Raw genomic sequence first — 57,671 nt, forward strand, 5'->3', positions numbered from 1 at the left:
TGTTTATTGGTCGTAATAGTATTCCAGTCATGATTTTCGGCAATATACCATTCTATCAAAGGAACGAGATAATCTGTACGCAGGACATTTTCAGACATAAATTTGGCATAAAAAATATCACCGCGTTTAAGGCATTTTGCCACATAGGTTGTATCCCACCAAAAATCATTAAAAAGCTGTTGAAATTCTTTTTCCGTAGGCTGATGGATCATGATCGATTGATACGTTGGCGGTTTCATATTTTTTGTAAGATGATCCTTGTCTATTAAAACCCGATATCCTACATCCCAATCTTCGGGAAGGGTTTCTTCATTGATTTCTTCAATAAATTCCGATACCTGATAGAGCTTAAAGTCAACTTTCACATGGTCTTTATACAGAACCATTTTCATGGCATGTTTTCCCTCAAAAACACTGTCATTTTCTTCAATCATGGAAATAGGATCACCAAAAAGCCTGATCCATTCATTTCCGGATTCATAAAATGATCTGTTTTCAAAAACGAGTTCTACATCCAGATCGCTTAAATCATCTACGGGAGCATAAGGGTTTACCAATGAACTGGTCAGAAGCACAGCACGGATATCAGGATTGTTTTCGGCCCAATGAATAATCTGTTTCAGTTTTTCCTCCCTTACTTTCATCTTTAATTAGGATTCTAAGATTTTTACCCGATATACATCCGAAGAATTTCTTTTGATTGATTCTACAAAAAAACCGCCTTCTTCAGGAATGACTTCTTTTAAATCAAAACTTTTACAGCCTTTTGGAAGCCCGGAAAATATCAGGGTAAACCAAAAATCCTTCATAAAAGGAACCGGAGTCCAATAGGGCGAAATTGAAATATTTTCCGCATGAATCAATTTGCTTCTATGCTCAGACTGGTTGTCAAAAAGATAGGTTGAATGCCAGATCCTTATCAGGTTTCCTAAAAACGGAGATGCCGGAAAACAACAGTGTATGATTACCTGTTTCTCCTCTTCCGTTTTCGCCTTAAGAGATTCCAGGATTTCCTTTGCAATAACAGGTTTTACAATTACTTCTTCCACCTTTTAATAAGTAATAAATAATGAGCAATGAGTAATAGATGCTGCTACTCATTGCTCATTATTGGTATTAATATTCTAATTCTAATTTTTCTTTTGTATAATTTCTCACTTCATTGGTCAGTTCAGCATTTCCAGCCAGTTTTTGTCCATAGGAAGGAATCATTTCAAGCAGTTTTCCTTTCCATTCACCATGAAGTTTTTCCGGGAAGCATTTTTCCAGCACATTCAGCATAGCATATACTGCTGTAGATGCTCCTGGTGAAGCTCCCAACAAAGAAGCAATTGTTCCGTTCTTATTCACTACCACTTCAGTTCCAAATTCCAGTTTACCTCCTTCTTTTTCATCTTTTTTGATGACCTGAACCCTTTGGCCGGCTACTTTCAATTCCCAGTCGTCCTCTTTGGCATCTTTGATGAATTCTCTTAAATGCTGCATTCTCTGAGATTTCGTCATTGCAACCTGCTGAATAAGATATTTCGTCAAAGGAATATTATGCCACCATGCTCCAAAAAGTGATTTCAGGTTCTTGGTGTTTACACTTTCAGGAAGATCAAGATAACTTCCTTCTCTCAGGAATTTGGTGGAGAACCCTGCAAAAGGGCCAAAAAGAAGAGCCTTCTTACCATCAATAATTCTAAGGTCAAGGTGTGGAACAGACATTGGAGGAGCATCTACCGTGGCCTGTGTATACACTTTAGCCTGGTGTTTTTCTACCAATTCCTGGTTATGACTTACCAGCCACTGTCCGGAAACCGGGAAACCTCCGTATCCTTCACTTTCTTTAATATCCGAACTATCTAATAACGGAAGTGCATATCCTCCTGCACCAATAAATACAAAGTCTGCAACCACTTCCTGTTTATGGCTGTTGATTCTGTCTTTCACCTTCATTTCCCATTTCCCGTTTTCTCTAGGATCAATATCTTTCACTTCGTGGTATAGGAAAACCTCCACATTGGAATCTTCCAGAAGGTGTCTTCCCATTTTTCTTGTCAGTGTTCCGAAGTTCACATCTGTCCCCATATCCATCTTCGTGGCTGCCATTACTTCAGACTGATTTCTTTTGCTCATCACCAAAGGAATCCATTCTCTCAGTTTATCATGATCTGTAGAAAATTCCATTCCTGAGAAAAGTACAGATTCTGCCATTTTATCATGACGTTTTCTAAGGTATTCAGCATCTTTTTCTCCGAATACCAGACTCATATGGGGGCAGGAATTGATAAATTCTTTAGGCTCATGAATATAACCTTTGGTAAGCAGATAAGCCCAGAACTGTTTTGAAATTTCAAACTGTTCTGCAATACTTTCTGCCTTAGTAATATCAATAGACCCGTCCGGTTTTTCCGGGGTATAATTTAGCTCACAAAAAGCGGAGTGCCCTGTTCCGGCATTGTTCCATGCTGCTGTACTTTCTTTAGCAAATCTTCCGAGTCTTTCGAAGATTGCGATTTCGAGATTTGGATCAAATTCATGAAGCAGCGTTGCTAAAGTGGCGCTCATGATTCCGCCGCCTATCAGTACAACGTCATATGTAGGTTTCGGTGTTCTGCTTGTAAGCGATTGTGACATAATTTTAAATTTTACTTCAAATTTCGGGAAAAGTTTTAAAAACAGGAACGCGTTTAACGATTTTAACATGTTATTTTTTGTCGTAAAAACACTTCTTTAGCACACAACAAAAATTCATGGAAAATTTCAATAGACCATCATTGAAATGATTGATAATATAAAACGTTTATTTAAAAAAATATTAAAATTTCATCTTTTTTAATTCACTGAATGGTAAATAATTAAGAGCTTTTTTAATGGTTAAATTTTATAAAAACTTAAGTTTACTTAAGTTCATCAAATAAAATACTGCAATCATAACCTTTTACGCCAATGTCTTTTATCAACAATAAGTGATAAATCATTATATATAATTTATAAAACATCACTTATTATTGATAAATATATAATTTTATAGATATAATTCTATACATAACATATTTAATTGGCGATTTTTTTACGTACCTTTCAATTGATTTAATACATATTCCAATAAGTATTTAATTAATTATTTCGTAAACATAGTAAAAGATGAAAATTATTAACTTCGTTAGTACATTTTTCGCAACAGTGGCATTTGCCCAAAGCGGAAGTGTAGGAATCAACACGTCCACACCGGACCCCAGTGCTATTCTGCACATTGAGAACTTCAGTGGAACACCGGCCACAGCTACTGCAACCATTTCAGGAGGGGCAGTTACCGGTATTACAATCAGCAATGGAGGCAGCGGTTACACGTCTGCACCCACAATTAATTTCTTTGGAGGAGGATCCATTGTAAACGGAGGCTCAAAAGCCCGTGCTACAGCGGTTATTTCCAGCGGCCAGCTCACCGGCATAACACTCAACAACGGAGGCAGCGGTTATACAACAGCACCTACGGTAACTGTTTCAGGAGGTAATAAAGGGGTATTATTTCCCAATCTGAACATTGCAACTCTGAACAGTACAACGACTCCAGTTGCCTCCCCAGCCAACGGACTTATTGGGTTTAATGGCGGTAGCAACAGCAACAACAAAGCTCTGCATTTTTTCAATAGTACAGGCAGCACATGGCAAAGCACAATTGATGCAGAAAATACACCAAAAGTTGCTTATCTCGATTTTACAGGGTCGTTATCTGCATTGGATAATGCTGTAGCAGGTGCCAGTAATCTGCTTATGGTAAATAACCCTGCTATTTCCGGAGTATCAAATATCAGCGGATTTAAAGTTGTTCAGAATACCGTTTCAGGAGGATATTCTCTGATTCTTCCACAGGGAAGTTATCTGGTAGAAGTCAACCTTAATCTAAACTCACCTCAGGAAAGCCCTGCCGGCCAGGGAGGAACTGCTCCGCTTTCCAGAAGTTCCTATTATCTGATGGGATATTTTATAGATTTTATCAACGATACGTACAATAATTCGACGAACTCCTTTACGGGAGGAGGTGCTACCAGAAAGGAAGTTCCTATTGTATCCAAAGTGAGTACCAACCACCTGGCTACCTGGTCCTATTATTACACTGTTCCTGCTAATGCGAATGCTAATATTATTGGAGGGCTAAGATTAAATCTGGGAAGAATGCAGAACAGTACATTCTATGATCTTGTAAATGTAATCCCCACCGGTTCTTACATTAAAATATCTCAGCTATAAAAAACAATCAACATATGAAAAAAAGTTATATCCTGCTATTATTGATTATAGCGCAGACCATATATGCACAGGTTGCGATTGGAAAATCTTCAGTTAACAGTTCTGCTGTTTTGGAAGTATCACAATCAACCAATAAGGGAGTTCTTCTTCCAAGAGTAGATATTGTAGATATACTGAGCAATACATCTCCGGTAAATAATCCGGCAGAAGGACTGGTTGTATACAATAAAGGAAATTCAATCAGTCCGGGTGTTTACATCTGGAAAAACAATAGATGGACGCAGCTGTCTGACACTTATAATCTGGTAAGCTATATGATGCTTCAGCGTACTACGGATTATCCTGTATTAGGAGGATCAGCCAATGGTACTTACAAAAATTTCAATGATGTGGCCTTTACAGTTGTATCTAATGACATCGGAGCATTATACAATACTTCTTCAGGAGTTATCACTCTTCCAGGAAACAGTGGTTATCTGGTGAATATATGCCTGAATATAAGAACAGCTCTTGAAAGCACAACAGCCGGAATCGGAGGAACTCCCCTTCATCTGCATCAGTATCTGGTAAAACTTGTAGATCCCGTGAGCGGAAACCAGTATGGTAAAACAATCAGCATCAACGCACAATCTATTGCCAGCAATAAAACCCATACGCTGAATATGAGTTTTTCCTTTGTCACCACTTCGGCAAGTCCTATTCTTTTAGTTCCTGCCATTGCTCATGATGCGGGAGGAACATATCAGTCAGGATCCGGAGGAACTGCTCCTAATAACGGAGAGATCGTCATTACCAATGCTAAAGTTGATATTCAAAGATCAGCACTTAATCAATAATCAATTGCACAATGAAAACATCTATTTATATTGTCGGTATGATACTGTTCAACATTTGCACGAATGCACAAGTTGGTATTAATACAAACACTCCTAATGCAAGCAGTGTCATAGACATCAATTCGTCCAACAAAGGGGTTCTGTTTCCTCAATATGACCTTATTGTTCTCAACAGTACTTCAACTCCTGTTGCTAACCCAGCAGACGGGCTTATTATTTACAACAGCGGAGGAGCTTCCAGTTTCCCAAAAGGCTATTATGTATGGGTCAGAAATCAATGGCAGCGTATTATTGTTTCCGGTTCTGAACCTCAGGCAATGTCTCTGCTTATTACTTCAGGGGTACTGATTCCTACCGGAAGCACGAATAATACTCTAAATAATTTTGCAGTAACATCCAACAAAATTACCGGAGCATCGCTTGCAGCAGATAAGTCTACGATTACCTTACCTGCAGGAACTTATATCGTCCGTTATTCTGTAGACTCCAGTAATGCCAATAACAATAATGGAACTGCTAATACACAGTATCTTTCCCAGAATTTTACGTGTACACGTTCTTATCTGATTAATGCTGCTACCAGCGCAGTTATTACAGAAAACAACAAAATGTGTCAGCTGTCAAGTTCTTTCACATTTTATCAGGGAAGTTATTTCTTAACACTGGCTTCTCCCACAACTATTCGCCAGAAGTTTGAATTTGATACAGGAAATGGTTTTACCGCCAGCAATCTTAATATCAGATCATCATTATCTCTTGTAATCACCAAGATGAGCCAATAAAAAAAACTTAAGCATTGAAATGCTTAAGTTTCGGTTACTATATTTTACAAACAAGGTTTTAGCAATAAAGCCTTGTTTTTTTAATTCAATTTTGCGGTTAGTTTTTTAAACTGTTTTTCAGCATTTTTACCTTCATAAAGTATGGCGTATACCGTATCTATAATTGGCAGTTTAAGATTTTTCTGTTTTGCTGTTTTATAAATAGAATCGGCTGCATAGTATCCTTCCGCCACCATATTCATAGATTGAATGGCAGATCTCACTGTATATCCTTTTCCGATAAGATTTCCAAGGTTTCTGTTTCTTGAGAAAAGTGAATAAGCAGTCACCAGAAGGTCACCCAGATAAGCACTTTCATTCACATCTCTTGGTGCTTCATAGATTGCTTCCAGGAAAGCTTCCATTTCACGGATTGCATTGGATACAAAAACTGCAGTAAAGTTATCTCCATACCCTAGTCCACTTGCTATTCCCGCTCCTATCGCAAAAATATTTTTAAGAATAGCACTGTATTCATTTCCTAAAATATCCTTACTCGTCTGTACTTTAATGAAGTCTGAGCTAAAGATTCCTTCAAGTTTTTCAGCTGTTTCATCTTCTACTGCCGCAATGGTAAGGTAAGAAAGTCTTTCCATCGCTACCTCTTCTGCATGACAAGGTCCTGCAATAACCGCCTGATTCCTGAACCCTATTTTAAATTCATCACGCAGATAATGAGCTACCACATCATTTACTTTAGGAATAATCCCTTTAATTGCAGAGATAAAGATCTTCTCTGAATAATCACAGGTCATCTTATCCAGTGTATCAGACAGGTAGATAGACGGAGTTGCCAGAACCACCACATCACAGGCAGAAACCAATTCATTGATATCTGTTGTTAATTTTAAGCTTTTCAGATTAAAGTGAGCGGCTGTAAGATAAGTTGGGTTGTGCCCACGAAGCTCAATGGCTCCTTTTACAAATTCACTTCTTACGCACCAGTGTACAACTTTGCAGTTTTCAACAAGCATTTTTACGATCGCGGTCGCAAAACTTCCGCTCCCTACAACTCCTACAGAAATATCCTTTTTATTCTTTTTTGGATTCGAAGATTCTGAAATAATTTTCTTTTTAGCCATAATTGGAATGTGAACTGCAAAGATATTAAAACAAAGACGTAACGAAGGCTTTGAAACTATGATAAACACCATTTTCTGAAAAAATTAACACTTCAACACAATTAAATAGCTAATTAACCGTTAAATACAAAAAAAACTGAATTTTAATTAAAAATAACCCTCAAAGCTTATTTTTAATTAAATTTGCAGCTTCAAAACCGTTTTAAATTTACTAAGAGAAGAAATATGAAAAAATTTCTAAACAGCAAGAAGAACGTAAACATTCTCCTGGGAGGACTTTTGCTAGTAGTTTTTGCACAAGGTGTCTTCATTGCGAAGCTCTTTTCTGAAAGAGACGACAAAACCTACGAAGTCAACCTTGTAAAAATAAACACTGAAAAAGACAGTGTAGATTATCTAAAAATGAAAACTGATCTTACTCTCGTAGATCAGACAGTGGGGCAACTTAACTCCTTCCTGAAGTCCAAAGACATTACCAATGAAAAACTGATGATGCTCAACCAGGACAGTATCTCAAATTCTATTTATCTTTCCAAACAGGCGAACCGATACAGCCAGTATCTGATGAATCTTCAGAAAAAGCTGATGCAGGTTCCGTTAGGTATGCCTACAGACGGATATATTTCCTCTAATTTTGGAGTGAGAAAAAACCCGATTCCATTCAAAACTGTTTTCGCTTCGGTAAAAACAAGTGCTGCAACGGAAGCAAAACCGGCAGTGGCTGCAGCTCCAAAACCTGAAGTAAAAGCTGAACCTGTTGAAAAAATTATTGAACTTACAGACAGCTATGGAAATAAAAGGGAAGTGAAAGTAATGGTTACTCCAAAAGCGGCTCCAGTGGCTGCTGCATCAGCTCCATCTACAACAAAAGCTGTAGCAGGGACTACAACTACGACTAAAACTGCTGCTGAAAAAAACAATCCACCTGCTGAAGCTGATCAGATGCAATTCCACAAAGGACTGGACATTGCTGTTGCCTATGGTTCTGATGTAAGAGCTGCGGCTGCCGGAACAATTATTTTTTCCGGACAGAAAGGAGGCTATGGAAACTGCGTGATCGTTTCTCACGGAAATGGACTGGCTACGCTATACGGGCATTTATCACAACTTGTATCTAAGGTAAATGATAAAGTAAAAGTAGGTCAGGTGATTGCTAAATCCGGAAATTCAGGACGTTCTACAGGTCCTCATCTTCATTATGAAGTACACAAAAACAATACTCCGATTAATCCGAAATTGTTTATGAATCTATAAAAGAAAAGGCTGTTCACATAGAACGGCCTTTTTATTTTAATCCTGGAGATCTGTTTTTACGGGAATTCAATATTCAACAGTTTTTTTGTCTTTCTGTCAAATGCTATATTGATAAAAGGGAAAACCTTATCTCTTTGACTTACTTCTCTTATTAAGATCATCTGTCCCAGATTGGGATTGTCGAGAAATTCAAATCCCTGAAACTGTATTTTTTTAATCGGACCTAATTGAGAATCCATTCTTGAAATTGTCTCTTTGACTACTTCTTTTTTAGGCTTAAATTTGGGTTCAAACATTTCTAGAATTCCGTTGTCATCTTTATTAATCAAAAATGAATTGATCTTATCAATTTCCGGATATATATTTTTTACTTCCTGCAGTTCTTTTTGAGTGAATGATTTTGTAAAACTGGCCCCGTCAGCTAAAAGTAATTTTGTTTTAATAACATCATAGGCTCCAGGTTTTTGATTCTGAAAAGCTATAAATGCAATATTGGAGGCATTTGATATCGCTCTTTGAGGTTGATTATTGATCAGTTTACTGTCTTTAATCTGTACTTCAAAAAAATCACTGGAATTTCCATTCAGTGTTTCTACACCTTTCATTGTTTCAACATACCCTCCGTAAAACTTAAGAACTTCATCAACAGATTTTTTATCTTCAGATGTAGTTGCCAGTTTACCACAGCTGAATAAAAATAAAGTCAACAACAGATAAGGCAGAATTTTAATTGATTTCATTAGTTATTATTTGATTTTAAAAATAAATTACAGATCCTCTTCTCCTTTTTAAAAGAATGATTTTCTGCAAATCAAATATAACAAAAAGTACATGCAAAAATTTACATGTACTTTTGATTCTTATCATTATTTCAAAATCTTAAGAGTTCCTTTCGGATGGGTGAACATACCGTCCGGACCTGCAATATTTGAGTAAATAATATTTTTATTATAATCCTGAATATGGGTCACATTGAAACCAAGATGTGGTTCATGCCAATACACCATAAAAACATTTTTCGCGACTTCGACAGCGGTATATTCTACAGTATCTGTACTGTTTTTTGAACTTCCTGCTGTTCCGGTGAAGGTCATTGTTTTATTATCTTTAAAATCAAGAAGGAATTTTACGGTTCCAAAATCAACTTCAACTTTATGGCCAATAGCGGGATATGGAGATTTCAGATCCCAATCCATTTCTTTAAGATAAACTTTCGCTCCCATTCCAAGCTCTTCTTTTCCTGGAAGATTGGGGTATTTTTTAACCATAAAATCTACAATAGCATCCGAAGTTTTATTTTCTGTAACTGCCTGTTTATAGTTTTCCAGATAGTTTTTCACAAAATCCAGAGATTGTGGAGAGGTAGAAAGTTCTGCAAAATGGGACGGAATTACCTGCTCCGGTTTCAAAGCTTTCATTGCATCAATCTGCTCAATCCATTGGTCAATTGCTTTTGCATTCTGCGTGTCTGCCATCCAAAGATGTGAACCTACAGAAACTGAAATCCCGCCTGCAATGGTTTTAATGGAAGGAATCCAGAGAAAACTATGTGCAGAATCTTCAGGGTTCTGTCTGATTTCAATTTTGTTTCCTTCAAGGTCTGGAATTGATGCAGCAGCTTCAGGAACAATAATTTCTGATGGAGCATCTGCTTTCAACTGTGGTTTCCATACTGCGAGTTTATCATCTTTGGAAGCCGATATCAGATAAGCTGTCTGCGCCGTTGAAATAATCTTTGCATTAGGAAATGCTTTTCTGATCACATCCAGTCCAAAATAAAAATCAGGATCACTGTGAGAAATAAAAACTGTTTTCAGGTTTTTTCCTGTTGCTTTTATTTCTTTCACAAGCTGCTCTGCATATTGTTTCTGAAATTGAGCATCAACAAGTATAGCATCTTTATCTCCATAAATAATGGTGGAAGTAATTGGGAAAATAGCTTTGGTTCCCGGATTATACACTTTCACTTTGAGGTTTCCGGCAAATATGCTGATAAATCCCAACAGCGTCAATAATGACAATAATTTTCTTTGTATCATTTCTGTCTTTTTTATAATTAGTACGCTGCGGTAAAACGTTCTCTGATATGGTTGTTCTGTTCCATTTCATCTACCAAAACTACGGCTACATCTTCTACAGACAAACGGCTTCTTCCATTTTCATCAAATACCGGAGTTTCTAATGATGTTCTGTATTTTCCTGTTCTTTCTCCTACATTCGCCTGGTTCATTTCCACTGCAGGGCTGAAGAACGTCCAATCCAGAGTATTGTTTTCTTTGATTTTGTTCAGGTAATCTCTTGCTGCTGTCGCACCTGGTTTGTAAGCATCCGGAAAATCTGGAGTATCTACGATTTGTATATTATCCGGAGTATAAAGGCTTCCTGCTCCTCCTACTACAATAAGTCTTTTGACACCAGACTGCTCTACCGCTTTTTGAATATTCTCAGAACCATTCAAAAAATCGTTGTAAAGATTAGGGTTTGTCCATCCTGCATTGAAGGTACTGATGACAGCATCGCTTCCTTTTAATGCTTCAGCCAATTCATCTACATTGTTTACATCAACGCTTTTTGCCGTTACATTTTCCTGTGATTTCACCTTAGATGAATCTCTTACCAATGCTTCTACAGCATACCCTCTGTTTGCTAATTCTGCTACTACGTGTGCTCCTACAAATCCTGTTGCACCAATTACTGCTACTTTTTTCATAATGTCTTATTTTTAATTAAATTGTAATAAATTTTGTTACATTTAAAGTTAAAAAATTTTTATTCGAACTGATCAGCGAATGCCTGTAATGACTTGTCTCCTAAAAACTTTACTACCAAATGGTCTGTTTCTTCAAATAATGTATTTAAATGAACGTTAATTTCCTTTCCAACACTGCATGCCGGATTTGGATTCTGATTTTTCTTACCTAATACTTCAGTATTTTTTACGGCTTTATAGATCTCAGAAATGGTGATCAATTCCGCATTTTTGCCAAGCTGGCTTCCTCCTTCTTTTCCCTGTCGGCTGACAATCAGACCTGCTTCTCGTAATACGCTGATTTCTTTTCGGATAATCACCGGATTTACATTGATACTACCGGCTATCCACTCGGAAGTAAGCCACTCCTGAGGGCTTTTCGCCAATAAGGTCATAATATGTATTGCCGTAGCAAATCTTGTATTGTTCATTGTAATTACTCTGCAAATATACACATTTTTTAAATGTAACAAGATTTATTACAGTTAATTTTTCTTAAAGAATTAATTTATCCAGATCAAGCAGCAAATAATTGATGTTTTGATTGATGGTACGGGTTGCCGACTGCATCTGATTAAGCATGGCAGCACGGTTATTGAGATCATCTGCTCTGTAAAACCCACCATCATTGAAGATTACAGACTTATCTGCGGCTTCTTTCACATCATCAAACTGATAATGGAGCCATCTCTGTTTCATATTTCCTATGATAGAATATTCTTCTTTATTGGAAAATTTTTTCTCGGTGTACATATACCAGATGAAAGGTGGAAAGTTGGGAGACTCCAGTTTTTCTTTCCAGATATCCCTCAAAAGATTTCTCTGATGGATAAATTCTACTTTTTTTCCTTTGGGATTAAGGGTTGCCAAACCAAACCCTGCTCCCAAAATACCTCCTCCAATACCTATTGCATTGTCCCAGCCGTCACTTTTCACAATTCCTCCGGCAATGGATGAAGCCGCTCCGGCTATGATAGAGTATAAAATCAGTTTATTATTTCTTGAGGCATTCAGGTTATCCACATAGCTTCCGATCTGAGCTACTCTTTCTCCTTCACAATCAAATTCTGCGGCCACAGCATCAAGTTCTGTTAAAGCAATGGTAATTCTGCTGTTAATTTTGGTTTTAAGCTGCAATATTTTTACTTGTGAAGTGAGGGAAGAATCTTTTTTAAGCTCGATGATTTTGTGAACATCATTAAGATTACCCAATGCATTTAAAATTAAAATACTCTGATCATTAAACATTCCGTTAAGATCTTTATTGGCTGCTAAAATAGAATCCGAATTATAAGACGGAAGTTTATTATTGTAATTATATTTAAAGGGAGCTTTACAGTAGCTGTCTTTAAGGGTAAGAATATTCTGCTGGATCGCCTGATTTTTCTTGGAAACACAGGACACCAGTAAGCTTGCCACAGCGAGAAGGTAGAAGAGTTTTTTCATTCAGTCATATTTTTGTGTTACCGGACGTATTATAAAACAATCTTTCCTGTCACCTTTGTTTTACAATTTACTACTACGAATATAGTACAAATAAAAAAATTTACCTGAAATCAGGTAAATTTTTAATCTATTTTTAAGAAGGATTATTTAATATCCAGCAATTCAACTTCAAAAACAAGCGTACTGTTTGGCCCAATTTCTTTGCTGATCTCCTGATCTCCATACGCTAAATGCGGTGGAATGATCAGTCTCCATTTGCTTCCAACAGGCATCAACTGAAGTGCTTCCGTCCAACCTGAAATTACTCTGTTTAAAGGGAAAGATGCAGGTGTACCTCTTTTTACAGAGCTGTCAAATACTTTACCGGAAATAGTGGTTCCGTGGTAGTGGCATTTTACAGTAGACTTAGGTCCTGGTTTCTGCCCCTCTCCTTCTGTAATGATTTCATACTGTAAGCCGCTTGGTAACTGCACAACGCTTTCTCTCTTACCATACTCTTCCATATATTCTTTACCATCTTTCAGGTTCTTTTCTGCCAATTCTTTTTTACGTTTAAATAACATATCTGCTACTCCCATATTATAATTTTTTTACAAAGATAAGATTTGTTGATGGAAGTAAGAAGCAAGAATTATTAAGCATTAAAATTCAACAACTTAAACAGGTTATCAATTAAAATAAGACAACCATATTTACATACTTTTCGGGATAACAAGTCTCTTTATCAACAAAATTCAAATAATTGTAATACTTACTTAACACAGATTTCGAAACTTGGCGTTATAATTGAATTTTAAAAACTAAATGCCAAATCCATTAAAATATAATAAGAAGTTTGATGAACTGAATGAAGAGGAAAAAAAGCTTCTGGAAATCAATAAAAAAACAATAGCAGATTTTGTTGAACAATCCTCTTCCATCAGTGACGTCAATTATGCTACCCGAAATGCCCATGCTAAAACGTATGCGGTAGCAAAGGGAACATTCTGGACTGAGCCTGATATTCCGGAATCACTACAGCCTTTTTTTGATAAGGAAAAATTTGATCTGACCATTCGGTTTTCCAATGCTCAGCTGAAAATTAAAAACTCGAAAAAGGATATTCCTGCTTATGGGTTTGCTGTACAGATCAAGGATGAAAATGGTGGATTGCTTGCCAATTATCCATTGGTGAATTTTCCTTTGTTCCCGATTAATTCCGTGTCTACTTTTCTGAAGTTGTTTACCGCTGTCAATAAGTTTTACATCAAAAAATGGAGCAGTCTGTTTCCAATGCTGCTTCAGATAATTAAAGTAATTCCTTCTGCATTGACGGGTGATATGGTTCGTAATATCATCAAGTTGATCGGTAGAAGAAATGATTTTATCCTGTCTTTTGATTATTATTCTGTAGGTGCTTACCGATTAGGAGATCAAATTATTAAAATAAAGCTATGTCCTAAGAATGTGGATAAACATACAGGCAGAAAACAGCAGATTAAAGACTCCCTAAAAAATTATCTGGAGACTCATGATTTTACTGCTGACATACTGATACAGCTATGCTACGATCTTCAGGACCAGCCGGTCAATAAACTGAATGTTGAATGGAAAAATTCTCCTTTCATTAAAATAGGTGAGGTAAAAATAACTAAAGATTCATTGCTGGATTCCCGTAATTGTACGAATGAATTACTTTCATTCAATCCTTTTGAAAGTAAGATCTTTTTTCAGCCCGTAGGAAAAATACAGAAGCTGCGTGATGAAGCTTATAAAGTATCTGTACAGACAAGAAGGAAGATTAATAAACTGCTGCATGGGAAGAATAGTTAGATAAATTATGAGTTATGAATTATAATTTATTGACCGGATGTTTCAGTTTTAATAAACCTTAAAACTGAGGAGATTATCTCAAAAGTCAAATAATTTGCTTTTGTCATTGACTACGTCGAATCTTGGATTTCTGACGAAGGAAGAATCTCATTGATAAACTGAAACATGAGATTCTTCACTACATTTCATTCCGTTCAGAATGACACTTTTGAGACAGCCTCTTTACTTTATCTGAATTTTCTTTCTTCTTCTTTGATCGCCAGGTCATTGATGCTTGCATATCTTTTGGCCATCAAGCCGTTTTCATCAAATTCCCAGTTCTCGTTTCCGTATGCCCTGAACCAGTCTCCGTCTTTCGTCTGATATTCATATTCAAAGCGAACGGCGATGCGGTTATCAGTATGCGCCCAATATTCTTTCTTAAGCTTATAATGAAGCTCCTTATCCCATTTTTTCTGTAGAAATGCTACAATATCCTCTCTTCCATTCACGAAGGTATCTCTGTTTCTCCATTCGCTGTCGATGGTATATGCTTTGGAAACCTTTTCAGGATCCTGACTGTTCCAGGCATCTTCTGCCAGTTGAATTTTTTCCAGTGCCGTTTCTAGTGTGAAAGGCGGAAGCGGATGTTTCTGTTCCATAACTTATTGTATTAAATTGGTGGCTATTTTCTTTGATTTTTCAATTAATTCATTAGATTTGAAAAGCTGGCTTTCTATAATACTGCTTTCAAAAAGCATATAGATGTGGTCAGAAAGAGTATCATCATTCAGTAATTCTAAAAAAAAGTTTCTGAGGTCAGCTTTATGGGATTGAATTGCGCTCAGGATTTTAATATTATCCATGGGTATTTCTGATAAAATATTCAGGAAACTGCACCCGCGGAAATTTTCTTTTTTATTCATATATACCAGAAAATCGAAAGCTTTGGCCGTTTTAGATTTCGGGTCTTTTTCCTTTGATAAAAAATTGTTGAATTCGTTGAACCAGTATTCATGTCTTACTTTCAGAAATTCCACACATAGGTCTTCTTTGGATTTAAAATACTGATAAAAGCTTGCTTTGGCTACTTCTGCCTCAGAAATGATCTGGTTGATTCCTGTAGAATTATAACCTTGTTTTGCGAACAACTCAAAGGTAGTTTCTACAATTCTTTCTTTTGGAGATTTCATATTGCTTTTCTTTTCTGGAACAAATGTATGAAAAAAAACAACATACAGACTGGTCTGTATGTTTATTTTTTTTAATAATTTATTTTTGAAATGTTGGATAACGCCAAGGCGCGAAGTTTTTATGAAAATAATGTGTTGAGGCGCAAGGATTTTATCTTCGATAAAATTTAATACCGCTAATAATATTGTGCCTTGCTGTAAATCTTATATTGAGCGAAGCCGAGATATTCTTGCGTTTTAAAAGCAGGAATTATGATTATCTCTTTGCGTCCTTGCGTTTCCCAACAAAAACTTTATCAATAAAAAAGCCTCTGGAATTTAATTCTGGAGGCTTTATTTTTATTTTAAATATGATTATTTTTCTTCCAGTTCTTCTTTCTTCTCTTCTTCTTTTTCAGGGAAGATAATGGATAAAAGAACAGAAATCACCAATACTCCTCCAACGATTCCCAAAGAAACCGGAGACGAAATATGAATCCATGGTGCAATAAGCATTTTAACTCCAATAAAGGATAGGATAATCGCCAATCCGTATGGAAGTTTGCTGAACATATGGATAAAGTTCGCCAACAGGAAGTATAATGATCTTAATCCTAAAATCGCGAAGATATTTGAGGTATAAAGGATAAATGGATCATTAGAGATCGCAAAAATAGCTGGAATGGAATCTACCGCAAAAAGAACGTCAGTAAACTCGATAACCCCTACTACTACTAAAAGAGGAGTTGCCATTTTGATTCCGTTTTGAATGGTGAAGAATTTATCTCCATCATAATTATCAGAAACTTTCCAGAAGCTTTTGATCAGCTTTGCACCTGCGGTATTGCTGTAATCTTCATCGTCATCATCACCGCCATCGCCCCATGACTTGATCCCGGCATATACCAGAAACAATCCAAATAATGCCATCACAATATTGATCTGTACTGCTTTACCAAAAATATTCATTTCAGGAAGATAAGTCAGATTGATCAATCCTACCCCTGCAAAAATAAATATTGCTCTGAAGATCAGTGCACCAATGATTCCCCAGAAAAGAACCTTGTGATGAAGGTATTTCGGAACTTTGAAGAATCCGAAAACCAAAATAAATACAAATAAGTTATCTACAGACAGAGCTTTTTCAATCCAATAGGCCGCCTGATACTGTGTGAATTTCTCTACTGCCAAAGCATGGCTTTCCGGACTTCCATCGGTATTGAATGCCCAATACACCACCCCTGAAAATATCATGGAAAGTGAAATCCACACAATAGACCAGATGGTAGCTTCTTTGGAAGAGACTTCATGACTTTTTTTGTTAAATACCCCTAAGTCCAGGAGCAGCATGATAACGACCGTTACCGCGAATCCCCACACCAGGCCTGGGTGCAGTTCTAAAATACTTTGATGTTCCACTTGCGTTATGTTATTATATGATAAAAGCAATAGATGCACAGAGTACAAATATTGCTATTTTATTTATCTTTTGATTTACAATTGATTATAGGTAATTCATCTGAACCGTCTGAACCGTCTGCTCCAGTTTTTTGTCAGCAGTAGGATCTCCGATCGCATTGAATTTCCACTCTCCGTTTCTCTTATAGAAAACACCCATTACCATGGCAACGTGTCCGCTGAAAGAAGCATCATTTGCAATATCATATTTTGCAAAAACTTCTCTTACATTGGTAGGTGATCCTTCATAAATACGGATAGAAGCAAAAGGAATTGTTCCGAAATCCTGTCCTCTGTAGCTGTTCAGTACCATTGCAACATGTTCTACATTAGGTTCCAGTTGGCTGAAATCTACAGTGATTACCTCATTATCCAATCCATCATCTCCGTCTACGTCACCAGTAAGATCATCTCCACTATGTTTTACGGATCCGTTTCTGGATTTAAGATTCCCAAAATAGATTACTTCTGTAACGTTTTTGTTCGAATCATATAAAATACAGCTTCCATCTAAGTCTACTGCTTCTTTTTTAGTTCCAAAAAATCCTTTTTTTTCAATTGCTCCCCAGTTGATTCCTACACAAGCCTGTGAAAGTTCAGCACCATTTTCTTTTTTAAGGTTGATTCTCTGACCTTTTTGTAAGTTGATAGCCATATTTCTATGTTTAGTTGTTATTTACTCTTTTAGTACAAAAGCCGATTTGCTTGTTATTTTACAATTCTGCCTTTTAGTTATTATTCAAATTCAAATTAAGCATTGCCCGCAGAATATTTGTTTCTTCGTCAAAATCAAATATTTTGCTCATAATATCTATATTTTCCAGGTTTTTAATATAATCTTTCAAAACACCTTCCACTTCAGCCGGTAAAGCACGTTTTCTTTCGTTCATACTATTCTCCAACTGTTCATTTTTATTTCTCAGCTGATCGATAATGGAACTCTGGTTAGACTGATTTTCCGTCATATCCAGCTTATCCAATTCTTTGTCAAAAAGATACATTTTTTTTTCGTCTACACTGAAAATAAAATAATCATCAGACTGAAAGATTTTGAAAAGTTCATAATCATGGGTTCCGAAAAGGTATCCACATACAAAACGGACTTTAAATCCTTGTATATTGAGCCTTCCCAAAAGTTTTCTTTCAATGGAATACTCTTTATACTGATAAGCCGGAAAAGAATCGGATTTCAGCATTGTTTCATCTGCTTGCGTCCTGTAAAATTCCTGGGCATATTTTTTATGAAAGTACAGTACATTATCCCAATTGGTCGTAAAAATATCTTCCGTAAGGTCTTTATACAAAGTTTTCAAATGCTGGGAAAATACACCGCTGTACATTTTCCTGTCTGTCTGAAAGCTGTCTACCCGTCTTTCTTCAAAACCTGAAATATATTTACTGTTGATATTAATTTCATTGATGACAGCCAGCATATCATTTTCCTTCTGTCTCTTAATTTTAGTCAGAAGCTCTATGAGACTGTCTGTATACTGCAGGTGGAAAAGTTCCAGTTTATTGTAATCTAAAGCCGTATTTTCCTGGAACAGATTGTGGATAATATCTGTTTTGATGTAAATAGATATGATGTCAATATGTTCAAAAAAATTAGCGAGAAGCTTAAGCTTTGTTAATCTTCTTTTGCTTTGCGACAATATGGTTGCTGCATCATCCCCCACCTTAGTATCCTATAAATTAACCTCTGACATTAGCTTTAAGTTCATGCTCCAATGTCTGAAGATCCTGATCCAGTTTTCTTCTGTTATCTGCTCCCTGTTTCTGGATTTGTTTCACTTCATTCAATGTATTGATAAGCATTGATGTTGTTTCTTTCAATGTTTCCACTGACACGATAGTCTGCTCGTTGGCTCTGGCAACGTTTATTGAGTTCTGCCCAAGACGCTCTGCATTCTTTCTTAAGATCTCTTCTGTAGTGGAAGATACTTTCTGTTGGATTTCAATATTCTGCTGCTGTCTGTACATCGCCACAGCCAATGAAAGCTGGTTTTTCCATACCGGAAGTGTGGTGGTAAGAATTGTCTGTGCTTTTTCAGCAATAGAAACATTGTTATTCTGTACCAGTCTGATCTGTGGAAGTGACTGCATCATAATCACACGCACCACTTTAAGATCAGCCATTCTTCTGTCTAATCTAGCAATGAAATCTCTTTTATCAGCAATCTGATAATCCTGAAAATCCTGAGGGCTCGTCTCCATTTGAGCAAGCTCCACTGCAGCTCTTTCCATTCTTATATTTCCTGCAATCACAAGACCTTCAATCTGCTTGATAGAGTTCACATTACTTTCAAAAATAGTCTGAAGAACCGCATTATCTTTTGTAGAAGTGATGATTCCTGCGTTTACTTTGTAAGAGATCTGCTCAATATTATTGATGATCTTATCGTATTTTGTAAACAAGTTTTCCACCTGAGTGATCACCTTCTTCATGAATGGCAATTTACTTAGGAAACTTTTTACTTTATTGCTGTTAAGTTCTTCTACATCTACATAGTTAAGCTCTACCAAAAGATCATTGATAAGTCCTCCTACTTCTCCGGAGTTTGATCTTCTTACATTTCCTAAGAAACTGTCACTCTGATTGGTTAATGTTTTCTGAAGTTCCGCTCCAAAATTTACAATTGAACCTGGGTTGGCTTCATCAATAGAGTTCGCAAGAACTTCATATTTCTGACGTTCTTCTGACTGCAGCTGAGTCAGATTTACATTTCCTTCTCTGTCCACAAGAACTGCCGGCGCTGCATTTTGTACAGGCTGAGCCGGAGTTGGAGGAACCATTGGAGTAGGTTCAAAGGTTTTAAGAGGTTCTATTGATCCTAGTGGATCTATGGGTTGATTTTCCTGATTGTCCATGATTACTTTTGATAAATTGATACAAATTTGTCAAGGCCGTCTCTCTGCCCTGCTCCTACAGCTTCAAATTTCCATTCTCCGTTTCTGTTGTAGATTCTTCCAAATTCTACGGCGGTTTCGATGGAGAAATCTTCGTCTAATTCATATTTTAAGATTTCTTCATTCGTATCTGTATTGAAAATTCTGATGAAAGAATTTCTTACCTGTCCAAAGTTTTGTTTTCTTGACTCTGCTTCGTGAATGGTTACCACAACAGTAATTTCTTTGATCGCATCATCAATTTTTGTTAGATCAATTTTGATCTGCTCATCGTCACCAGATCCTTCACCTGTAAGGTTATCTCCTGTATGAATCACAGATTTGTCCGGAGACTCAAGGTTGTTATAGAAAATAAAGTGATTATCTGAAACTAATTTTTTGTCGTCCCCAAGCAAAAATAAAGATGCATCAAGGTCAAATCCTGTTCCTGTAGAAGTATTATTGATATCCCATCCTAAACCTACAGTAAATTTAGGTGCGTTAATGTTTTCTCTTTGTCCTTTTTGTAAGTTAATAGCCATAATATAATTCCGTTTGTGTTAAAGTATTGATGTTATTTTCGTATTCTTTTATTAAATGATAATTGTTGCTGATGGCCAGCTCCAAAAGCAGATCCATCTGTTCTCTTTTTACTTTAGACGTAAGATAATCAAAATTACTTGATTCCAGGCCTAAAATATATTTTACAATCCTTGTATTGAACTCAAAACTCTCTTTATTCATCACTTCTGCAACATGTTTTACATTTTTTACGGCATAGTAATTGAAAAAGTTTTCAATTTTAGGATCAAGTTCAAAATTCATCAACTCTGCGTAATACAGGAACATAAAGTCTGCCTCTACGCTGTATTCATTCAAAATTCTGTTGACTGTATATTCATGACTTCCCGTGATTTTTATATCGTCTATAAAAATACAAAGTTTTCCTCTCAAAAAATCCTTATCGATATAATAAGTATCATTTGCGATCAGATTTTTGCGATCTTCAAAATTAAGGTTCCCATAATCTGTAATATAGGTATGGTTACGATTGATTTTAGATAAAATGCTTGACTTTTTTCCTTTTTGAAACAGATAAAAATCCAGATGCTTCTTAAAGTAAAAGCATAAAAAATTGGAGGCCGTAGGAATTGCCATATAAGGGCTTGGAAGTACTACAATCTCTCTATCACTATCTAAAAGTGCTTCATTTCTGGAAATAAATCCTTCGAATAATTCTCTTGCAAATTTTTCAGCATACGACTTATCGCCATACTTGAAATAGCTGTATTCTGCAGGTGAGAATGTAAACTCATCTGCGGAATGAATGTGGTGTAAGCTGTATCTTGTATTCATGTTTATTTTTAGTGTTTAAGTAAATGGGCACTGAAACCAAAGGCTTTGGCTCCCTGATAGTCTGCCACCGGATTGTCCCCGATATGCAGGATCTGATGCAGTGGTAAATCCTGATCTTTGATCTTATTCTTCACTTCCTGAAAAATAAGCGGGTTCGGTTTGGAACAGTTAATTTCATCAGAATAAATATGGAAATCAATGTACTGATCCAGGTTTTCATGAATCAGAAATTTTCTCATTGTTTTTCCTTTGATAAATCCTGTGTTGCTCAGAATATTGATTGTTTTGCCTTGATTTTTGATATTCTCAAAAAAATCATGAATATTTTCAAAAATCACCACAGGTCTGTATTCCAGAAACAGGTTTTCACTCTTTGTGTAAAACTCGTTGAGTTTTTCTTTACTCAAATCTTTTATATCCACGTTCAGAGAACCAAGAATCATCAGATAAATCTCAAAAGTATCTATATTTCCTCCTGTTACTTCATTGATGGTATTGCAAAGATCATCATAATATTTTACGGTTTTCGCAACCTCCTCTATAGGTTTATTTACGTTAAAAAATGAGGAGAACAGCTCAACTCTTTTTGCTTTAAATTCAGGATGAGATTTGATTAAGGTAAGCCACAGGTCAAAGGAAAAATGACAGTGGTTATGAATGTCGATATCTGTTTTCAATAGTTTTAAGTTAAAAGTTTTATCTAGCTTTCTTGAAAAAGATTTAATTATTTTTAATCATCAACAAGTGTTTACAATACTATTCTTCCCAAAGATAAAATTTTTATCATAAATGCATTACGTTCATTATCTGTTTTAAGATATTTTTATGACTATCCACGAGTTTGACGGATTCACAGAAGATGATTTATCAAGCGTTTAAAAAAAATATTTTCAAAAAATTCTTTGGAAATCAAAAAAAAATTATAATTTCGCAACCGATTAACAATCAACAATGTCAACAAAAATGATAAATATTATAACTTTAATCAACCCTATCAGAGCTGTGTTCTTTGGCAGCACTGAATATTTATCTGAATAGTTCTATAGATCTTTTATACCCAAAAATATATTGAAGACCTATCTATTCGGATAGGTCTTTTTTGCTGCCCTAATTTCAGACTTTAACAATTCAAACAACTTCTGTTATTTGTTAAGATCTCTGAAAATTTCCCTTTGATACGAAATACAAAAATGTTTTGCCGGCTTTATAAGACCGGAGTGTATTTTGTGCTCATTTTTTTCAGAACCTTTCTAAATACAGATCTAAAAATCAACAATTTAAACAAAACAAAATGAAATACAACACACGAAATATAGGGATCATAGCACATGTAGATGCAGGAAAAACAACTTTATCCGAAAGACTTTTGTATTACACAGGACTCATTCATAAAATCGGGAATGTAGATGATGGAAATACCACCATGGACAAAGACATCCAGGAAAGAAACAGAGGGATTACTATTTCTTCAGCTGCAGTTTCAACGCAATGGAAAAAAGATCATAACGTTTATCATATCAACATTATTGATACTCCGGGACACATTGATTTTGCAGTGGAAGTAGAACGTTCTCTAAGAGTTCTGGACAGTGTTGTCGCGGTTTTCTGTGCTTCTTCAGGGGTTCAGCCACAGACTGAAAATGTTTGGTTCCAAGCCGAAAAACACGGAACATCCAAAATTTGTTTTATCAATAAAATGGACAGAATTGGGGCAGACTTCTTTGCAGTTCTACATGAGATAAAAACCAAACTGAATGCTGTTCCTCTTGCTCTTCAGATTCCAATTGGAGCTGAAGTACATTTTGAAGGCGTTATTGATCTTGTACAGATGAAAGCATTATACTGGGAAGATGAAAACGGAGAAACCATTGTTGAAAAGGAAATTCCTGTGGTATCACGTACTGAAGCTGATGAATACAGAATGAAATTACTGGAAACTCTTGCAGAATATGATGAGACATTCTTTGAGATTTTTATGGATACTGAACAAACAGCCACCGTTGAAATGATTACAGAAGCCATACAAAGAGTCTGCAGATCCGGATCAGCTGTTCCCGTTCTTTGTGGCTCTGCCTTTAAAAACAAAGGAATACAGCCTCTTCTTGATGCCGTAGTAAAGTATCTTCCGGCTCCGGATCAGCTTGCTGACCTGCAGGGAAGAGATCCTCAAACAGAAGAAATGGTAACACTGGAAAGAACTGAAGCTGCTGATTTTTCAGGACTTGTTTTCAAAGTCGTGATTGATAAGCATATGGGAAGGCTGGCCATGCTCCGTATGTATTCCGGAAGGATAAAACCGGGAGACACGATATTGAATGTAAGAACAGGTGAAAGCTACAGAATTTCGAAAATTTTACAGATGCAGTCGGATAAAACGTTATCACTGGAGAAAGCTAAAGCGGGAGATATTGTTGCTTTAACAGGAATAAAAGATGCCAAAACCGGAGATTCTTTGTCTTCTGTAGATAAGCCCATATTACTGGAATCGATTACGATCCCAACTCCTGTCATCAGAGTGGCTATTGAGCCGAAAACCAATGGTGATGAGAAGTCTTTCGGTTTGGTGCTGGCTAAAATCCAGGAAGAAGATCCTTCTTTGGTGGTTGAAAGAGATCAACAGACCGGAGAAACATTATTGAGTGGACTGGGAGAGCTTCATCTTGAGGTTACTTTGGAGAAAATCCGTCTGAATCATGGTATTGAAGTCAATCAGGGAAAACCTAAAGTTTCTTACCGTGAGATTTTAACGGGAACCAAAATCCATAGGGAAAAGCTTTCCAAGCAAAACGGAGGAAGCGGTCAGTTCGCTGATATCTCTTTTGAAATCGGACCAGGAAATGATAATGAACATGGATTCGAGTTTATCAATACAATCAAAGGAGGAGTTATTCCAACTGAATTTATTCCATCTGTTGAAAAAGGATTCAGAGAAGCTATGGAACACGGGCCATTAAAAGGATATCCTCTGGAAAACATGAAGATTACCCTGTTAGATGGCTCATTCCACGCTCAGGATTCTGCGGCTCTTGATTTTGAAATTGCTGCAAGAGAAGGCTTCAAAGCGGCTGCCAAAGGTTGCAGTCCTAAACTTATGGAACCTATCATGCAGGTTGAGATTCAAAGCATCGAAGAATATACGGGAGCTGTCACTGCGGATATCAACAGAAGAAGAGGAATCATCACTTCTATTGATGAAAGATCAGGAAGAAAGATTTTTGCAGCGGAAGTTCCGTTAGCTTCAACTTTCGGGTATATTTCTGATCTGAGAACGCTGACAAGCGGAAGAGCTTCCATCAGCATGAAATTGTCACACTATGCTTTAGTGCCTGATTTTATTGCGAATACATTAATCACCTAAACAAGCAGGGACTGTAGATTTTTCTTACAGTCCTTGTCTGGTTATGGGATGTTTGGTGAATGGTCAATCATCAATCCGCTGCGTTTAGCAATTTTTACAGACTATAAAAAATTCACTTTTCACTTGCGAAGCAAAATTCACTTATTGACCACTCCCCTATTTTTCCGGCATCACTTTATAGGTCGGGTCTTCTTCAATATTAACTTCAACTACCGCTTCGGCATTTTTCAATATTTTCCGGCAGTCTTCGCTGAGATGTCGTAAGTGTACTATTTTATTTTGTTCTTTATAACGTTTAGATAATTTGCCCAGTGCTTCTATCGCACTCATATCTACAATACGGCTTTCTTTAAAATCGACAACCACTTGTTCAGGATCATTCATAGGATCAAATTTATCTGTAAATGCCGTTACAGAACCGAAAAACAAAGGTCCATATATTTCGTAATGCTTCACTCCGTTTTCATCAACATGCTTTTTTGCTCTGATTCTTTTGGCATTATCCCATGCAAAAACCAATGCTGAGATGATAACCCCAACCAAAACCGCCAGCGCCAGGTTATGCAGAATTACGGTAATCAATGCTACAGTAACTCCAACAAAGATATCCGACTTCGGCATTTTATTAACAATCCTGATAGATACCCACTGGAACGTACTAATGGCAACCATCATCATGACTCCTACTAAAGCAGCCATAGGAATTTTTTCTATCACAGGTGCTCCACAGAGAATAATTATTAAAATCAACAAGGAAGCAATAATTCCGGATAGTCTTGCTCTGGAACCTGCATTAAGATTCACCAATGTCTGTGCTACCATTGCACAGCCACCCATTCCGCCAAAGAAACCGTTGGTAATATTGGCTAATCCCTGAGCTACAGATTCTTTGTTTGTGTTTCCTTTACTATTGGTGATTTCATCCACCATGGATAATGTCAGAAGAGATTCGATAAGACCTACTCCTGCCATAATTAAAGCATAGGGAAAAATAATTTGTAAAGTTTCCAGGGAAAAAGGAATCTGTGGAATGTGAAAACTTGGAAGAGTTCCACTGATATGGGCAATATCCGCTACTGTTTTGGTTGGAATATTAAATCCAAGAACTATAGCAAAGACAATAATTATCGCTACGAGTGAGGCAGGAACTGCTTTCGTTATTTTGGGAAAAAAGTAGACTACGGCAATCGTCAGGGCAGTTAAGCCAGCCATTATGTATAAAGGCATTCCCTGCAGCCAGTTTACAGCCCCGTTGCTGTCCGTAATCTTAAATTGCTCTACCTGCGCCATAAAAATAATAATGGCCAAACCGTTTAAAAATCCGTACATAACCGGCTGCGGAATCAATCTTACAAATTTTCCCAGTTTAAAGATTCCCACCATCATTTGAAGTATTCCGGCCAGTGCAACGGCAGCAAAAAGATATTCAATCCCATGAGATTGTATCAGAGCGATCAATACAACGATGGTTGCACCCGCTCCACCGGAAACCATTCCCGGACGTCCTCCCAAAACCGCAGTTACAAGACCCATCATAAAAGCAGCATAAAGTCCTGTAAGCGGGGACAAACCGGCAAGAATAGCAAATGAAAGTGATTCAGGAATCATGGTCATCGCTACAGTAAAACCAGCCAGCAGTTCATTTTTGTAATTTATTTTCTTCGAAAAGTCGAATAAGCTTATAGTATTTTTCATTGATTTTGCAAAGGTATGTACTGTCCGGATGGTATACAATTTTTTCTTTTTATCATTTTTTCATGATGAAGCCCATCACTTTTAAACAATTCACAAATCAATTTTTATAATATGTTAATTTTAATTAAAATAAGCAGATAAAGTATGATTTTTACATTTCTATCTCTTTTTAGTTCTTATTTTTGTTTACATTTGAAAGCGAATAAGCAATTATTTGGTACTAATTAAAAATTCAACGCGTAAAAAGCTGTTTATCAATCTATCTACAGCTTCAACTCATAGAATTGCATAAAAACCTTAATAGGTATATATTATTTTACACAAATGGCAGGAAGAGAAGTTTGAAAGAGAAGAAGAAGAAACCCATTGAAATAAAGAATATATCCCAAGTACATTAAGGTGAATCCTACCCACCTGTTTTTAAGTTATTTGGCAGTTACAGATCCGTTTTTTAAGATTCATCATCTTATTAAACGCAATTAAACATTCTTATATCATAATTTCTATTTTTTATCAATTTCAAACCGAAGTGAATTATTTCCTACCACAAGAGATAATATATGTATTCTATTTCCGTTTTTTTGATACATAAGTTTAAACAAAAGAATAATATTCAACAAAAATGTTATATAAAGAAATCCATATTGGAAAGTTTATTAAAGAAAGGGTAGATGAAAATGAAATAACAATAGAAAGGATATGCAAATTTTTAGGCAAAGACGAGGAAACAGTCGAAGTGATGTATGACAGCAAATCGATGGATACAGATCTTCTTCTAAGATGGAGCAAATTATTGGAATATGATTTTTTCAGACTTTACAGCTCACATTTGATTTTATACGCACCTCCTTCTGCCATCAACAAAAACCAGCAGAAATCCGAAAAAACGCCCTATTTCAGGAAAAATATTTACACCCAGGAAATCAAAGATTTTATTATGAAAAGAATTCTTTCCGGTGAAATGACCCAAAGTGAAGTCATCAAAGAATATTCTATTCCCAAAAGCACCCTTCACAGGTGGCTTCAGAAGAGCGATAATGTAAACGGATAAACAGATAAGACATGCGCCCCAATTACAAAAAAATTTATCAGGATATGCTAAAGATGGAATATCCGGAAAAGCTAAAAGATCCGAAAATCAAAGAACTTCTTGAAAAACTTAACACCAGCGAGGATGTTCTGAAGTTCAATGAAAAACTGTTCAAACAGTCCAGAGAAAATCAAAAACTCAAAACATATGACAGGCAGACTATGCTAAAATTGCTTCAGTATCAGAAGAAGCACGGTCATTCCACAAGCTATATGTCCAGAAAATATAAAATAAGCAGAACTACTCTTTCAAAATGGAAACTCATGTTTGAAGAAGATCTTGATACAATGAAAAGTGCCAGTAAATAATCTACCAGCATTTTTTAAAGGTAATGATAAGGAAAAACAGGGCTGTACGTTTGCCGGAGTCGAACCGGATAACCTTGCCGGAGTGACCGACTTCGCTATTCCTCCCATAGTTGTGGTACGATGAATTTTTTCCTAACGACACTTCAATATATGAATATAAAGAAGCTGGAAGTGGGAAGAAGAAAGGGATTAAAGTCTGAAAATCTATCTGACTTTATAGAAAATTATATACAAAGATATCTTTCAACGTCCCACTTCCGGCTTCTGATTTTATGAAAACAAGGCTAAAATCGAATAATGCAGTCGTGCTCTAACCAACTGAGCTACTCTTCCTATATACTTCGTGTTTTTTTGCTGTGGAAGAGACGGGACTCGAACCCGTGACCCCGTCGTGATGAGCGAAGTAACATTTTTCTACGGCACTTGTTTGTTTTATTTTTCTTCTTCAGCAATATATGTTTTAACAATAGGATGGACTCTGGCATTTTCCGGGTGATAACTTAAACCGAAACTACTCCATCCGGAAGACCAGTAAAGAATCATTTCTTTCAGATAAGGAATGTCTTTAGTTTCATCATATTTATAGTTTTCATTAAATATTTGCTGTACTTCATCAATAAGTTCAGGGTAGAACATTTGATCTTCTTCATCAAAAACATCAATATGAATATCAAGATAACCTCTTAGCTCATTTAATAAATAAGTTCTGAAATCCCATCCCATAATGACAATATCTGAACCTCTTATAGAAAGCACAGGTCTCCAAACAAGATCTACATCACTTATTATATAACGAGTTCCCATGAGTGGTAAAAGTGTTGGAACATGTGAAAACCATTCATCAAAAATTTTTTTTCTCTTTTCCAAGGATGCAGGCTTTATTCCCCATGATTTCAACCAAACTTTATTAACTGAATCAATATCATCCAACATCCAATCATATGGTGTATTCAATATTTTTTTTATTTCCTCTTCATTTTCAAACCAATTATAAAAGAAAGTACATTCTTCTGTAATCAGTTCTCCTTCATCTTCATATTCCACAATTTCTTTTTTGTCGATGGCATGAAGAATTTTTAGAAATTCTCTATGTTCAGAAGTAAAACTGACCTGATATTTTTTCTCAATCTGATTAATCTGTTCTTCAGAAAGACTTTGCCATCTGGCTCCGTAAAATCCTTTGGGACAATTTTCATCATCTATCGACCATAGTTTTTCTGTACGGTCTTTGACCCAGTATAAAAACTCAGTAAGATTAACTGGTATATTCATTGTTATTAATTTAAAAATAAAAAGAGGCAAGATTCGAAAAGACTTGTACAAGATCATTTACATAACCTTCTGGAGTCGAACCAAATTAAACCGAAGTAGGCCTTTTCTACGGCACTCTTTTATACAATCAAGGTAAAATTCTCAGAATCTTCCGTGCATTTGCTCTACCAGCTGAGCTACTTCTCCTTTTCGAGGGAAAAGGCAGGATTCGAACCTGCGACCCAATGATCAATTCTCGAAGTATGATTCCAAAACGACACTTGATTTTTAGTTTTTTGTTTATTAATGTATCTACTAGTACTCTTTTATAGTATCAGGGTAAAAGTGGCGGAATCTTTCTGTACCATCTGCTCCACCTACTGAGCTACATCCCGTTTACAACAAGAATGACAGGAATTGAACCTGTGACCTGATGGGTGAATCGAAGTATGACTCCAAAACGACACCTGATATAATTCAGCAAGGTAATTGAATCAAACAGAGACTAATACGGGGTGTTGCCATTTCTACTATCTGCTGCTGCAGAACAGGATTCGAACCTGTATTACCGTCCCTAAAGAAGTAACTCTATTTTACGACACTTGCTTTTTATGGTTATCCATGATTATTAGCTTTATCTTTTGCAAATTTATATCGCTGCTACGCAATCTTTTTACGTAGTTGTTTTTTTTATTAAAAACCAAGTAACAATGTATAAGAGTTTTTGATTCTAGTCAAATTAAAAGTTTGATGATGGAACTCTTATGAACGACATTGGTTATAGCTACCGGGCAATCTGTCGAAAGACTCTGTTTTTGGAATCGAAGAATGTCTTTCTAACGACATCGGTATTTATTAACACTGCAAAATTATATTGTATGTACGCAATCTTTTTACGCAGTTTATTTTTATTGAGAAAATAATGATGAGATCAATTCAAACAATTTAAAAATCCCTAAAACTGGCAGTAGAATTAGTAATCCTACCAATAAAAAAAATCCAATTGTATTTAGAAAATTTGAATTATCTTCCGAATAACTACCTTTTTCTCTTGCTTTCACTTTAAAAGTTGGAATTTGCCTGGTTACTCTAAAGCTATCTTGTTCCAGTTCCAGGATTACTTTCTTTGCATGCTCATCAAGCAAATCTTTATCTCCTCTGAAAACAATATCTTTTAAAATTGCATTTCCTGAATTGCTTAAAGATTTTCTGTACAGCTCTACGGCATTTTCCATTTCATTATTTTCAGGAGCAGACAGAATCCAAAATTTACCTGCTTCGTCAAGAAATCCTGCTTCAAAATAAATCTGTCCTAATTTTTTTCTTAGGGAAAGATCATTGGGAAACTGATTGATCATATTTCTTAATCTGTCACAGGCTTTTTTCTTTCTGCCTTCTTTAAGGTCTTCTTCAATTCTGTAGAATAAATTTCCCATAATTTTAAAATTAAACCAAGTAACTGGATATAAGAGTTTTTTGATTCTAGTCAAATTAAAAGTTTGATGATGGAACTCTTATGAACGACATTGGTTATAGCTACCGGGCAATCTGTCGAAAGACTCTGTTTTTGGAATCGAAGAATGTCTTTCTAACGACACCGGTATTTATTAACACTGCAAAATTACATTGCATGTACGCAACCTTTTTACGCAGCTTATTTTTTTATTTAAATTTTGTTCGTTTTGCCTTGAAACAAAAGAACCAAAAGTTCAAGACTTGGAAATTCCGGCTAAAAATAACCTACACTCTCTAAAAATTCTAAAACTTGCGCGAATGTACTATTACTTCTTCGTTTCAATTTCTGTGTCGCGCTTCAAACAATAGAATTTTCTTAACGTTCGCATAGTTTATTTTCTTAACGCCTTCGTTTCCTAGGTCGTATTTCTATATTCGTCATTAGTTTTGAAATTTTCTCCTCTTCTTTAATATTTATTTTTTCAAGAATTATCTTCGTTAAGAAATTTTGAATTTTTTGAATTATTTCTAAAAAAGCAAGAACAATTTTCGCTGCTTTTTCACCATCAAAATTAATAATTGTACTATAATACAAATCAAAATCATCACTAATATGTCCTGCTATACTATTTCTAATCTCAGACATCTCAGTTTCATATCTATATTTCTCTTTAAAGTTCCGAATTTCTAAATTTATTTCATTAAGCTCTTCTTTTAAATTAGGCCATACGTTAACTGATATTTCAAATAAAAATCGTCTATATTCCTCATATGTTTTAAAAGTCTCAAAGATTGTTAAATAGCAATTTTTTATAGAATAAATTTTTTCCCAATTATTTAAAGAATTACTTAATGACTTAATAGCAACAAGTAAATCCAAGTGAAAATTGTAATTAGTGAACTAACATTATTAATCTTTTTAAAGAATTCAAATTTATTCAAGCTAGTCTTATCATTAATGTCAGCCATTAAAATTTCATTTAGATCACTCTTTTTCTTCAATGAATCTAAATGATTTGTAAAAAAAATCACTGATTCATTTATAGAGTTTATAAGATTTTTATTCATAATTATTATTTCTAGCCCCGATTGCAACGGCATCCTTTTTCTGAATGGCTTGAAAAAAGCTTTGGTGAAAAAGATACAGTGGAAAGCGGGATTAAGCTCCTCAATATATTGATTGTTTTGATAGCTATTTATTTTTAAAAGCAGTGCCTTTTACAGCACTACTTTCTGAATCATTTCTATGGCTGATTTTTTGTCTTCCAGAGCATTCAGTACTTCGAAAATTTTCTCTGACCAACCGGCTATAAGATGTACATCATTCTTTCTGATATCAAGCGGCTGTGTACCATAACCTGCCAGGTCAAAGATATACAGCTTTGCATGGGGAGCAATTGTTTTGTATCTGTTCCACAGGTCTTCAAAAGAGTTTCTGTTTCCAGTGCTGTTCCACATCTGAGTATCGGTGAATAACATTACTTTGTTCACTTTTTCACCTCTTTTAATCAGATCTTCAATGACCAGATAACCATTTGTGGAATATCCTACTTCACCTTCACGTTTGTAGAAGGCATCCACATTCCTTAAAATACCATTTTTAGGCATTGGAACCCTCAACCAACGGTCACCGAAGATACCTGTCACCACATTTTTACATTGTGACTGAAGGATCATCGACATCAGCAAGCCGATATCATACAGCAAGATTTTACTTTTATTTGAAACTGCTTTCTGCATTGAACCCGATACATCCGCAGCGATTACCACCGAAGTATCAAAACCAAAGCCCTTGATATTTCTAGCACTCACTACCACAGCATCTTCCAATGCTTCCAACACAGAGGACAAATAAGGAGAATCTATGGTTTTCAATTCTCTATACGCCGCCAGGAATCGGAATGGGAGCTGCTTTGAATTGGATACTGCTCTTTCATCAGAAAGATATCTGCAGACTTTATTCATTGCATCAGATGACACTCCAGCCTCCAGGATATTCCTCAGGTTTCTCATAGTTGCCATATAACCCAATTTGTTGCTGAAGATCAGTTCCTCCCATTTGTTTTTGAAGGCTAATTTTCTTTCTGCATCAATTGCAAATTTCGTCTGACCCAAAACGGAAAGTTCTACTTCCCATGTATAAGGGGTTTCCAATGTATTATTGGCAATTTTATTGAAAACAGCTTGCTGGTTTTCATCTTTAGCTTTCGGGTGAACCAAGAATAGAGCATCTTTCAGGGTTACTTCTGCCTTTCTGTTGTATTTTGCAAACTGGTATTCATCAAACTTGTTGAAGGACTTTACCAAACCTTTTTGAATCTGCTTTGACAGTTTATTCAGTTTTTTAGTATCTGTTCTTTTATTCGCAAGTTGGTAGTACGCCAACAATTCCGTGATTTCATCAGCTCTCTGAACGACACCTTCCACCGTTTTGCTTACCAGATCCGTACCGGAAGTCTGTTTTGCCAATTCAGTTGTCAACACCAATGGAATGGAACGCAGGTACATATCTTTTCTTGCATACACCGCCAGTTTTGCCACAAACTCAGGGTCATTTTTTTTGATCAGAGACTGGATTCTTTCCAATCTGTCATTTCCTTTTTCATAGTTGGCATCTGACAGTCCTGTTGTAACAACAGCACTATACAATTCTTCTGCAGGTGTCATCGCATAAGCTTTTGCACCTTCGTAGTTCAGTACTACTTTAGTTTCTTTTCTTAAAAAATTAAATTTCATGGTTACTGTTTTTTTGTTAAACATGGGAAGGATTGATACTTCCTCTCTGATTTCTGATGCAAAGTAAAAACAGTATTGCGCAACCTTTTTGCGTAGAAAATTTTTCTTAGAATTTTTCTTATTTTTTATTGCGAATGGATTTATTTAAAATGGACCTCAGAGATTACACAGTTTTTAAGGTTTGCCTAAAGCCGTATGAATGGAGTATTTACAAGGCGGGATAAAGCCCATGAAAATTATTTCAACCTGATTTCACAGATTTACACGGATTTTTGAAATAATACGGCTACATTCATCATTCATCATTCATCATTCATCATTCATCATTTATAATTCATAATTATAAAATCCTTCTATCATTCATTTCAATTAAAGAAATCACCTATTCTAAGTTTTTCGGGAAGGGTTTTCTAGTTTTGTCATTAAAATTAAGCTATGATTAAAGGAATATATGAGACTCATGTTCAGGTGAGCAATCTGGAAAATGCAATACAGTTTTATACGGAAGTGTTGGGATTGAAACTGGCTCACAGAGATGTAACCAGACCTATTGCTTTTTTATGGGTTGGAGAAGGGAAAGAATTTATGTTAGGATTATGGGAGCAGAAGGAGAATCTTCAAACCAGACATTTTGCTTTTTCCAGCAGTAAAGAAGATATTTTAAATTACTCAGTAGAGTTTTTAGAAAATAAAGATTTAAAACCTTATAATTTCCTAAAAAATGGAAGTGTTGAACCAATGGTATTTGCGTGGATGCCTGCACTGGCCATTTATTTTAATGATCCGGATGGAAATCAGCTTGAATTTATCTCTATTCTTGAAGGAGAAAGCAAACCGGAATTAGGTGTTCTTAGCTATGAGGAATGGATGAAGCAGGTGAAAAATTAATAAAAACATCTGTTAGATACTGATATAACGCAGAGGTGCAAGAAAGTCAAAGATTTACGGGGATCAAAATTGAATTCTTATTAAACAAAATTTTTGCGCCCCTTCGGCAGTTAACAAAATAATAATATCAGGTAGTAGAAGTTTTTAACTGTTTACCAGTTTTTTAACTGCCAACACGTGTTTACAGGGACCTCTTTCGCCCTGATATTTACTGAACCATTCGCAGGTACAGCGTTCTTTTTCTTCTTCAATGATTACCGTATGATGCACACCGGTTCCTTCTACTCTGGCTTCTGTTCTTTCCTTATTGTTGTTTAAAATTTCTACTTTTCCCGCTTCTATCAGCTTTTCAGCATTTTTTATACGGGGATTGAGCCCGATAATACGGCTTAATTTAAAAGGAAGTCTGCGATAGAAAAATTCATGATCATCAAGGTCGTAACCTAATAATCCCATTGCGGCAAGCCTTCCTGCAGCATTATCTGTTTTGCTGAAACTCAGATTTTCTTCCAGAGCAAGCATGGTTGGATTAAAGGATTGATTGGCATAGGCATATTTATCCAAAGCGTCAATCCACTCATCTGAAACTTCAGAAACCAAACTATCCAGTAGAGCTCCTTCTCCTGAGAAACCTCTCCAGCATTCTCTTGATAAAGAAAAGCTGAATCTGATATTCCCCATATAAAGCTGCCAGGTGGTAGACTGCATATTAGCATGCGGAAAAACCTGCATAGAATCAATATACGGAAGCAAAGGTTCCAACAGACGAAGCCTGTGAAGCCCTCCTATACAAACAGCATCTGCAGATGCTACCGGAGAAAAGATGGGTTTATTCCCTCTCACAATAAGGTAATAATCAGACTTTACTACTCCTTTAGGCATTCCACGAAATAACTGTTGTGTCTGAATTCTATTAAAAGTATAGCGTTTTTCAGATTCTGATAAATAGACCTGAACTGTTCCCAGACCTTTGATCCATTTTACAGGCAGAGGCACTTTTCTTTCTATTATTTTTTTTTCTTCCTGATAAAGCCCAACTTCTTTTTCACCTACGGAAAGCATAATTTTTTCATTCGGACGGATGCTTCCCAGGGCGGTGATCATAGGCTGATTAAAATCTACATTCGTAGTTCCACTTTCCAGAAACTCTCCTTCCAGGCCGTCAGGCAGCACGTCTACTCTAGCATAGACTCCAGCACAGTGAGAAAACCCCTCAAAGCGTAATCTTTGATTTCCGGCTGTTACAATCGGATCTTTAAGAAGTGCCATCTGAAACGGAGACAGGTTAAAGCTGGATTTCACAATATTGGAAAGTGTAATCAGGCAGCGCGCTAAAATAAAAGGCTGCCTGACATTTCCCCAGAAAAAACATGGAGCATCTGTATTTTTATCTATCTCACTGTATTTGGCAAGAAACAGTTCTTCAAGTGCATTTCTCCTTACTAAAGAGGATGCTCCTGAATAGTTATAAATAACCGTATCTCCCATACTCTATTTTTTCAGAAGAAGATTGCAGATCTTTTTCAGACTCGAATTTTCTTTCCAGCTATTTAATTTCCCAATGATCTCTTTATCGGCTTCTGAATGATTCAAGGCCAATACTTCATGGTAAATTTCCAGGATTTTCTTCAGATTCGTAACCGGAGCATCCATTTGAAGCAATATATTGGAAATCAATTCTTCAAGAGCAAGATTATGGTTCTTACTCACATTCAGCATATGGTGCTGCATAAGATCTGTCAATCTTTTAACAGGTGCCCATTCCAGCTTTTCATGCAGGCCAATCACTCTTCCTAGCCATGCATTATCCATCGTTTGGGAAGACACATGTTCCAACCATATTTCAGCTGCTGTACCACGAATGGTTTTATCACTGTCCAGGAAAATAGTTCCTAAGAACAGATATCCTATTTCGTCCAAAGGTTTTTTGACCTGATAAAGCGCATTTGCTGTATTCAAAACCAAACTTCTCTCATAGACTTCGGCAATTCCTGAAAAGAAAAGACAGTGTTTGATTACTTTTGCCAAAGCATTTGCCGGAGTGTTCGGAAAACACAGCATCAATGCAGGAATTTCGATAAGTTCTTTCTGTTCGGCCACAAAATATTCCACAAATAAGGGGTCTTTCCTTTTTGTAAGATGATATTTAGGAATAACAATCTTCAGTTCTACAGGGTAGTATGAGTTTTTCTTATTATCAATAGTTTTCCATTTGTAGGCTCCCGAAAAGAATTCTACAGGAATATCGTCATATCCGAAACTGCTGAATTCTTCAAACACGGTTTCCGGTGAACGGGTAATTCCCGCCGTCATCCACCATGAAGGATGTTCAAATTTTCCTTCCGGCTTGGCATTTTTGCCAAAGAAGAAAAGTAACAGTTCCTTATATTCACCTTTTAATCTTTTTTCAGCTTCTATTATGGCTTCTGAAGTATTGTCTAAAGCACAACGCTGCAGTGCCAGCTGAATATCCAGATGATGGGGTTCAGTATTACTATTCTGGTAGCTCTCCAATCTTTCCACCAGTGTGACAGGGGAAATCCAGCATGGAGCATGGGTAACCGGAAACAATAAAGGAATCTTATCTCCGGATTTTATTTTTTCATAAGCATAGATGGCAAGCTCTTTAAACGCGGTTCTGGCAGGGCAATCTGCTCCGACATTTTCAATAGGTCCCAATTTTTTCTGATAATTGGAATAAGATTCTCTTGCAGTTTCCTCTTCTTTCGTCTTATGGTAAATCTTTTCCAGATTTTTAAGCTGAATCGGATATTTTTCCAGTAAATCCAAGCCATAATTGATAATGGCATTACACAGTAAAACATTCAGATACGGAACTTCCCATTTCGCAATTGTTTTACAGGCTTTCAAAAATACCGGTTCTATTAATTTCACAGATTCCGAATTTACATCACCTGCAAAGCGGATAAATCCTGCTAAAGCAATATCACAATGATGGCTGTATGGATCATCCATGGCCAAAGGAAGATAAAACATCAGATCTTCAAAGTTCTGAAGTACTTTTACAGCATTCCCTTCTGTAGTCAGAGATAATTTCTCGGAAGCTATTGCCTCCAGCTCGGGTTGTTTTTCTTCAATATATTTCTTCAGAAGAGGACGTACATTGGTAAGTATATTGTCTGAATAATGGGAGAGAGCCTCTACCATATTTTCTGAAGCCGGAATATATTTAAGAATGATCTTCGCTGCTTTCGACTGTATGCCATCATCTTTGCTGACAAATGCCGTACTTAAAGCCATTCCCAACATTTCGGGATCTATTTTCTTTCTCTGGAATATTTTTTCAGTAAGAACCAAACTGGAAACAACCACTGTTTTTACTTCCGAACTCAACAGATTCGGAAGGTAGTGGGAAAATTCATCATTTTTAAAATCAGGAACTGCCACAATTTTTTTCAAATGTGACAATATGGTATTCACGGCTTTTGACTGTGAGGAAGCCAGCCCTGCAAGGAGTTCGTCCTGCAGTTCAGACAGCTCATCTTCTGTTGGTTTTAATGATGTAAACGCATCCATAAACCAGCCTGTCACATTTTTATTAAAATTTCTGTTGGAAGCCAGAAGGCATTCTTTCAAAAATCTCTTTCTTTCAATCTTTTTTTCTGTGATCAGCTTCTGAACAATAGGAAACCATTCTTTACGGAAGGGTAAAGATTTGGAAGGGTATTCACATAAATACCAAAAGTGGGTAGTAAGGGTTTCCGGGTGGCGGTCCAGTTCTGCCGGATAATTGCTCAGATGGTGTCCCAGCAATTCAGGTTTTGGCTGTACATAGCCTTTTTCCGTCCATCCTAAAATATCCTTATAGTTAAATGCTGTAAATTCAGCTTCTACAGATTCATTGATAAAGTCTGAGAACCATTCCGGGCATCCCCACTCTAATATCTGCTCTGTTTGTTCTGTATTTCGGAAAAGACTCCAGTAATTTTTACCGAAATTCTTTTTATCCATACATACAAATGAAGCAATATCAATAATGGAATGCTGACTTACAGATCCTGCCGTATGGTAGGAATTTTTAGTCATTACAATCTTGCTGATCTCGCGGTCCATTTTCTTTATTGATGGTACCAATGTCTTTCTTTCCTCCAGACTAAGCTGTTGTAAAAAAGGGATTATCTCATGTATTTTTTCCTCATTAAGGATCTCATAAAGTCTTTCTTTCATGTACTTCTAATTTGATGTATAAATTTGTTTCAGGTTATTCATTTTTTTTCCATTCTTCTAGCAGTCCGATAATGGCTTTGCCTGTTTTGCTTTACAAACCATTGCAAAGCTCAAGAGGCTTTTTAACATTAAAAACTGATTTTCCAACGGCTGAAAGAATGGTTATCAGCAGTTTTCTGAAAGTAATATCACAACTGGTAATCAGATTGATACGTTTTAAAATTCTATCTGTAAATCTCTTCACAGACGTCCATTCAAAACTGGTCTTTTTATTGATTATTATTTCCAGTTCCTTTACCTTAAAATCATCCGAAACTGCCTTGTTTAATAAGGCTTCAAAAGCCGTACCAGAGAGTGTTTCGTATTTATTAAACAGTCCCGAAGACAGGAATAAATAATGCATCTGCGGGGAGGGTAAATCTATCTTCATCCAGACATCCGGAAACACCACCTCATCCTCTACACTATACTGATATACAGAACTTAACAAGATTTTATTTTTTCCCATTGAAAAAAAAGATCCTGAAAAGCAGAGTCTCTGAAATAAAATTCTCATCAGCCTATTATGATAAACACTATAATAAGAATTGAATAAAATGTTCAAAAAAGAAGTATTTTCAGGAGGATATTTTTCAGAAAATCCGTCGACAAAACAAGCCGGTATCGCATCATATCCGGATTTGTCTTTGTACTCATTTCCCGCTTTGCAGCAAATCAAAGAAGCCAATACAGAAATTGTATTGCGGCTCAGTTTTTTATTCCTATGTTTTTTTAAAAGAGCAGCAATTTCTTCTTTATCTTTTGGTGTAAGCTTTTTAAGAAAAGGAACAATCTCCTTTATTTTATAGTTTAAATATATTGCCTTAAAACCTTCATCAATAAGCATAAGTTCATTCTTATCAGCTAAAATAACAAAAATTGACTGACAGACAGTAAATTATCCCTTAAATGTGAATTTTTTAACAAAACATTAAGTTAATAAAACCACCTCTACCACGTTCTTTACAGACAACAAAACAATTCCCTGTTTAAAGATATATTGATAAAAAAGAGGATCTAAGGCCGATATTTTAAATATTCTACTTCTCCTATCCTTATTTATTTTTGAATTTATTTTGGTTTAAAAGATCATCACCTTTTCAGCCAGATACGTTAATTTTATTTAAAATAAATGTTCGTGAAGGAATAGCAAATAATGACTGAATTGTGACCTCATTCGGGAAAGTAGTCTTTCCTGTTTCTGCTTTCCCTTCAAAAATACATTTCTGCTGATATGTTCATGTAATTCTGGCATACATCAAATGAATAAAAGTTTTCATTAAAGTTAATTTATAAAAAAAGACTCCCTTTTTCAAGAGAGTCCGTTTGGTTGATAATGCTGAAAATGCAACATTATTTTAATAATTTTTCAGACACCAATGCAAAATCTTTGCAATGTTTTTGGCATCATCTACACCTCTGTGATGGGTGCCTTCCAACGTAAGACCCAATTCACCCAAAGCTCTGTTCATCCCAACACTTTTCCTGATAGTAGGATGAATTTCTCCAAATAATGTTTTCACATTGATATGGTCATCACTCATAGGATAATCTGTGTAGAATCTTCTTGCCTGGTCCTGAAGCATGTTCAGATCGTAATTTCCGTAGCTGGCCCATGTTAGTTCTTCTGAATCGTATTCTGCTCTCAGGATATCGAATGCATCGTCCAGCATGATTCCTTCATTATCCAGCATATTTTGGGTAAGGGTGGTAAGCTCCGTACAGAACGGACTTACTTTTGAATATTGGGGTTTTACCAGAATCCCTTCATTTTTGGAGATCTTACCGGTCTTTGCATTCATGATGCATACGCCGATCTCGATGATCTCACTTTCCTGGCCTCTAGGCGGTCGGTTTTCCCAACACGTTGCCTCAAGGTCTACTATTAATATATTGTCTGTTGTTTTCACTTTTTTAAAATTTGTTTTAAAAGATAGAAGCTCATCGCAGGAACCTGTAATCCCAGCTTCAGACTTCTATCCGAATTAATTTCACAGAATCTTACTTAAAATTCTGGCTGTATTGTAAGCATCGTCTGCTCCGCTGTGATGAGTACCTTCAAAATCCATCTTCAAATAATCCAAGGCTCTCTTAAGTCCTATTTGTTTATTCAGTCTGAAATGTCTTTTAAATTCATGCATCACATTCATGTAGTTTTCTGAAAATGGATTTGTTATTCCAAGCCAGTCACACTGTTCTATGATCTGCTCTCCATCAAAGTTTCCATATCCTGCCCATGTAAGCGGTACCGAATGGTATTCATTCCTGATCATTTCACAGGCTTCTTCGAAATAGATTCCTTTTTCTTCTATCATTTGAGGAGTAATTCCGGTCAGTTGTGTACAAAATCTGTTGATTTCTGATCTTTCGGGGATTACATAAATGCTTTGTTTTTGGGAAATTGCTTTTGATGTTAAGTTTAATTTGCAAATCCCTATTTCTATAATATCGACTTTCTGCCCGATGGGAATTCTGTCATTTTCCCAGCACGTAGCTTCCAGATCGATAATGATAATCTCATTGGTCGTTTTCATGATTCTTTTTAGAAATTAGAAGCTAGAGGTTAGAAGGTAGTTAGTTTCTACCACTCTACCCTTCAGCTTCTTTTCCATTGTTAATTGTTAATTTCTAGGAGCAAATGGTGGTGTCCATTTTTTCCTTTTCATCAATTCTTTGACTTCTTCGTAGGAAATCGGATAAAAATCGTGGCAGTCTACCCCTACGTCAAAACTTAATGCCATCTCATCATCCGGCAGTGCTCCGTGTGAATGTCCGTATAACTGCCAGACACCGCGGTGCGAGCCATTCCAGGTACGCATGGCGTAGTGGAAAAGAATGATTTTCTGTTTTCCGTTGCTGTTATCTGCTTCATCAATTTTCAGTTCGTGATAATCTCTGATGGAAGCAAAACGTTTGGGATAAGTTAAAGCCGCTCCCTCGTGGTTACCTTTGATCAAATGGATATTACCATTTAACCTGTCTAAAATCTCTTTTGTAAAATCCGGTTTTCCCAGACTCATATCTCCTAAATGGTAGACCGTATCACCGGGTTGAATTTTCTCGTTCCACCTTTTAATGAGTTCTTCATTCATATGGTCCAGAGACTCAAAAGGTCTTTCTGAAAATTTTATAATATTCTCGTGACCAAAATGATGGTCTGCTGTAAAAAATATATTGGGTTTCATTTTTTTTAATTGTTTGTTTTTAACTACACAATTTTTAACATTTTGTTGTCATTCTGAATGAAACAAAGTGGAATGAAGAATCTCTTTCACTTTAACACATTCTTCATTCGTCTGAATGACACATTCAATGTTTAACTTCGTAGTTTTGTTTAATAAATATTTTTAATTAATTCTTACGAAACGCTTTATAAAAAGCTGTTTCAATTTCTTCCTGATCACTTTCCGTATATCTTCTTGAAAAGTGAATCGGAATGGCTTCTTTTACCTGACATTCATTCATGATTTTTCCTGATGCAGAAGCAAAACTGTGGTAATTGATCTTTGCAAATTCCTGATCGGTATCTTTATAAAAGCTTTCAATATAGACGATATCTGCACGTTCAAATATTGTTCTGATTTTTTCATAATTGTTTTCATCTGCTGCATGATCCATGATTACGCCAAGTTTATAACCTGTATTACGAGTTAATAGATCAAACAAATCAGCTGCTTTGTAAACAGTTTCTTCAATTTCGATTTCTTTATCACCATCATTATTTTCAAAAGCGGTCTTCAATTCGCTTATCCACTTTCCTTTTTTTAAACCGGAAGCATTTTCATTAAAGGTGACCGAATCTTTTTCTTTAAATAAATAAGCGATAGAATCTGTTTTGTGATCCAGAATAGCAAAATCTACGTTGACATATTCGTCTTCAAACAGGAAGTTCTGAGTCTTTACCAAATCCAGATTCCAATATGACGGACGAAGGGTGTAGATATTAATTTCTTCTTTTGAAACAATCTCCCGAATTTCATATTCAATCGCGTTTTCAGCAATCAGATTCCAGGTGTAAGATTTTAACCTTGCTTCAACCTGTTGATGAATATTTTTTGGCCCGCAAATCACCACTTTTTCTCCGCTTCCAATCTGATGTCTGAAAATTCCATCAAAATTGGAAAAGTGATCAATATGGGTATGACTAATGAATACAGCTGATATAGACTGTACTTCTTTCACAGTCAATAAACTTGCTTCTCCACAATCACACAAATAGTGTTTTCCTGAGTTAGGAATTTTAATCAATATACTGATGTCTTCTTTTAAAAGACTTTTTATTTCTGCCTGTAACATGTTTTTTTCTTTTTTAAACCATAAAAAATATAAACTCTGTTTTCACTTTTAACGGTTGAGATTCCTACGGAATGACAAACTTACTGCATAATGAAAATCAGGTTCTTAAACTCACTTAGCATTTATGGTTAGTTTATACATAAAAAAGTTTCGGTAAAATGAATTACTGAAACTTTAATTTTTATTTTAAACAATAAGTTCTTTTACTTCCTTTCTACGTACACCAAAATCAGATTTCCTGATCTTACACATACGATTATCAGCGATATGATGGAAAACAATACCTTCCATATTATTCTCAGGATCACTTAAAAAGTTTTTGATCCATTCAAAATCCAAACTTTTTAAACTGAGAATATGATCTCCATGTTTTACTAATAAATGACGTTTAATATTTTCAGGATTTCCTCGTACTTTCTCACCGATAAGTTCGTATGTTCCATCTTCTACCTTACCCAATTCAGCCAAAGCAGTAAAGCCTTCCCAAAAGTATTTATCTTCTTTTTTATCAATATCACACGCTAACCAATGTGGATGATGACCAGTAACAAAGTCGGCTTCCTGGCACGCAATTGCACCTTCAGGAGCTATTTTTCCTTTCTTAGCATCGTATCTTTTATATAATTTACCGTTGATCACTGCACATGCAGAACCATCAAATTTTTGCGTAGCAATAGCTTTTCCTTCAAAAACCCAATTGTTTTCAGGATTAATTTCGTCAATAACTCTTCCTAAATTATTTATATCTTTTTTGAATAATGTACTTATTTTTTTCATTTCAATTGTTTTTTATGGATTATTTTAAGCATCCAATTCATTATTTTTCATCTGGGTAATATGCCTTTGGGCATGAAGTGACAGAAAATAAATATATTCCTATACATTAATTTTCCCCAGTTTATTCACTGTCATTGTCGTTTTATACAAGAATCCTTCACCATTTTTCATTATTTCCAGGTACTCTAGACACTGAAGATATTGCTGATTTATTAAGATCCTGATTTCATCCAGACCTAATTTTCCTTTCGGTTCCATATGTTTTGGTCTTATCCATTCAAAAGCGCCATGCTCACCTACTTGGTCAAAGTTTTCTTTATTGAAACTGTAGCTTTTCACTTCAGATTCAAGGTCAAGATTCAAAGAATTTTTCATTGCTTTTTTTGAACCTTTTTCAATAAGGATCAACAGATAAAAATTCGTAAGATAAATATGCTCTAAAATCTGATGAACCGTCCAGCCTCCGTTTGAAGGCTGATTATTCAACGTTTCTTCATCTTTTTTAAACCATCCGTCTACTTCATAAAATGTGAATTTCAGATGTGTTTTTATATCCTGAATATATCTAAAAATATCCATTACAGTTTTTTAAAGTTTTTTAAAAGGGAAAGAATATTTTCCTTTCCTACCGGATTCATGGAGTGACAATAGAACTTTGGAAGATCCAAATAATTGTCCATACAATATTCTACCAGCCATTTGGCGCAGTCGTATCCTGTTCTTTCAACGTATTCCTGAGAATCTTGTTTGAGATAATGCTCATCAGCCAGGTCATGGTCAAAAGAAATCATTTCAGGAAGTCCTTTTTCCAAAATCCTGTTGACAAAATGTTCGTAATTCCGAACGATATGCCAATCGTTTCTGAGGAACATGTCCTGTTTGGTATAATGATACGCCTCAATAGGATATCTTATATCATCTAGAAATAATAATCTTTTTGTCTTTTCCATGGCTATCTTTTTAACTCAACCATAGTCGTTATGGTTCTCGTTTTATATTTAAGTTTAAACCATCATATCAGCACAATTGGAACTTGCGAAGGCAAAAGGTTTTGCTTTAAACACATATCCCATTCCCAGAATGTATCCCATTGCATCTTTTAATGCAACATTGGATTTAAAGTCGGGGTCGGTATTAATGTCTGCGTGCACCTCCATTTCCACACCATAAGTATCCAACACAGAGCAGATAGCGTATGCAATTTCAACAGATTTGTTGACCTCATTCAGCATTCGCTCTTTGATACTGATACTCTGTATTTCTCTTTCTTTTCTGATAAAGGTAAACGCTCCTTTTCCCTCGCGAATAAATACTACTGCCGTAGCATAATTGATGGCATCTCCGTATACATGAGAGTCTGATCCCACACATACTTTCAGACGGTGTCCGTTTGCCTGTTCGCGGATGATGGCTTCTTCTACCAGCTGTATGATAGAGTTGTGGAAAAATTTTCCGTTCATATTCTGCCATGTTTGTTGTTGCGTTTCCATTTTTTCTACATATTTTAAATTGATAAATGATTGTTGATAATTGATAAATGATAACCCTTCACTGGTTTCATCTTTTGCACTCCGAACTGGACTCGAACCAATACCATCAGTTTTGGAGACTGAGATGCTGCCATTACACTATCAGAGTAATTCATGAGTAATAAGTAATTGGTAATAAGCAATATCAGAAACTAGTCAGGTATCAATGATTACTCATTGCGCATTACTTATCATTCATATTTTTGTGGAACAGACAGGAATTGAACCTGTACCTTTAGTTTTTCAGACTAACGTGCAGACCTTCTACACTACTCTTCCGGATTTTTATAAGCAATGAGTAATCGGTAATTAGTAATTTCCACCCTATATCATTACTTATTGCTCATTACTTATCATTTATGTTTAGTACGGGAAGAGGGATTCGAACCCCCAAAAGCTTGATCCTAAATCAAGAGTGTCTGCCATTCCACCATTCCCGCAGCGTTTTTATGAATAATGAGTAATTGGTAATGAGTAATATCAAGAACTAGTCAGGTATCAATGATTACTCATTGCGCATTACTTATCGTTCATATTTTTGTGGAACAGACAGGAATTGAACCTGTACCTTTAGTTTTTCAAACTAACGTGCAGACCCTCTACACTACTCTTCCGGATTTTTATAAGCAATGAGTAATTGGTAATTAGTAATTTCTACCCTATATCATTACTTATCGCTCATTGCTTATCATTTATGTTTTAGTACGGGAAGAGGGATTCGAACCCCCAAAAGCTTGATCCTAAATCAAGAGCGTCTGCCATTCCGCCATTCCCGCAGCGTTTTTATGAATAATGAGTAATTGGTTATAAGTAATTTTTCATGCTGTTTAATTACTCATCATCCATTGCTTATTACTCATATTCTGTACCTCTCCCCAGATTCGAACTGGGACTTTACGGGGTTTAAAGCCGTTTTCTCTGCCAATTGGAATAGAGAGGCATTTTTTTATAAGTAATGAGTAATTAGTAATATGAAACTCTATTATTACTCATCATATGACATCTAGGTTTGAGAAAGCTCTGTCTATAAACTATGCCTGCTAGTGCTTGTAAAGATCTTCTGCGCTAGACAAACCTTTCTCATTTCCTAATTCTATTTTGTTTAAAAAAAGTAAAAGGCTGTCTTTATTTTTATTGACTAAAGATCTTCTGCTCTTGACAGTCCTTTTTCTCTTTTCTTCATTTTTTGTGTGAATGGTAACTGGCCAATTTTTTAAAAAAAAATCTGAACTTTCATGGTATTATATCAATTCAATATTGACCAGCTATTCACATCCAGTACTCTATAAGGGAATCGAACCCTTATTTTCTGCTCGAAAGGCAGGCGTCCTCACCGTTAGACGAATAGAGCATTAACCCACTGACCAGGAATCGAACCTAAACAACAAGAGTACATTTCTTGCATGCTGCCATTACATTATCAGTGGTTGGGTGGAAGTAGCAGGATTCGAACCTACTCAGCTATGAAGCAACAGATTTACAGTCTGCCCCGACTCTCCAACTTCGGCGTACTTCCGGATTTCATGAGTCATTAATTTCTCATTGGAGTAAATAAAGTTTGTCTTTATTTTTTTGTTTGATATAAGAACTTCTATGCTCGACAAACTTTTATTTTTTCTCCTGAACTAATCTCATTTTAGTTTATTGAGATGGTTATGGGATTCAAACCCACTCAGTTTACACAACGGTTTTGCAGACCGCCCCGACTCTCCCACTTCGGCGAACCATCAGATTATTAAAAAATAAAGTTTGCTCTGTTATATTTGATATAAGAACGTCTGCACTTAGCAAACTTTATTTTTACCTAAAAATTTATAAATGATATCTTCAATTCTAACTGTCGTTGGAGAGATCAGAAAAAGTTTGTCTGTATTTTCTGTGTTTGGCGTAAAGATCTTCTGCTCTCGACAAACTTTTACTTTTTCTCCTGAAACAATTAACATTTCGTTATCTGCGATTTCGGAAAGATTCGAACTTTCAACTTCCGGTTTAACAGACCGGCGCTCTACCATTGAGCTACAAAATCATTGTAATTCCGGAAGGACTCGAACCTTCAACCTTCGGTGTATCAGACCGACACTCTAACCACTTGAGCTACGAAATCATTTGTATTCCATAAGGGGATCGAACCCTTGTCGTTCGGTAGAAAGCCGAATGCACTTACCACTATGCTAATGGAACAAATTGTCTGGAAAGCAAGATTCGAACTTGCGACCTCCCGCGTCCAAGACGGGTAAACAACCACCGTTATCTTTCCAGTTTTGCAGATTCACTTTAAAAGTCTTTTCCGAGAGACAGTCGGAGCCGAAATTTTCTATGAATCTTTGCGGTCTATGCGAGAATCGAACTCGCAGTGCCCAAGAGACAGTCGGGCAGGTTAGCCATTACCTCAATAGACCTTTTGTGATTCCGAGAGGATTGTTCATGAATTTCATACTTTGCTTTATGGCATTCACGAATACTTTATATTTCGAACCTCTAACCCTGGGTTTAGAAAACCCATGCTCTATCCAATTGAGCTACGGAACCGCTTGGTAACCCCAGAAAGATTTGAACTTTCAACCCCCGGTTTAAAAGACCGGTGCTCTAACCATTTGAGCTATGAGATTGTTTTAATTTTTGTGAATCGTCAATAATCAATTCGCTTGCTTGTCAATTTTTAATTTCACAATTCACATTTTTTGTAATCCCAGAAGGAATCGAACTTTCAACCTTCGACGTATCAGGTCGATGCTCTAACCAATTGAGCCATGGGATTTTATATTTTGGGTATCTCCGGGGATCGAACCCTGTTCTCCGGTTCCACAGACCGGCGCTTTACCAAATAAGCTAAAGAAACCATAAAAAAAGCGCCTCTTTTCGGGAGGCGCTTCATATATTTTAACGTAAAAGATCATTAGCTGACCCACGTATATAAGCACCTTTCATCCACAATTTCACTATCAAGAATACACAGAACTCCTGCCGGCTCATGTCCGAATAGTCTTGAATATTGATTGAATATGTTGTGTAACTGTTTCATTTTATTTTTGTTGTTTCTAAATTATTTTTAATTGAATCCTGAAAACCTGTTGCTTTCAATTTTCGGTTGCAAAGTAAATATGAATTTTTGGAATTCGCAAATAAATTTTCAAATTAAATTATTGATAATCAATTAATTACGTATTGTTTTTAGAGTATAGAATTTCTGTCCGCAATATTTTGCAGATATCTTAATTACCTAAATGACTGTCTCTCACTGGGTTGCTTATCACTCTATTTTATCGTATTAAAGTTTCATTGTTAATTAAAAAATTTTCATGTTTATAGTTATTTTTTTTCATTCTAAATAATTTCTGACCTAAAAAACAAAAAACGCCTCGGTTTTCCGAGGCGTTTCTGTTGTATTTTGATTAATTTTTTACAAGTTTACAGTAAATAATTTCCAAAGTCAGCACATTTCGCCTCATTCCATATCATCTCATCATATCCGAATAATCCTTTATTAGAAGGACTTTCGCATAGTTCTGCATTGATATGTGCTCTTTGTATTGTCATAATTTTCTGGGGCAAAGATAAATCTTTTTTGGTATTATTTTATAAGATTCACAATCTCTGGAAGGTTTTAGATACGCAAAGGCGCAAAATAATATTAAAAAAATCTGCTTTAAGGCGCGAGGATTTTATCTCCGATAACATTAAATACTTTATAGGCCTCTCCCAGATTAGTTAAAGATGATGTAGAATACTACTTACTATATATTGTTTACTTGCTGAAGATCTTCGATTTTCTTGCGTCTTAAAAATCATACATTAAATTTATAAGACCTTCGTCTTTGCGGTCTTCCAACAAAATTGTTATGTTATCTTAAACGCAAGGTTTTTTGTTCTTATAAATGCTTATTTTAAGGGAGCTAAGAGGGAATGATTTGATGAAGCGGATGAATTCTTTTTCAAAGAGAAATTTTTCTTTTAATTTTTAAATTCTTCAATCTTTCAATCTTTTAATTTCTAAACATCTTATTCCTTCCAGTCTTAAATCTCGAGATGTCTTTTAGAATCACCTCATCATTAGGGTTAAAATATTTCAGTTCGTTCACAATTTCTGAGCGGGTAGCTACTTTTTCAGCAATGATTTCGTAGGCTATATTTCTTGTGACGGCATGTAATTTCGGATCTTTTTTGAATTCATATTTCAGAGCCTCCAGGTAAGTAATCTTCTTATGGGCTGGAGTTTTTTGATATAAATGCTGTATTTCAGATTCAAGCTTTTTTACATCAAAAATATTGGCAAAATAGTTATTCAGACAATTGAAAGCATCTCTGTCTTCTTCCCATCCTTTCAGCAATACTTTTTGTGCCTCTTCAGTTTTTTCCATTTTTTTACGGTATACTAAAGAAGCTTTCACCATCTGATTATTAATAGTATAATCATCTGCTACTATTTGATAGTAATGATGGGCATTTTTAAGATCATTGATTTCTTTATAGAGATCACCTACTTTTTCTTTCTGCTCCATTTCTTTGTAAAGGTCAATGGCTTTTTTGTATTGTTTTGCTTTTTCATAGCAGGTTGCTGCATCGGATTTATTATTCAGCTTTTTAAGATAGACTACGGCTGCTTCATTGTAGAACCCGCCATTTTCAAGTGTTTTTGCACCTCTGTAATTATCCTGCAGCAGATTCATATAGACTCTTGCTGCTTTTTTATAATCGTTTTCAGCAATATATTTCTCTGCTAATTCTTCGTATTTACTCCGGATTCTGTCAAAAAGTGAATTTTCCAGATAGAAACTGCTGCTTCCACTGCCTTTTCTTCCCGCTGAATTTCTGTTGTTTTGTTCTTTATCTTTTAAAGAAGTGATGACAAGAAGGATGATAAAGGCTACAATTAAGAAAATGCCTAATGTTCCAACCACACTCCAGAAGCTTTCATGAAATAACTGGGCAACGATTCCGATGACCTTAAATAGGGCCAACAGCATGAATGCAGCTATAAATTTGTCTATAAATTTCTGTTTATTCATCATCATCGGAGTTTAAAATGGTTTTATCTTCTCTGAACAAACGATAAAGGAGCAGCATCACACAGATCACCAGAACCCATACAAACCAGTTGTAGCCAAACATTTTTACCAATGGATAAAATAGGTACACCAGCATCGCCACAAGGATTCCTATTAAAATAAATTTCATCCAGGCAGGTACATTATCACCGCCAAGGTTTAATGATTTGTTTTTAAATAAGAACAAATACAGACCTACTCCGGCAATCATCAGGATAACCATATACATAATATCTGAAACCGGCGCTTTTTTCTCCAGTGGGGTTCCTTCTGAACCTATTCCTTTCACTTTGGATTTATCAATGGAGGCAGAAGAAGGGTCTACAATATCCAGTGTTCCGTAAAGTTTTCCCAGAGAATCAGCCATCAAAGCTTTTCTCTTTTTCAGCAGGAATTTTACGACTTCTCCATTTACAGGTTTTCCTTTGGTATACTGCTTTAGAGAATCTGAAATTTTACGTTTCAGTTTTTCAGTCTTTTGTTCAAGGTGTTTTGTTATTTTTTTGGTATAAATAGTTTTAAGAGAGTCTCTGCTTTGTTTTTCTTTATCAACAAGCTTCCCGATGTCTCTTCCTATTTCACTTACATCTCTTCCACCAGCTTTTTTATAATTTTCTTTGTCTTCTTTTGTTTTAGATTCTATGATCCCGGCGTGAACAAGTTCTTTGGACAATTCTTTTCGCTCCTGATGATACAGAGAGTCTATCTTCAGATCAATTTCCGAGGTTCCAGACTGGAAAGCAATCATATCAGAAGGTGCCTGTACAGCATTGTTTGCAATTTTTCCTGAAGAAGCAGTCTTTTCTTCCTGTTCGGGATTTTTATCTGAAGGTAAGGCAATCTTTAAAACTATAGCCACAATAATTACCGCCCAGAATATTCTTCGAAAATTTTTTGTTCCTGCACTCTCTTTCTTTCCATTAGAGCCTCCACCAAATAATGTTTCCAGCCATGTGAACTTGCCAAAGCCATCTCCTCTGGAAGTTCCCATAACATCCAGCGAAACACCTAATTCTACTGCTCTTTCGGGATATTTCTCAATAAATTGTAAATATTTTTCTATTTCTTTTTTATTCCCGGCCATTACTTTTTTCAGGTCAAACGGAAGGTTGTTCATCCATTCTTCTTCGGTTTGCTTTGGCTGTAATGCTTCCATTACTTTTTCATCATCTATTTCAACCGTATAGCTTTCAATTTTTTGAGGAATTGAAACTCCGTTCAGTGGTTTTCTGATGTTTTCATCGATGATACCAGGTTGCTGAATTAATGAAATCCAGTCGATTTCTTCTGATAACTTTACCAGTCCGAATTCAGGATGCATAACCAGAAAACGGGAGTCAAGCTGTGCCCAGTCTTCCGGATTTATTTTGGGATAAAAAGTAGTATTTTCAGGGATAAAAAGCCTGTTATCCACGCACTGAAAGTAAGCATTTCTCCCTATTTCCTGCGGGGCTTTGTCATTAAAAACAAGGAAACAACCATACAATACATTAGGACTATTGGCCGGGATCGCATAAGATCTTACCTTGCTTACATTAATTCCAAGCATTTCCATTTCCTGAAGCCATACCACAGGTGAAGAGCCTCGGATCAAAAGCCCCTTTTTGGGATAGTTATTTTTCGGGAAAGGTTTTATTCTAAGCTCCATAATCCAAAATCTGTTCTATAAACGGTTTCAAAAACCTGTCACACATATCATCCATTGTTCTTACTTTCAACAGGGCATGTTCCGGAAGATAATATTCTGATCCTCCAAATTCTGTATAGGTTGCTAAAGAAAGAAAACCGTTAGCCGTGGAAGGAATAAAAAACTCTTCAATACTCTTGTTACTGCTTCGGAAAGTCAGCATTCCCCGTGAGTCTGTAATAATTTCGCTTCCATCAGGGAATGTAAATTTATTTTTATTCTGCTCGGCAAAAATTTTAATTTCATATTTATTCTTGGAAAAATCCAGGGTGTTTTCAGAAGCGCTGTACAATTCATGTCCGGAAATAACCAGATTTTCATACCGATTGATTCCTATTTTCTGAAAATTATTGATAATCCTCAATCCGCTTCCTTTCAGTTTGGCAACCTCTGCTTCGGCTTTTATATTATTTTTTTCAAATTCTTTATCTTTTCCTGTAATAGGTTCTACAGAAACATTCCCGTCCCTGTTTATTTTGTAATGGGTAGAATTGTCCGGGTGGTGCAGGTAAAAACTTCGTCCAAAATAAATCAGTCTGTAGAAATCAGGAATATTCATTCCTGTAAGATTCTGCTCAGAATATTCTCCTGTATTAAGATCAAGTTTTAAAATTAACTTTCGATCAGGCTGGTACTGACACAGAATAAAGTGCTGTTGTTTGTTTTTTGCAAGAGCAAACTGTCCTTTTGGTTTTATAGAAATGTTATCAAATAAAACTTCACAGCCATGATGCGTTTTATAGTAATCATAGGAATGCTTGTCATAATAGTTATCAGAAAGATAAGTCTTCAATAGCTGCTTTTTTGAACTCAGAATGAAAAATTCTCCTTCATATAAAAACTTAGCGATCTTATTAACAGGGGTTGGAAATAAGACCGGATAATTTTGCGGAAGGTTTGTTTTCTTGCCGTTGAAATTATGAACAGACTGTTTTTGCTGCGGTGGATTCGCCCACAGCTCCTGCAATGGAAGTTTTATTTTCTGAATATGTTTTCTGGCTCCTTTGTGGTGTTTATAAAAATTAATTTCACCATCTGAAGTTGTAGTCACCAAAAACTTAAGTCTGTCTCTATTCTGATGAACCACCCGCTGAATTTTTTCATCCTCCATATTCTCATGATGGGTGATGAAGAAAACTTCAATATCTTTTTCGGTATATTCCTGGTTAAAAAAACTTTCCAACGCTTCTGAAACTTCCAGAACCGGGCTCACCTGATTAAGGTTTTCAACCACTTCTTCCACCTTGTTGAGGGTAATTGGAACACCTGCCTGCCCTAAAGCAAAAACTTTACATTCAGAATGGGCTTTCGGATGTTTGATGACAGCAATTGCAGAGGCAAAAGCCAATACTTTTGGTGTCCCCCAGTTTCTAAGGGAAGTATCAATCAGAATAATTCTTTCAAAAATATTTTCTTCAGGCGGAATTTCTCTTTGGATATAAAGTGCTTCATTATTGGCTACCCTATTCATAAAGACGTCATCTTCATTGGCAAATTCGGAAAGAAGCATTCTGTGAAAATCACCTTTGTTGGTCATATCAGAAATTCCTCCGATGGGCTGTTCTCCGGGAGAAAGATGGCGCATCGGGATTTTGAGCCCGCTCCAGATTCTTTTGATCAGGCTTCCTACCTGAAATGTTTTGGGTTCTTCAATTAATTCTTTGATAAAATCTTTATCCGTATCCGCTGTTGTTTCTTCTTCTACCACCTCATCATCCAGCTCAGGCTCGTCAATCAGCCCCTTCATGGCATCAATAATGGATTGTACAGTAGGAAATTTTTCGTTCAGATCTAACGCTTTTAAATCTTTGTTTAAAACGAATGGAGCAGCATCTTGTTTTTCTGCACTGGAAGCCAGCTCATGGGGTCTCTTATAGTAGATTCTTATATTCGCTTCAGCATTCACTGAAGATATTCTGTTGTGGCTATTATTGAATAAGGTCTGCAGCAGTACAATTCTGTTTTGTTTCTGCTTATAAGCATTGGGAAGTGATTGTATCTTTTGAAGAAATTCAATTTGTTTTTCCACATTGAATTCAAAGTCTTCTCCACTATAAAACTCAGAGGTATGTCTTAAAGGCCCGACAAAATCAATATAACCGTCCTGCATGGCATACAAAACCATGAGCAACGCTCCAAACGGAGGCCATCCCTGTGGCTGAAGTTCTTTGAGGATCTCCATCACATAAGGCCTGTAAGCAATTGCTCCCACTCCCGGAACCGAGAGGAGATTGTTGTCATGGTACCCGGAATCACCGGGAACATCTTCATCAGTTTTCCATTCCCAGAAATAATTTTCATAGGACTGGAAATAAGCCTTTAATTCCATTCTCTTGATTTTTCTGTAAGACGGAACGAGCTTACGGACAATGGACGGAAATCTGTTTCTTTTATTAAAAGGTAATTTCCATTTTCATCCCAAAGCAACCATCCTTCCGACTCTTTATTATATTTCTGCTGTAATAGTGTACTTAGATTTTTAAATTCAAAATCCAGACCTGCCGGCAGTAGATGTCTGTCTTTTGTCCAATATGTTTTTCCTGGAAAGCTTAATAATGGAATACCCATAAACAGGGCTTTATCTCCCAGAACAGTCCATTGTATTTTTTCCAGTTTAAACTTCGGTAATGCTGTGATACTTTCTTTAATATCAGCAATATTGCTTAATAAAGCAATTACCGGCTGCTCTTCATTACTCTCTTTTACTCTTACCTGAACCTGTTCCTGAATTCCAAAATAGTTTTGATTGGAAAGTGGAAAAGTAAGCTGTAATGCTTTGTCTATGGGTATCCAAAGTAATGCTGTTCTCATTTTTTTACTCGGAACCAAAGCTTCTTTCTTAAACAACAGACCATCCCGAAGTTCATACAGGATAAAGTCCGGTAACTGCTGTATTTCCGGAGCTGCGGCCTGTTCGGCAGTAAAGCCTTTCAGCCAGATTGTTTCTTCATCTACTGCGATCTGAACGTTTTTCCAGTCTCTGATAGAGCCCAGAAAGTCTTCATCAGCACGGGGAAGTTCAGCCCAGAATTCTTTTAAACGCTTTGAAGGATCTTCTGCCATAAGCTTTCAATTTCTTGCTGGATATACTGCTTCTGTTCCGGATTTCTGATCCAGTCGCAACGGGTCTGCAGGTATCTCAGTTTATCTTTAATCACATTCTGTTCTTCAAAACTCAGCATTCCGCCATTCCATTTTTCTACAAGAATTGTCACATCTTTCATGACTTCTTCAGGATTGGGAGTTTTGTTGTGCATCGCCTGTGGATGGGAATCCGAATGATCATCTTTCTCTATGGTCCTGTTGATAATTCCTTCCAGAATTTCAATCTGTTCTTCTGTATCCCAGATATGCTTCAGTACCCAAAGATCGGAAAGCACCGCTTCTTTTCTTCCGCAGATCAGGGCACTCGCAGCAATCAGGTTCTGAAGTTTCACCGCTCTACGGTCTGAAATAGCAATACCTGTATTCCGAAGGCTCATAATAGTGTTCAGATAGACTTCATAGATTGGCTTAAGGTCTATTGTTCTGCACAGATTCTGAAGCTGTCTGATCTCATCGGCATGAATTTCCGGAATTTCAGTTTCTTCTTCATTTTCTAGCTTTCTTCCGGCTAAAAGTACCTGTTGTAATAGTTCAGGTTTTACATAATCTACATTGATTCTCACCAGAAAACGGTCAAATAATGCGTTCAGTGCTTCATCTTCGGGAAGGACGTTACTTGCTCCTACGAACATTAGTGCAGGTAAATGTTTTGTTTCTTTTCCCCTTTTAAAAATTTTCTCGTTAAGTGCCATCAGAAGTGAATTCAGAATAGCAGAGTTGGCGTTAAAAATTTCATCCAGGAAAACCATGGAAGCCTCAGGCATCATTCCTTCCGTATTGGTCAGAAGTTCTCCTTCTTTCAGTTTCCTGATATCAAAAGGTCCGAAGATCTCGTTCGGTTCTGTAAAACGGGTTAACAAGTATTCGAAATTTTTCCCGTCTTTTACTGTTTTTGCAAGGGTTCTGACAATAGCCGATTTTGCCGTACCCGGAGGCCCATACAAAAAGGCATTTTCTCTTGCCAAAAGGCATATTCCCAACAGATCCACGACATCATTTTTACCTACAAAAGTTTCTTTTACGTAGTTAAGAACTGTATTGAGTTGATTTATATTCTGATTCATTGATTTAAAAAATTAAAATTTCCACCATTTTTTCTTCTGAGGTTCCTCTTCATCTTTATTTTCTGCCTGTTGATTTCTTTTGCTGAATGAAAAAGCCAGTCTCTGATAAGGATCTTTAATATCAAAGTACAATTGCGTTCCATCATCGAGTGTAAGAGCATCCATTATCTTATCTCCGTCCTTGACCAGATTTTGTGATACATCCTGTTTATTCAAGTGATGTCTGACTAAATCTCTTTCATCAGAAATTCTTGTAATAATATAGGGAAATTCTTTGGTTCCGTCTCCTGTCTTTTCAAGGCACTCAAAAATAATCTGAGCGATTGTCATTTCAATATTCCTTCCTTTTTCATCTCCCAATTCCTTGTAGGCAAAATATTTATAGATATGAGTTCTTGGGCTCAGTAGAATATTGACATTTACATATTGTATAACCTCTTCAAATTTTCCTTCATTGAGTAAATCCTGAATGTTTTCAATATCTTCGGAATAAGGATCATATTCCGGATCATTGATTACCAGTTCACGGCATTTAAGAAAGGTTTCTTTGGTGGGGTCTGTTAAAAATTCAAATACTTTCTCATACGTTTTCATTAGGGTCTTCGGTTATAGTTTTTAGTTCTCGCCAGAATGCGTCTTTGTGAATTCCGAATTCGGCTGTTATTAGTTTATTGATGAACGGAATTTCCGCCAGTTTATAATCTTTTTTTTCAACAATTCTTTCCAGATAGAGTTTTCTGTAGGTTTTATCTTTCAATTCTTCCTGCCAATTCACATTTTTAAGATCGAGATCATACCCGATTCCGGAATAGTGAAACTGCATCAGAATATCATCAAGCATGGCAATCAAAGGATCTTCCGGATCTACAGCGTTTAAAGCAACAATAACTTGTGGTAAAAACCTCAGTGATAAATCTGCGGATAAGATAGAAGAGATATCCCGGCTTCCTTTAAATGCGGGAATAAGATTTTCAATATTTTTCTCTGTATTTTCTCTGATCAGATACAGCTGTGCGCTGTGATAGAGAATTTTTGCGGCCCATACGGCAGTTTCTTTGTTACAAGTAAGTTGGTCAGATAGAAACTCCAGTCTTTCTTTTTCAAATTCTGTTTCAAAATAATCTCCTGCTTCCACCTCTTCCTGAGGGGAAATTTGCTGTAAGCTTGAGAAGAGCGTAATACATTCTTTCTTACGAAGCAAAAAGATCGTGTCTAAAAACGGTGACTTGGTTTCCATGATCTAACAAAAATAAAATTATTTCGTTGAGAATAAAATTTTTGAGGTGAAGATTCATGTTAAATATGGAATTATAGTGTTGGAAAACGCAAAGACGCAAAGATTATAGACATTATGCTGTTTTTAAGGTGCAGGAAAATCTGAGATTTCAGCAAAATAATTTTTAAATTAAGAATTATAATTTTTAGTATTAATTTTTATCGGAGATAAAATCTTTGCGCCTTAAAGCACGGCATTGATTAAGTTTTGCGCCTTTGCGTTTTCCAACCTATTAAAAAGCTACTCGTAATAACGGATTAGGCTACGATTTCAATAATATTGTTTTCCGGGTCAAGGATTACACTTTCATAATACCCGTCTCCGGTGGTACGAGGTTCTCCGGCCACTGTGTATCCGTCTTTTCTCAACATCTCTGTAAGTTCATCTACTTTTTCTTTACTATCTACTGAAAATGCAAGATGGATGATTCCATATTCTTGGGATTCGTAGGAGTTTTGAGGTTCTCTGAGATCTGGTTTCGTCATTATTTCAAGCCTGCAGCCATTATCAAAGCTTAAAAAGTAAGACTGAAAATTTTTGACAGGATTGTGGTATTTTTCATTGGAAACAGCTCCGAAATATTTCTGATAAAATGCTTTGGATTTTTCAAGGTCTCTAACCCAGATGGCAATATGTTCAATTTTCATTTTTAAAAATTTTATTGTTTTACTTCTGCAAAACTAACCGTACTCCTTTCATCATACCTGCTCCATACTATTCTTTTATTGTACTGTATTTACCAGATTACGTTTTGAATTATACAAAAGACTTCATATATCGTATTATTTAAAGCA

General features: G+C 36.0%; 53 protein-coding genes and 18 tRNA genes (1 of these 71 running past the window's edge). 9 read left to right on the top strand and 62 right to left on the bottom strand.

Going from position 1 to position 57,671, the window contains the following annotated elements; translation table 11 throughout:
- From AC57AW_RS02830 to mqo, 3 genes are all read right to left on the bottom strand, one after another.
- Positions 1-644, bottom strand: the 5' portion of a protein-coding gene (locus tag AC57AW_RS02830; protein WP_496350758.1) for an AadS family aminoglycoside 6-adenylyltransferase. It extends 223 nt beyond the left edge of the window; 644 of the gene's 867 nt are visible here — the first part of the coding sequence; the start codon lies at positions 642-644; the stop codon falls past the left edge of the window.
- A 6-nt stretch (positions 645-650) separates the two neighbouring features.
- Positions 651-1,049: a hypothetical protein gene (locus AC57AW_RS02835; RefSeq protein ID WP_318848670.1), complete on the bottom strand. Its 399-nt coding sequence runs from the start codon at positions 1,047-1,049 to the stop codon at positions 651-653.
- A 67-nt stretch (positions 1,050-1,116) separates the two neighbouring features.
- On the bottom strand, positions 1,117-2,622 hold the full coding sequence (mqo, locus tag AC57AW_RS02840) for a malate dehydrogenase (quinone) (protein WP_318848669.1): 1,506 nt from the start codon (positions 2,620-2,622) through the stop codon (positions 1,117-1,119).
- A gap of 510 nt (positions 2,623-3,132) precedes the next feature.
- On the opposite strand from mqo, the gene AC57AW_RS02845 reads away from it, so the two are divergent.
- From AC57AW_RS02845 to AC57AW_RS02855, 3 genes are read left to right on the top strand one after another with little or no spacing between them, the layout of a single operon-like run.
- Positions 3,133-4,239: a hypothetical protein gene (locus tag AC57AW_RS02845; RefSeq protein WP_496350759.1), complete on the top strand. Its 1,107-nt coding sequence runs from the start codon at positions 3,133-3,135 to the stop codon at positions 4,237-4,239.
- A gap of 14 nt (positions 4,240-4,253) precedes the next feature.
- Entirely contained in the window at positions 4,254-5,075 is an 822-nt protein-coding gene (locus AC57AW_RS02850; protein WP_496350760.1) for a phage tail-like protein, read from the top strand.
- Between the two features lie 11 nt (positions 5,076-5,086).
- Entirely contained in the window at positions 5,087-5,857 is a 771-nt protein-coding gene (locus AC57AW_RS02855) for a phage tail-like protein (RefSeq protein WP_496350761.1), read from the top strand.
- Positions 5,858-5,937: 80 nt separating this feature from the next.
- Here AC57AW_RS02855 and AC57AW_RS02860 read toward each other — a convergent pair whose 3' ends face one another.
- Positions 5,938-6,978, bottom strand: coding sequence for an NAD(P)H-dependent glycerol-3-phosphate dehydrogenase (locus AC57AW_RS02860; protein WP_318848665.1), 1,041 nt, complete (start codon positions 6,976-6,978; stop codon positions 5,938-5,940).
- 225 nt (positions 6,979-7,203) lie between these two features.
- On the opposite strand from AC57AW_RS02860, the gene AC57AW_RS02865 reads away from it, so the two are divergent.
- On the top strand, positions 7,204-8,232 hold the full coding sequence (locus AC57AW_RS02865; protein ID WP_496350762.1) for a M23 family metallopeptidase: 1,029 nt from the start codon (positions 7,204-7,206) through the stop codon (positions 8,230-8,232).
- 56 nt (positions 8,233-8,288) lie between these two features.
- Here AC57AW_RS02865 and AC57AW_RS02870 read toward each other — a convergent pair whose 3' ends face one another.
- From AC57AW_RS02870 to bamJ, 6 genes are all read right to left on the bottom strand, one after another.
- The gene (locus AC57AW_RS02870) at positions 8,289-8,972 is read right to left on the bottom strand and encodes a hypothetical protein (protein ID WP_496350763.1); all 684 of its coding nucleotides are present in this window, start codon (positions 8,970-8,972) and stop codon (positions 8,289-8,291) included.
- Positions 8,973-9,098: 126 nt separating this feature from the next.
- Positions 9,099-10,271, bottom strand: a complete 1,173-nt coding sequence (locus AC57AW_RS02875; RefSeq protein ID WP_496350764.1) for a MoaF-related domain-containing protein — start codon at positions 10,269-10,271, stop codon at positions 9,099-9,101.
- Between the two features lie 17 nt (positions 10,272-10,288).
- Positions 10,289-10,942 carry an NAD(P)-dependent oxidoreductase gene (locus tag AC57AW_RS02880; RefSeq protein WP_496350765.1) on the bottom strand — a complete coding sequence of 218 codons (654 nt, stop codon included), beginning with the start codon at positions 10,940-10,942 and terminating at the stop codon, positions 10,289-10,291.
- A 59-nt stretch (positions 10,943-11,001) separates the two neighbouring features.
- A complete protein-coding gene (locus AC57AW_RS02885) occupies positions 11,002-11,412 on the bottom strand; it encodes an Rrf2 family transcriptional regulator (RefSeq protein ID WP_496350766.1) in 411 nt (136 codons plus the stop codon).
- 64 nt (positions 11,413-11,476) lie between these two features.
- Positions 11,477-12,427 carry a hypothetical protein gene (locus AC57AW_RS02890; protein WP_496350767.1) on the bottom strand — a complete coding sequence of 317 codons (951 nt, stop codon included), beginning with the start codon at positions 12,425-12,427 and terminating at the stop codon, positions 11,477-11,479.
- 143 nt (positions 12,428-12,570) lie between these two features.
- A complete protein-coding gene (bamJ, locus tag AC57AW_RS02895) occupies positions 12,571-13,005 on the bottom strand; it encodes a BamJ family beta-barrel-assembly machinery protein (protein ID WP_318848658.1) in 435 nt (144 codons plus the stop codon).
- 226 nt (positions 13,006-13,231) lie between these two features.
- Here bamJ and AC57AW_RS02900 point away from each other — a divergent pair, with 226 nt between their 5' ends.
- Entirely contained in the window at positions 13,232-14,239 is a 1,008-nt protein-coding gene (locus AC57AW_RS02900; RefSeq protein WP_496350768.1) for a catalase family protein, read from the top strand.
- Positions 14,240-14,466: 227 nt separating this feature from the next.
- Here the strand turns inward: AC57AW_RS02900 and AC57AW_RS02905 are convergent, their stop codons facing one another.
- The 9 genes from AC57AW_RS02905 to AC57AW_RS02945 form a co-directional block, all read right to left on the bottom strand.
- A complete protein-coding gene (locus AC57AW_RS02905) occupies positions 14,467-14,880 on the bottom strand; it encodes a nuclear transport factor 2 family protein (protein ID WP_496350769.1) in 414 nt (137 codons plus the stop codon).
- Between the two features lie 3 nt (positions 14,881-14,883).
- The gene (locus AC57AW_RS02910; RefSeq protein WP_496350770.1) at positions 14,884-15,411 is read right to left on the bottom strand and encodes a TetR/AcrR family transcriptional regulator; all 528 of its coding nucleotides are present in this window, start codon (positions 15,409-15,411) and stop codon (positions 14,884-14,886) included.
- Between the two features lie 354 nt (positions 15,412-15,765).
- Positions 15,766-16,809 (bottom strand): TerC/Alx family metal homeostasis membrane protein, encoded by a 1,044-nt coding sequence (locus AC57AW_RS02915; protein WP_318848654.1) that lies wholly within the window; start codon positions 16,807-16,809, stop codon positions 15,766-15,768.
- A gap of 85 nt (positions 16,810-16,894) precedes the next feature.
- Positions 16,895-17,503 carry a TerD family protein gene (locus tag AC57AW_RS02920; protein WP_318848653.1) on the bottom strand — a complete coding sequence of 203 codons (609 nt, stop codon included), beginning with the start codon at positions 17,501-17,503 and terminating at the stop codon, positions 16,895-16,897.
- Between the two features lie 73 nt (positions 17,504-17,576).
- Positions 17,577-18,524: a hypothetical protein gene (locus AC57AW_RS02925; protein WP_496350771.1), complete on the bottom strand. Its 948-nt coding sequence runs from the start codon at positions 18,522-18,524 to the stop codon at positions 17,577-17,579.
- 16 nt (positions 18,525-18,540) lie between these two features.
- Positions 18,541-19,716 carry a toxic anion resistance protein gene (locus tag AC57AW_RS02930; protein WP_318848651.1) on the bottom strand — a complete coding sequence of 392 codons (1,176 nt, stop codon included), beginning with the start codon at positions 19,714-19,716 and terminating at the stop codon, positions 18,541-18,543.
- A 2-nt stretch (positions 19,717-19,718) separates the two neighbouring features.
- Positions 19,719-20,276 carry a TerD family protein gene (locus tag AC57AW_RS02935; protein ID WP_047382292.1) on the bottom strand — a complete coding sequence of 186 codons (558 nt, stop codon included), beginning with the start codon at positions 20,274-20,276 and terminating at the stop codon, positions 19,719-19,721.
- Positions 20,266-21,090, bottom strand: coding sequence for a phosphoribosyltransferase family protein (locus AC57AW_RS02940; protein ID WP_496350772.1), 825 nt, complete (start codon positions 21,088-21,090; stop codon positions 20,266-20,268). The genes AC57AW_RS02935 and AC57AW_RS02940 overlap by 11 nt, the downstream gene beginning before the upstream one ends.
- Positions 21,091-21,098: 8 nt before the next feature.
- Positions 21,099-21,767: an HAD family hydrolase gene (locus tag AC57AW_RS02945; RefSeq protein WP_496350773.1), complete on the bottom strand. Its 669-nt coding sequence runs from the start codon at positions 21,765-21,767 to the stop codon at positions 21,099-21,101.
- Positions 21,768-22,381: 614 nt separating this feature from the next.
- Between AC57AW_RS02945 and fusA the strand changes: the two genes are divergently transcribed.
- On the top strand, positions 22,382-24,448 hold the full coding sequence (gene fusA, locus AC57AW_RS02950) for an elongation factor G (RefSeq protein ID WP_496350774.1): 2,067 nt from the start codon (positions 22,382-22,384) through the stop codon (positions 24,446-24,448).
- Positions 24,449-24,604: 156 nt separating this feature from the next.
- On the opposite strand, the gene AC57AW_RS02955 is transcribed toward fusA, so the two are convergent.
- Complete coding sequence (locus AC57AW_RS02955; protein ID WP_496350775.1) at positions 24,605-26,143, bottom strand: SulP family inorganic anion transporter; 1,539 nt, start codon at positions 26,141-26,143, stop codon at positions 24,605-24,607.
- A 622-nt stretch (positions 26,144-26,765) separates the two neighbouring features.
- Between AC57AW_RS02955 and AC57AW_RS02960 the strand changes: the two genes are divergently transcribed.
- Entirely contained in the window at positions 26,766-27,194 is a 429-nt protein-coding gene (locus AC57AW_RS02960) for a transposase (protein WP_318848646.1), read from the top strand.
- A 44-nt stretch (positions 27,195-27,238) separates the two neighbouring features.
- Complete coding sequence (locus AC57AW_RS02965) at positions 27,239-27,541, top strand: helix-turn-helix domain-containing protein (RefSeq protein ID WP_496350776.1); 303 nt, start codon at positions 27,239-27,241, stop codon at positions 27,539-27,541.
- A gap of 432 nt (positions 27,542-27,973) precedes the next feature.
- On the opposite strand, the gene AC57AW_RS02970 is transcribed toward AC57AW_RS02965, so the two are convergent.
- The 4 genes from AC57AW_RS02970 to AC57AW_RS02985 form a co-directional block, all read right to left on the bottom strand.
- Positions 27,974-28,813, bottom strand: coding sequence for a hypothetical protein (locus AC57AW_RS02970; protein ID WP_496350777.1), 840 nt, complete (start codon positions 28,811-28,813; stop codon positions 27,974-27,976).
- Between the two features lie 887 nt (positions 28,814-29,700).
- Complete coding sequence (locus tag AC57AW_RS02975; RefSeq protein WP_496350778.1) at positions 29,701-30,228, bottom strand: DUF6584 family protein; 528 nt, start codon at positions 30,226-30,228, stop codon at positions 29,701-29,703.
- A gap of 419 nt (positions 30,229-30,647) precedes the next feature.
- The gene (locus AC57AW_RS02980; protein ID WP_496350779.1) at positions 30,648-31,127 is read right to left on the bottom strand and encodes a hypothetical protein; all 480 of its coding nucleotides are present in this window, start codon (positions 31,125-31,127) and stop codon (positions 30,648-30,650) included.
- A 338-nt stretch (positions 31,128-31,465) separates the two neighbouring features.
- Entirely contained in the window at positions 31,466-32,983 is a 1,518-nt protein-coding gene (locus tag AC57AW_RS02985) for a TROVE domain-containing protein (protein ID WP_496350780.1), read from the bottom strand.
- Between the two features lie 435 nt (positions 32,984-33,418).
- Between AC57AW_RS02985 and AC57AW_RS02990 the strand changes: the two genes are divergently transcribed.
- Entirely contained in the window at positions 33,419-33,871 is a 453-nt protein-coding gene (locus tag AC57AW_RS02990; protein ID WP_496350781.1) for a VOC family protein, read from the top strand.
- 144 nt (positions 33,872-34,015) lie between these two features.
- Here the strand turns inward: AC57AW_RS02990 and AC57AW_RS02995 are convergent, their stop codons facing one another.
- From AC57AW_RS02995 to AC57AW_RS03180, 38 genes are all read right to left on the bottom strand, one after another.
- Entirely contained in the window at positions 34,016-35,359 is a 1,344-nt protein-coding gene (locus AC57AW_RS02995; RefSeq protein WP_496350782.1) for an SWIM zinc finger family protein, read from the bottom strand.
- A gap of 3 nt (positions 35,360-35,362) precedes the next feature.
- On the bottom strand, positions 35,363-38,059 hold the full coding sequence (locus AC57AW_RS03000) for a DUF6493 family protein (protein WP_496350783.1): 2,697 nt from the start codon (positions 38,057-38,059) through the stop codon (positions 35,363-35,365).
- Between the two features lie 91 nt (positions 38,060-38,150).
- Positions 38,151-38,945 (bottom strand): DUF7825 domain-containing protein, encoded by a 795-nt coding sequence (locus tag AC57AW_RS03005; protein ID WP_318848638.1) that lies wholly within the window; start codon positions 38,943-38,945, stop codon positions 38,151-38,153.
- Between the two features lie 511 nt (positions 38,946-39,456).
- The gene (locus tag AC57AW_RS03010; RefSeq protein WP_318848637.1) at positions 39,457-40,008 is read right to left on the bottom strand and encodes a 3'-5' exonuclease; all 552 of its coding nucleotides are present in this window, start codon (positions 40,006-40,008) and stop codon (positions 39,457-39,459) included.
- 81 nt (positions 40,009-40,089) lie between these two features.
- On the bottom strand, positions 40,090-40,632 hold the full coding sequence (locus tag AC57AW_RS03015) for a 3'-5' exonuclease (protein ID WP_318848636.1): 543 nt from the start codon (positions 40,630-40,632) through the stop codon (positions 40,090-40,092).
- 87 nt (positions 40,633-40,719) lie between these two features.
- Complete coding sequence (locus AC57AW_RS03020) at positions 40,720-41,283, bottom strand: metallophosphoesterase family protein (protein WP_318848635.1); 564 nt, start codon at positions 41,281-41,283, stop codon at positions 40,720-40,722.
- A 166-nt stretch (positions 41,284-41,449) separates the two neighbouring features.
- Entirely contained in the window at positions 41,450-42,394 is a 945-nt protein-coding gene (locus tag AC57AW_RS03025) for an MBL fold metallo-hydrolase (RefSeq protein ID WP_496350784.1), read from the bottom strand.
- 186 nt (positions 42,395-42,580) lie between these two features.
- Complete coding sequence (locus AC57AW_RS03030) at positions 42,581-43,171, bottom strand: RNA ligase 1 family protein (protein ID WP_496350785.1); 591 nt, start codon at positions 43,169-43,171, stop codon at positions 42,581-42,583.
- A gap of 99 nt (positions 43,172-43,270) precedes the next feature.
- Entirely contained in the window at positions 43,271-43,750 is a 480-nt protein-coding gene (locus AC57AW_RS03035; protein ID WP_496350786.1) for a DinB family protein, read from the bottom strand.
- A complete protein-coding gene (locus tag AC57AW_RS03040) occupies positions 43,750-44,121 on the bottom strand; it encodes a cyclic-phosphate processing receiver domain-containing protein (protein WP_496350787.1) in 372 nt (123 codons plus the stop codon). Before AC57AW_RS03040 ends, AC57AW_RS03035 begins: the two co-directional genes overlap by 1 nt.
- A 54-nt stretch (positions 44,122-44,175) precedes the next feature.
- Entirely contained in the window at positions 44,176-44,661 is a 486-nt protein-coding gene (locus AC57AW_RS03045) for a ribonuclease H-like YkuK family protein (protein ID WP_496350788.1), read from the bottom strand.
- A 77-nt stretch (positions 44,662-44,738) separates the two neighbouring features.
- Positions 44,739-44,809, bottom strand: a tRNA-Trp gene (locus tag AC57AW_RS03050).
- Positions 44,810-44,906: 97 nt separating this feature from the next.
- A tRNA-Phe gene (locus tag AC57AW_RS03055) sits at positions 44,907-44,979 on the bottom strand.
- 88 nt (positions 44,980-45,067) lie between these two features.
- A tRNA-Leu gene (locus AC57AW_RS03060) sits at positions 45,068-45,140 on the bottom strand.
- Positions 45,141-45,241: 101 nt separating this feature from the next.
- A tRNA-Phe gene (locus AC57AW_RS03065) sits at positions 45,242-45,314 on the bottom strand.
- 89 nt (positions 45,315-45,403) lie between these two features.
- Positions 45,404-45,476, bottom strand: a tRNA-Leu gene (locus AC57AW_RS03070).
- Between the two features lie 90 nt (positions 45,477-45,566).
- Positions 45,567-45,640, bottom strand: a tRNA-Leu gene (locus tag AC57AW_RS03075).
- Between the two features lie 339 nt (positions 45,641-45,979).
- Positions 45,980-46,051 (bottom strand) — tRNA-Glu (locus tag AC57AW_RS03080).
- Positions 46,052-46,132: 81 nt separating this feature from the next.
- Positions 46,133-46,216: transfer RNA gene (locus AC57AW_RS03085), tRNA-Tyr, on the bottom strand.
- 131 nt (positions 46,217-46,347) lie between these two features.
- A tRNA-Cys gene (locus AC57AW_RS03090) sits at positions 46,348-46,429 on the bottom strand.
- A gap of 225 nt (positions 46,430-46,654) precedes the next feature.
- Positions 46,655-46,726: transfer RNA gene (locus tag AC57AW_RS03095), tRNA-Asn, on the bottom strand.
- A gap of 4 nt (positions 46,727-46,730) precedes the next feature.
- A tRNA-Ile gene (locus AC57AW_RS03100) sits at positions 46,731-46,804 on the bottom strand.
- A gap of 5 nt (positions 46,805-46,809) precedes the next feature.
- A tRNA-Glu gene (locus AC57AW_RS03105) sits at positions 46,810-46,881 on the bottom strand.
- 6 nt (positions 46,882-46,887) lie between these two features.
- A tRNA-Pro gene (locus tag AC57AW_RS03110) sits at positions 46,888-46,959 on the bottom strand.
- Between the two features lie 68 nt (positions 46,960-47,027).
- Positions 47,028-47,099, bottom strand: a tRNA-Asp gene (locus AC57AW_RS03115).
- 5 nt (positions 47,100-47,104) lie between these two features.
- Positions 47,105-47,229: transfer RNA gene (locus AC57AW_RS03120), tRNA-Arg, on the bottom strand.
- A gap of 3 nt (positions 47,230-47,232) precedes the next feature.
- Positions 47,233-47,309, bottom strand: a tRNA-Lys gene (locus tag AC57AW_RS03125).
- 75 nt (positions 47,310-47,384) lie between these two features.
- Positions 47,385-47,458, bottom strand: a tRNA-Ile gene (locus AC57AW_RS03130).
- Between the two features lie 8 nt (positions 47,459-47,466).
- A tRNA-His gene (locus tag AC57AW_RS03135) sits at positions 47,467-47,534 on the bottom strand.
- Positions 47,535-48,108: 574 nt separating this feature from the next.
- Positions 48,109-48,237 (bottom strand): hypothetical protein, encoded by a 129-nt coding sequence (locus AC57AW_RS03140; RefSeq protein ID WP_047382249.1) that lies wholly within the window; start codon positions 48,235-48,237, stop codon positions 48,109-48,111.
- A gap of 446 nt (positions 48,238-48,683) precedes the next feature.
- Positions 48,684-49,706 carry a soluble NSF attachment family protein gene (locus AC57AW_RS03145; RefSeq protein WP_496350789.1) on the bottom strand — a complete coding sequence of 341 codons (1,023 nt, stop codon included), beginning with the start codon at positions 49,704-49,706 and terminating at the stop codon, positions 48,684-48,686.
- Positions 49,699-51,393, bottom strand: a complete 1,695-nt coding sequence (locus tag AC57AW_RS03150) for an APC family permease (protein ID WP_496350790.1) — start codon at positions 51,391-51,393, stop codon at positions 49,699-49,701. Before AC57AW_RS03150 ends, AC57AW_RS03145 begins: the two co-directional genes overlap by 8 nt.
- On the bottom strand, positions 51,383-53,761 hold the full coding sequence (locus AC57AW_RS03155) for a hypothetical protein (RefSeq protein ID WP_496350791.1): 2,379 nt from the start codon (positions 53,759-53,761) through the stop codon (positions 51,383-51,385). Before AC57AW_RS03155 ends, AC57AW_RS03150 begins: the two co-directional genes overlap by 11 nt.
- Entirely contained in the window at positions 53,752-54,495 is a 744-nt protein-coding gene (locus AC57AW_RS03160) for a hypothetical protein (protein ID WP_496350792.1), read from the bottom strand. The genes AC57AW_RS03155 and AC57AW_RS03160 overlap by 10 nt, the downstream gene beginning before the upstream one ends.
- Positions 54,468-55,601, bottom strand: a complete 1,134-nt coding sequence (locus AC57AW_RS03165) for an AAA family ATPase (RefSeq protein WP_496350793.1) — start codon at positions 55,599-55,601, stop codon at positions 54,468-54,470. The genes AC57AW_RS03160 and AC57AW_RS03165 overlap by 28 nt, the downstream gene beginning before the upstream one ends.
- Positions 55,602-55,613: 12 nt before the next feature.
- A complete protein-coding gene (locus tag AC57AW_RS03170) occupies positions 55,614-56,195 on the bottom strand; it encodes a DUF4919 domain-containing protein (protein ID WP_496350794.1) in 582 nt (193 codons plus the stop codon).
- Positions 56,182-56,841: a conflict system bpX4 domain-containing protein gene (locus AC57AW_RS03175; RefSeq protein WP_496350867.1), complete on the bottom strand. Its 660-nt coding sequence runs from the start codon at positions 56,839-56,841 to the stop codon at positions 56,182-56,184. The genes AC57AW_RS03170 and AC57AW_RS03175 overlap by 14 nt, the downstream gene beginning before the upstream one ends.
- Before the next feature lie 293 nt (positions 56,842-57,134).
- The gene (locus tag AC57AW_RS03180) at positions 57,135-57,524 is read right to left on the bottom strand and encodes a VOC family protein (protein ID WP_496350795.1); all 390 of its coding nucleotides are present in this window, start codon (positions 57,522-57,524) and stop codon (positions 57,135-57,137) included.
- Between the last annotated feature and the right edge of the window lie 147 nt (positions 57,525-57,671).

Source organism: Chryseobacterium sp. BGA-UO-ETr-SB22 (genome assembly GCF_059567885.1).

Coding starts and splice junctions, on each gene's coding strand:
- mqo (WP_318848669.1), bottom strand. CDS start 2,622: ATGTCACAATCGCTTACAAGCAGAACACCGAAACCTACATATGACGTT.
- AC57AW_RS02845 (WP_496350759.1), top strand. CDS start 3,133: ATGAAAATTATTAACTTCGTTAGTACATTTTTCGCAACAGTGGCATTT.
- AC57AW_RS02850 (WP_496350760.1), top strand. CDS start 4,254: ATGAAAAAAAGTTATATCCTGCTATTATTGATTATAGCGCAGACCATA.
- AC57AW_RS02855 (WP_496350761.1), top strand. CDS start 5,087: ATGAAAACATCTATTTATATTGTCGGTATGATACTGTTCAACATTTGC.
- AC57AW_RS02860 (WP_318848665.1), bottom strand. CDS start 6,978: ATGGCTAAAAAGAAAATTATTTCAGAATCTTCGAATCCAAAAAAGAAT.
- AC57AW_RS02865 (WP_496350762.1), top strand. CDS start 7,204: ATGAAAAAATTTCTAAACAGCAAGAAGAACGTAAACATTCTCCTGGGA.
- AC57AW_RS02870 (WP_496350763.1), bottom strand. CDS start 8,972: ATGAAATCAATTAAAATTCTGCCTTATCTGTTGTTGACTTTATTTTTA.
- AC57AW_RS02875 (WP_496350764.1), bottom strand. CDS start 10,271: ATGATACAAAGAAAATTATTGTCATTATTGACGCTGTTGGGATTTATC.
- AC57AW_RS02880 (WP_496350765.1), bottom strand. CDS start 10,942: ATGAAAAAAGTAGCAGTAATTGGTGCAACAGGATTTGTAGGAGCACAC.
- AC57AW_RS02885 (WP_496350766.1), bottom strand. CDS start 11,412: ATGAACAATACAAGATTTGCTACGGCAATACATATTATGACCTTATTG.
- AC57AW_RS02890 (WP_496350767.1), bottom strand. CDS start 12,427: ATGAAAAAACTCTTCTACCTTCTCGCTGTGGCAAGCTTACTGGTGTCC.
- bamJ (WP_318848658.1), bottom strand. CDS start 13,005: ATGGGAGTAGCAGATATGTTATTTAAACGTAAAAAAGAATTGGCAGAA.
- AC57AW_RS02900 (WP_496350768.1), top strand. CDS start 13,232: ATGCCAAATCCATTAAAATATAATAAGAAGTTTGATGAACTGAATGAA.
- AC57AW_RS02905 (WP_496350769.1), bottom strand. CDS start 14,880: ATGGAACAGAAACATCCGCTTCCGCCTTTCACACTAGAAACGGCACTG.
- AC57AW_RS02910 (WP_496350770.1), bottom strand. CDS start 15,411: ATGAAATCTCCAAAAGAAAGAATTGTAGAAACTACCTTTGAGTTGTTC.
- AC57AW_RS02920 (WP_318848653.1), bottom strand. CDS start 17,503: ATGGCTATCAACTTACAAAAAGGTCAGAGAATCAACCTTAAAAAAGAA.
- AC57AW_RS02930 (WP_318848651.1), bottom strand. CDS start 19,716: ATGGACAATCAGGAAAATCAACCCATAGATCCACTAGGATCAATAGAA.
- AC57AW_RS02935 (WP_047382292.1), bottom strand. CDS start 20,276: ATGGCTATTAACTTACAAAAAGGACAAAGAGAAAACATTAACGCACCT.
- AC57AW_RS02940 (WP_496350772.1), bottom strand. CDS start 21,090: ATGAATACAAGATACAGCTTACACCACATTCATTCCGCAGATGAGTTT.
- fusA (WP_496350774.1), top strand. CDS start 22,382: ATGAAATACAACACACGAAATATAGGGATCATAGCACATGTAGATGCA.
- AC57AW_RS02955 (WP_496350775.1), bottom strand. CDS start 26,143: ATGAAAAATACTATAAGCTTATTCGACTTTTCGAAGAAAATAAATTAC.
- AC57AW_RS02960 (WP_318848646.1), top strand. CDS start 26,766: ATGTTATATAAAGAAATCCATATTGGAAAGTTTATTAAAGAAAGGGTA.
- AC57AW_RS02965 (WP_496350776.1), top strand. CDS start 27,239: ATGCTAAAGATGGAATATCCGGAAAAGCTAAAAGATCCGAAAATCAAA.
- AC57AW_RS02970 (WP_496350777.1), bottom strand. CDS start 28,813: ATGAATATACCAGTTAATCTTACTGAGTTTTTATACTGGGTCAAAGAC.
- AC57AW_RS02975 (WP_496350778.1), bottom strand. CDS start 30,228: ATGGGAAATTTATTCTACAGAATTGAAGAAGACCTTAAAGAAGGCAGA.
- AC57AW_RS02985 (WP_496350780.1), bottom strand. CDS start 32,983: ATGAAATTTAATTTTTTAAGAAAAGAAACTAAAGTAGTACTGAACTAC.
- AC57AW_RS02990 (WP_496350781.1), top strand. CDS start 33,419: ATGATTAAAGGAATATATGAGACTCATGTTCAGGTGAGCAATCTGGAA.
- AC57AW_RS02995 (WP_496350782.1), bottom strand. CDS start 35,359: ATGGGAGATACGGTTATTTATAACTATTCAGGAGCATCCTCTTTAGTA.
- AC57AW_RS03000 (WP_496350783.1), bottom strand. CDS start 38,059: ATGAAAGAAAGACTTTATGAGATCCTTAATGAGGAAAAAATACATGAG.
- AC57AW_RS03005 (WP_318848638.1), bottom strand. CDS start 38,945: ATGCTTATTGATGAAGGTTTTAAGGCAATATATTTAAACTATAAAATA.
- AC57AW_RS03015 (WP_318848636.1), bottom strand. CDS start 40,632: ATGAAAACGACCAATGAGATTATCATTATCGATCTGGAAGCTACGTGC.
- AC57AW_RS03020 (WP_318848635.1), bottom strand. CDS start 41,283: ATGAAACCCAATATATTTTTTACAGCAGACCATCATTTTGGTCACGAG.
- AC57AW_RS03025 (WP_496350784.1), bottom strand. CDS start 42,394: ATGTTACAGGCAGAAATAAAAAGTCTTTTAAAAGAAGACATCAGTATA.
- AC57AW_RS03030 (WP_496350785.1), bottom strand. CDS start 43,171: ATGAAAAAAATAAGTACATTATTCAAAAAAGATATAAATAATTTAGGA.
- AC57AW_RS03035 (WP_496350786.1), bottom strand. CDS start 43,750: ATGGATATTTTTAGATATATTCAGGATATAAAAACACATCTGAAATTC.
- AC57AW_RS03040 (WP_496350787.1), bottom strand. CDS start 44,121: ATGGAAAAGACAAAAAGATTATTATTTCTAGATGATATAAGATATCCT.
- AC57AW_RS03045 (WP_496350788.1), bottom strand. CDS start 44,661: ATGGAAACGCAACAACAAACATGGCAGAATATGAACGGAAAATTTTTC.
- AC57AW_RS03140 (WP_047382249.1), bottom strand. CDS start 48,237: ATGACAATACAAAGAGCACATATCAATGCAGAACTATGCGAAAGTCCT.
- AC57AW_RS03145 (WP_496350789.1), bottom strand. CDS start 49,706: ATGAATAAACAGAAATTTATAGACAAATTTATAGCTGCATTCATGCTG.
- AC57AW_RS03150 (WP_496350790.1), bottom strand. CDS start 51,393: ATGGAGCTTAGAATAAAACCTTTCCCGAAAAATAACTATCCCAAAAAG.
- AC57AW_RS03155 (WP_496350791.1), bottom strand. CDS start 53,761: ATGGAATTAAAGGCTTATTTCCAGTCCTATGAAAATTATTTCTGGGAA.
- AC57AW_RS03160 (WP_496350792.1), bottom strand. CDS start 54,495: ATGGCAGAAGATCCTTCAAAGCGTTTAAAAGAATTCTGGGCTGAACTT.
- AC57AW_RS03165 (WP_496350793.1), bottom strand. CDS start 55,601: ATGAATCAGAATATAAATCAACTCAATACAGTTCTTAACTACGTAAAA.
- AC57AW_RS03170 (WP_496350794.1), bottom strand. CDS start 56,195: ATGAAAACGTATGAGAAAGTATTTGAATTTTTAACAGACCCCACCAAA.
- AC57AW_RS03180 (WP_496350795.1), bottom strand. CDS start 57,524: ATGAAAATTGAACATATTGCCATCTGGGTTAGAGACCTTGAAAAATCC.